This window comes from Serratia proteamaculans, assembly GCF_949794035.1.
GTDB lineage: Bacteria > Pseudomonadota > Gammaproteobacteria > Enterobacterales > Enterobacteriaceae > Serratia > Serratia proteamaculans.
The window spans coordinates 54776-108855 of record NZ_OX461106.1 but is presented as its reverse complement, the minus strand read 5'-3'; the positions used below and the strand labels follow the sequence as shown (position 1 = coordinate 108855).

The window sequence follows — 54080 nt, the reverse complement described above, 5'->3', positions numbered from 1 at the left end:
ACCCGCCAGCACTTATGGCGGTGTGGGGGGGTTGTGTTAGGTTACGCATTTGCTATAATCCTTTTCAGGCGCCGCGCCTGCTTTCGACCCCCTGAATATCCTTCGTTCCGCCAAGTTCGAGTTGGGATTTCAGGGGGTTTTTGCATTCAGGGTGTGGCTTTTGCCCCTATCACCCTTTCCCTAGACGCTATTACCGGGAACGTCCCACCCGTATGAATACTTGTAAACGCAGGTAAATTACCACGTAGTGAAGCAACGATCAATTCCCCCACCAAAAGATCCCGCAAAGAACATATCTAATTTACCTAATCAATTCATAGAGATATTGAGTCTAAACATTATTAATATTGTGAATATCAACAGGTGTTTTCTCTTGTCTATGTAGATTCAGAGTGAACGCATTTCTTTGTTAATTCAGTGAAAATTCCGCTTCCTCGCTTTGAGTGTTCAGTGCTCGCCTATGGCTGCGCTCCGCCTCAATCAAAGGCTGCGGCGAGCTGTGCTGGCTAGTCTTTCAAGCACTCGTTTAGTTGTTTTAATAATTTTCTGGCTTCTTCATTCTGTTTACGTAATTTTTTATTTTCCTCCAAAGTATAGTATTGAAGGTTTTCTTCTGGGTTAACCCTATTACGATGCACCTCAAGCATATTCTTAGCCATATCGTCATCCACTGTATAAAAATAATACTCAGGATAATCCAGCAGTCTTGCGATTTTAACTACCAAGCTAAAAGGGGGTTCCGTCCTTCCGACTTCGTAACTCGACAACCTCGATCTTGAGTTTTTACCATCTATATCAATAAGTTGAGATAATTTTTCTTGTGATATCCCCGCAGCCTCTCGCGCTTCTCGCAATCTTTTCGGCACCATGTTCACCCCCTTTTTGGGAGTCTAATCTTACAAGGCGCATTCGATATCAATGTCCACAATACGAATCATGGTTGATTTTGTATCATAAAGTAATGTAATCTCTAAGACTCTTTAGATTGACACACCAAAACAACTGAATATAATAACATTACTGTATTTATATACAGTTGTTTCATCATGTTTATGAGTACGCTCGTTCTAGTTTCCGCCAAGCTAGCACGGCGGAAAATGGGGGCTTGTGCCCACAAGGATGGGAACATGAACTTATGGTATGTGCTGTACTGCAAGGCTCAGGATGTTGGTAAAATCACTAAAAGAGTCAATGGATTAGGGGTTAGTGTTTTTTGCCCTCGCTATGTAAGAGTCTCTCACCGAACCGACTGCAATTCGGTTCGGATCGAGGAAAAAGTGTTGTTCCCTAATTATTTGTTCCTCTCTTTTGATATCAATAAAATCCACACCTCAACAATTTCGTCTATCCCTGGGGCTGTCGGCTTCATTCGCTTCGGTTCCGATGCCTGCACCGTTCCCCAGAAAGTGATATCAGCGATTGAATGCGCTCGGCTGATTGCGTTGAACAATGACGATCAAGCTATTGAGTGCCGTAATATCTCGTCCACTTTGCTGCTAAAAATTCAGGAAATCTCGCTTATCAAATCGATAGAACAACGGCAGGTTGCTTTTTCACACCTGCTGCAATCGTCTAACCCTTAAACCCGACTTCATTTTTTATACATACCAGCACTGCGGGCGATACCCTGCGGTGTCTTTTTAATAGGAGTAACCATCCCCATGCCGAAAAAGAAGTTGGGCGAGCCAACGAGTACGTCGGTGATTTATATCGGACAACAGCGTTACCAACTGTTAGCAAAACATGCTCGTGAAATCAGTTATTTATCCAACACCAATATCAAGACAACAACATTCCTTCACTACCTGATTGATGAATTCACCAAAAAAGGCCATGCCTCACTGCTTAACCAGTTGCAGAAGGCTCCCCCCGCTGAAGAGGAATAAACCATCTAATAGGAGGAGAAATGATTTCATCCGCCGTGCTTCTGACTCTGGCCATGCAATGCGCCCCAACCATTCACCCGGATACATCGCATGATGTAGCTAGGGTCGAATCTGGCTTGAATCCCTTTGCTATCGGGGTTGTCGGCCAGAAAAAAGGGCTTTTCCCCAGCAACATAAATGACGCTCTTGATCATATCGACCAGCTCAAGGCGAAAGGTAAAAATTACTCCGTTGGTCTGATGCAAATCAACCAGGCTAATTTTTCCCGTTACGGTGTCACTGCAAAACAACTTTTTAATCCCTGCACCAACCTGACCGTCTTCGAAAAAATCATCACTGACTGCTACCTCCGGGGCGGCACCCTGAAAAGGGCGCTGAGTTGTTATTACTCCGGCAATTTTGATACCGGCCAGAAGCCCGAAGCTGCATTTTCTAAAACCAGCTATGTACAGCGGATGGGTTACAAACCCGCGCAAAAATATGTCGTGCCTTCCAGCAAGGCCGATCAAGAAAAGCAAAACGCCACACCAGGCAATGCAGCACCCACGCCGCAGATACGTTACCCCAAAGGTATTGTACGCGGCGATCTCATCACCTCCGACGCGCAGGCGTCACCTAACCAGGCTACACCCGTTTCTTTCCCGTCACAGGTTGTGCGGGGGGAGTTTGTAGTCACTACATCTAAATAAGGAAATATCATGAAAACTTTACGCTCTATTAAAAACGCTCCTGCCTACCTTGCTGCTGTTGCGGCCTCTGCTGCCATGTCCTCACCGGCATTCGCGGACGGGTTCGCCAAAGCCGAAACGTTGCTGGAAAAAATCTCGTCGGGCCTCACCGGTCTGGCCATCGTCACCATTACCATCGCCGTTATCTAGGTGGGTTACAAAGTGTTATGGGACGGCAAAAGCCTTCACGACTGTAAAGGGATCATCATTGGCGGCATTCTTATTGCCAGCGGTGCAGAAATCGGCGCTCTGTTGATGAGCTAAGGTGCGGAAATGGTCACGCTGAATAAAGCCCTGACGCGCCCCGCTATGCTGTTTGGCATTCCGATGGTGCCGTTAGTTATCGTCAGTGGGGCAATTATCCTGCTGGCGATATACCTCACTAAACTTTTGTTGCTGTTCCTGCCGGTAAGCTGGTTTGTCATGAACCAGATGGCTCGAAAGGATGCCCACGTTTTCGGATTAGCCTTTTTAAAACTGAAAACGCGGGGCAATAAGACGTGCAACACCCACTACGGCGCAACGGCGTTCCTGGCGAACGACTACGACGCCGTAGACATCACGGAGTTCATCAACACTATGCGACTTAACGAACGGGTCACGCTCACCAAGCACATTCCGTATTCGTCGCACATTCATGAAAACGTCATTAAAACCCGAGGTAGCGACCTGATCGCAACGTGGGAAATTGGCGGAACGGCGTTTGAATGTGATACGGAAGAAAATCTCGACATACTGTCTGGTCAGTTTAATAACCTGATTAAGTCCTTTGAAGGGCGACCGGTGACGTTTTACGTTCACAATATCCGTGAAACGTACCACGACCACTTTGACGGGCATTCGGGTAACGATTTTGCCGATACGGTCAGCGAACGGTACTACTCGACGATTGAAAACCATCCTTTCCGCCATAATCGACTGTTCTTCACCGCCTGTTATATGCCCTTTGTCGGACTGGATAAGGTAGAGCGCAAACGTATGTCCGACGGACAGAAGCAACATGCGTTAGACAGTGCATTAAAGGAGATGCTGGAGATCTGCCAGACGGTCGGCACGTCCCTGTCGCGTTTCACCGCGAACCAGCTCGGGGCGTATGAAGAAAATGGCCGCGTATTTTCGTCGCAACTGTCTTTCTATCGGCGGCTGTTAAGCGGCGTCTGGCAGAAAACAGCCGTTACGCGCACGCCATTTTATGAAACGCTCGGCACAACCGACCTGTTTTTCACCGGCGATGCCGGGCAAAGCAATAACGTAAACGGAAAGACCTTCTTCCGTGGGCTGGAAGTGAAAGACTACGCGCCGGAATCCTTCACCGGGATAATGAACGTGTTGCTGTATGCCCCGTGTGACTATGTGATCACCCAGTCTTTTACCTGTATGGCGAAAGATGAAGCGCAAAAGCACATCAAGCAGACGGTCAAGCGTTTACGCAGCACGGAAGATGATGCCATTTCGCAGCAGGAAGACTTATTTGTTGCCCTGGACATGTTGCAGGCCGGACACATTGCCTTTGGTAAATATCATTTTTCCCTGATGGTATCGGCACCTGGTACAGAACGGCTGATTAAAGATACAAACAGCCTGATCAACGCCTTCACCGATCTGGGTATCACCCCGACGCTCTCCACGTTGTCGCTGCCTGCTGCCTACCTGGCACAAATGCCGGGGGTGTACACGCTAAGGCCGCGACTTGTCCCCATAAGCAGCCAGAATTTTGCAGAACTGGCGTCATTCCATAACTTCTATACGGGGAAACGGGATAAGAACCCCTGGGGTGAAGCGCTTTGCGTTCTCAAAACCCCATCGGGCGGGGCGTATTACATGAACCTGCACAACTCAATGCTCAATAAGGATGATTTCAACGAGAAAAATCTAGGCAATACCAGCGTTATCGGCACCGCCGGTTCGGGCAAAACAATGCTGATGGCATTCATTCAGGTCATGATGCAGAAATATCGGCAACCCCGGAGTTTTTCGCCGCAGGCTAAAACTCAGCGTCTTACTACCGTTTATTTTGATAAGGACAGGGGGGCAGAACTCAACGTAAGGGCGTTGGGCGGCCAGTATTATAAGGTGAAAAGCGGTGAGCCTACCGGCTGGAATCCCTTCCGGCTTCCACCGACCAAACGCAATCTGAACTTCATCAAGAAGCTGATGCGCATACTCTGCACCCGCAACGGACAAACCTTGTTCCCGCGCGACGAGCTGCGTCTTAGTCAGGCAGTGGATGCGGTCATGAAGGAGCTACCGGCTGAACACCGTGGGTTTGGTATTACCCGGCTGTTGGAGAACCTTACCGAGCCGCCAACGAAGGAAGCGCAGGAAAACGGGTTACGTGTCAGGTTGTCACAGTGGGCGCAGGGTGGCGAATACGGCTGGGTTTTCGATAATGACCTGGACACCTTTGATATTGGCGAATGCGACAATTTCGGCATCGATGGCACGGAATTTTTGGACGATGCCGACGTGTGTGCGCCGATTTCATTTTACCTGCTGTATCGCGTCACCAGCTTGCTCGACGGGCGACGCCTGGTGATCTTCATGGATGAATTCTGGAAATGGCTCAACGACCCGGTCTTTTCTGATTTCGCCTTTAACGTGCTGAAAGTCATCCGCAAACTGAATGGCCTGTTTATTCCTGGTACTCAGTCACCGGCGGAAATACTGATTAACCCGATATCTCCTGCCGTGGTGGAGCAGTGCGGCACGCAAATCTTTACGGCAAACCCGAAGGCTGACCGCAAAGACTATGTTGACGGCCTGAAAGTCGCCCCGGAAATCTTCGATATCATTAAGAATCTCGATCCGCTGTCACGCCAGTTCGTGATAGTGAAAAGTCCTCTGAAAAAAGGTGACTTACGCAACTTTGCGGCACTCGTCACCCTTGACCTGTCCGGGCTTGGTACTTACACAAAAGTGTTAAGTAGCAGCGCTGACAACCTCGAAATTTTTGACTCTGTGTTTCAGGACGGCATGAAGCCGGACGACTGGCTGGAACGCTACCTGCAATTCGCTCTCTGAAAGGAAACAACATGAAACTAAAAACTCTGACCGCCGCCTGTCTTGCGGGGGCTTTGCTGTGTCCATCACTGACAGCCTATGCCGGTATTCCTGTCATGGTTGATGCTGATCCGTTACGTCAGGTTCAATACGCGACCGACGCCCAAAACTGGCTTAAAACGGTGGAACAGTATAAATCCCAGCTTAATGCCTACAAATCGCAACTGGCGACCGCGACCGGCGTACGCAACGTACAGGACTTTTTGAGCCAGGCTAAGGGATTGTCGAGTGACCTTAAAAACCTGCAAAAAAACGGCATTTCACTCAACGACCTGCTGACAAACTCCGGCGGGTCATACAGCAGTGCGCTAAACGGCCTGTACAGCAAGTACAAGATGTTTGACACCTGTGATGCTACGCAGACCCAAAGCTATGCTGATACCTGTAAACAAATCGTCATTAACCGTGCGGTGGCCGTCGAAGATACCACTGCGGTACAGGAGAATATCAACAGTACAGTGAGTGATATTTCCACCCTTGTAAGTCGTATAGAAATGTCGCAAGACGCTAAAGAGTCACAGGATTTGGCGAACACCATAACGTCAAAAAGTGTACAGTTAAACGCGCTGACCACGCAGTGGGAAATGAGCGTGAAACAGTCGGAACTGCGTGATCAAATGCTGACATCGCAGCGACAAAAGGCAGGCCAGCAGCAGCAACTCAACGCACCGGTGGCCGATTTGAACAACTTATAACAAGGATTTTTCATATGACGATCAATAACCGCACTATTTTATCCTCCCTGCTTGTTTTAAGCCTGTTTGCTTTAGGTGGTTGTGAAGAGAAAAAAACTGAAGAGTGGTATATGGCTCATCATGACGAATTAATAAAAGACTATGCCGATTGTTTGAAAACCCAAACATTCAGCAGTGAGCGGTGCATCCCTGTTGTGAATGCTTCCAAAAGGTCAATGAATGAGCCTGACGTTGTAGCTGGACTACAAAAAGTGCAAACAGAGTACGTAAAAAGCAGGATGCATCCAGAGAATAAAAGTCATGAGTAGCGAAGGTGTTTTCTCTGGAATGGATGCCGCTGTAATGAATGGCTTGAACAGTGTTTTACAGGGGCAAATGTCCCTGTATTCAACGCTGATGGCAGGATTAGTTACCGGTTCTGCCACTTTGTACATTCTTTGGCGTGGCTATCAGACACTGGCGGGGAAGCTACATACTCCGGTAGAGGACGTAGCGTGGGACTTGGCGCGAATGGGGATCATCCTGGCATTTGTCACTAATGCAGATGGTTATCTGGACGCCTCGGTTGCTGCCATTAACGGTTTAAAAGATGGTTTCAGCGGAAGTGAAAATGTCTGGGTTTTACTAGATACACTTTGGAGTAAAGCTCAGACGCTGGGGCAAACCTTATTTAACCTAGATAATTCAACCTATGTGCAACTCAATGGCGGCATTGCTGAGCTATTAGTTTGGGGGGGAACAATAGTAGCCTTAATTATCGCCACCATTGTTAATATGGGGGCTGAAATAATGTTGTTATTAATGACAACAACGGCACCCATATTCATTTTCTGCCTTATCTACGGTTTTCTGCGACCGATGTTCAATAACTGGCTCCAGGTAATCTTCACCGCTATCCTGACGCTCATGTTTTCGGCCTTATCTTTACGGATCGCGATTGAATACCTTAGTAACATATTGGACAAAGCAAGCGTCGGGGCTAATGCCAACAACATTGTAACGCTGGCCGCACAGTGTTGCCTTGCCGGTATCGGTTCCGGGTTCGTAGTCTGGTTATCGGCAAAAATTGCCGGTTCACTGGCAGGGGCTAGCGTGCAGGGTGTGGTACAGGGCGCGGCTAAAATGGGGCTAATGGCAGGCGGCGGCGCAGCGAAAAAAGCCGCAAGTACCGTAGGAAAGCCCGTGGGGAATGCTTTAGGCAGTATTGGCGATAAGGCAGCGAATAACCTCAAAGGCTCATCGGCCAGTAATGCCAAAGCATCGGCAAAAGCCGCAGTGGAGAAAATGAAAGCCCAAAATTAGCAGATATCCCGCCACACCTGTTCCCATCGCAAGACTCATTACTTTTTAATCCTTTCAGGAACCTAAACCATGAAACGCTTCATCATATTTATGATGTTGTGCACCCTTGCGGGCTGCGCACAGCAAAGCCATTTCCCGCCGGATGTTTCCGGCGACCTTCAACCCGTTAATTCCGCTTCCGTTATGCAGGAGGTGAATAATGTCTGAATTACAAAAAACGCTGAATACCTCGCAATCGTTTGAAAAAGTGATGCTGACACGCGATGCGCGGGCTAAAAAACTCGCTTTTGTTATCGCCGCTGTCGCCACGGTATTTGCCTTACTTTCCGTTGTGGCCGTCATTGTCATGCTTCCGCTAAAACACACGGAGGTCGAGCTTTACACCGTAGACAGCCACAGCGGGCGGGCGGAATACGTCACCCGAGTGAAAGAAAAAGACATTTCTACCGAAGAGGCAATGGCGAAAGCCTTCGCCGCCAATTACGCCACGCTCCGGGAGGGATACAACTATTTCGCCCTGCAAAGCAATTATGACACGGTGCAGCTCTTTAACAACGGACAGGTCAATGCGGACTATCTTGCCTGGTTCGCCGGACAAGATGCACCCGACAAGGTGTATCAGAACGCGGCTAACGTGGTGGAAACCGAGGTCATTTCCAACATCATCAGCCAGGCTACCGCGCCCGATATGCTGGCAACCCTCCGACTGAAAAGAACCATCCGCCACGTTGTTGACGGCGCGACGCGCGTCGAATTCTGGAACGTTCGTCTGACATACCACTACGTGCCACACAAGGCGCTGACTGACGCGCAACGTGAGAGTAATCCGCTGGGCTTCATCGTCACCAGTTACCAGCGTGACAAAGAACTGAGGAAAGAATAATGCGTAATCTATTCGTCATTCTCACTTTGATGCTCTGCTCATCGGCGTGGGGAGCCGCAACCCCGCAGGGTAGCCGGTACGACAGCCGTATGCAGCAGGTGGCGTACAACGTGCAAAACAGCACGGTGATCAATACCCGCGCCGGTTACGTCACCACGTTAGTTTTTGCTGATGATGAAGCGGTGATCAGTACCGAAGTCGGCTTCATTAAAGGATGGGCGGTAACAAAGGAGGCGAACCGCGTCTATATTCGCCCCGCCCCCATCACGCAGCCGGTGACGGATGCGGACGGCTCAACCGTCCAGCAGGCATTTTTACCCGAGTCGAAAGACTGGAAAACCAACCTGTTTGTCACCACGTCGGCACACTTCTACAGCCTGGAACTTAATGTGCTCGATGAAGGCGCACCGGCAAGCAGTCTGGCGTTTGTTGTGACCTGGAATTATCCCGATGCCAGCCGTAAGGCCAGCATGGAAGCCGTGAAGGCGCGGCAAAAGGAGCTGACGGAGGCGCAGGAAAAAAGCCGCATCGCCAAAGCGTTTAATGCCGCCACTACGCCGCGAAACTGGAACTATGCGCAGCGTGTGAAGCAGGGCAGTGAAATGGCTATGCCGGACTTTGCCTATGACGATGGCCGCTTCACTTACCTGGGCTTTTCACCGCTGAAAAAGATCCCGAGTCCCTTCCTGCTCGTCAACGGCAAAGAACAAACGACCATCCCGTCGTTCTCGCAACAGGGCAACTATCGCGTGATGGTCGTTCACTCGCTGGCTCCAAAGCTGGTCTTACGCTACGGCGACGCCGTGGTGGGCATTGTTAATCAGGGATTTGGTCTGGCAACGGTCAGCAACGGCAGCACCGTTTCACCGGCGGTTAAACTGGAGGAAAAACCATGACGGATACGCAAAACCCAACGCCTCTCGATGGGAGCGAAAGCCCCGTACCCGAGAGAGAAAAAACGGTGGCCGAGCTGGAAGTTGAAGCACGCGAACGGGCGCAGGCACAGCGTAAAGAGTCTGCACCGGTGGAGAACGTTAAACCCGACCAACCCGAGGTAAACAGCCTCAAAAAGCGCGGTAAAAACCGTCTTATGACGCTGGGAATACTGCTTCTGGCGGCGCTTATCGTATTAGCCTGGATGGGTGACTGGGCTTATAACCATTTCATGAGCGCCCCCGCTCCCAAGGCTGAACAGGCAAAAACGGCACCGGATGATGTCAGTTACGGACGGAAACGCCAGGGCATGGGGATGGCTGAAAACCCGCTGGGGTTGCAGGACACCGCGTCAACCGATACCACAACAAACCTTCCTCGCCCCGCCGCTCCGGCAGTTTCATTTAACAAGTCGATGGCTCTGGCGGCGATGTCCAGCACGCAAAGCAGCGGCCAAACCGCCACGGTTTCGCGCACGGCTGAACGCAGTACCACAGAGCACAGCGTATCTCCCGCGACCGCGCAGCCTTATACACCCTGCACGGTGACGCTGGTCATGGATGCCAGCGGAAAGCTGGCCTGTCCTGTCGGAGCGGAGGCATCACCTAGTGTGGCACCGGCAGTTTCCACCGTAACCGGCGTACAACGTATGCGGCTTGACCCGGATTTGTATATTCCGGTCGATACCTATATTCCCTGTACGCTTCAAACCCGCTTTGTGTCAGACGTTGCCGGGCGTATTTCCTGCCTGATATCTGAGGACGTTTACAGCGAAAGCACCCATGTACGGCTGATACCCGCAGGCACCCGCGCCCGTGGCGTCTACAAGACCGGCACACTCAATCACGGCCAGGCGAGGATGTTCGTGATGTGGACGGAACTCAGAACCCCGGACAGGCTAAAAATCCCGATGGTTGATTCTCAGGTCGTAGGCCAGCTCGGTGAGGCCGGTATTGATGGCTGGATCGACACGCATTTCTGGGAGCGTTTCGGCAACGCAATGATGCTCAGTACCGTACAGGACGTCGCCGCAGCGGCGGCAAGTTCCGCCCCGTCGAAAGACCGCAATACCGATTACACGGAAAATTCACGCGCTGCCGCCGCTGAAATGGCAAAAACGGCGCTGGATAACAGCATCAATATCCCGCCAACCATCTACAAAAATCAGGGCGATATCATCGGCATCATGACCGGTTCAGACATCGATTTTTCAGGCGTCTACAGCCTGAAACTCAAATAAGGAGGGCATTATGGGCGTCAGTAACATTTCACTCGACCAGCATAAACAACGCATGTTCGGGGATTTTCTTCACCTCGATGGCCTGACCGAAATCGCGGTAAACCGTCCCGGAGAGCTGTTTACCAAAATTCGCGGGGTGTGGCAAAAACACCCCGTTCCGCTCACGCTGGCACAGTGTCAGACGTTTGCCACCGCGCTTGCCAACTATCAGGGCGACCATATTGATGATACGTCGCCGGTGCTGTCCGCCACGCTCGAATCTGGCGAACGTTGCCAAGTGGTGATGCCTCCGGCTTGTGAGCGAGATACGGTGTCGATCACTATCCGCAAGCCTTCCCTGATACAAATTCCCCACCAGTCCTATATCGACGGCGGCTTTTACGACCGGGTCACGGGTAAGGAGAAAACAGCAAGCCATGATGACGAACTTTTACGTTTATACAATGCCGGAGCTATTCCCGCTTTTATGGAGAAGTGTGTCGAATATGGTAAGACCATCATCATCGTGGGCGGTACGGGGTCGGGGAAAACAACCTACCTGAAAACGATGATCGGGTATATCCCCGTCAACCTGCGACTGGTGACTATCGAGGACAACCCGGAGACGCGCTTTTATGGCCATGAAAATTACGTGCATCTTTTTTACCCCGCCGATGCGGGAGAAAAAGCCATTGTGACCCCGGCCAGTCTGGTACGGGCAAACTACCGCATGAACCCTGACCGTATTTTACTGGCCGAGGTGCGCGGAGGTGAAGCCTGGGACTGTCTGAAAATCATCGGCTCGGGGCATGAAGGGCTGATCACTTCTCTGCACGCCGGTAGCCCGGAAGAGGCCATTAACGGGCTGGCGGAACGCTGTTATCAAAACATGGAATGCCAGAACATCCCCTATTCGGTACTGCTGCGTAAGGTATTGAACAGCATTGATGTCATCGCCAGCATTGACGTGAGCGGCGATATTCGCCGCATGGGTGATATTTACTTTAAGCCGGTGCATCGCGCCGGTGTGATGGAGAATTTCAGGAATGAAACATTTTAAACCCCTGGTTGTACTCAGTGCATTGCTGGTACTCGCGGGCTGTTCATCCCCGCCCGAACCGGCAGCCGTCGAGTGGGATAAGCCTCTTTCGCCGACCAACGGCACATTGCCTTTATGGCAGGAAAACATGGTTGTTACACCGTCGCCGGTCGTGTCCGGGCAGTGGTCGAGAGTGATCACCGATTTTCAAGATGAAGGACAGATTTGGACGCCTGATGTCTGGTATGCCGTTGCTCATTCCCCACACGTTGCCGTCTCTGCGCCGGATGCGACCGCGTTCTTTGCTGCTAAAGCGTGGTTGAGACAACACGGCGCACAAGGGCTTATCTCTTATCTTCCAAAAACTCACTGCCTGACCTGCAACACCACCGACATTTATTTTTCCCGATAACGGCGGTGAGACAGATTTTCAATCTGTTTTTCCGGCGTTGAACAACCAGAGGGCGTTAGCCGTCTTTTGTTTGTCTCAAAATCACCTCAAGGAATAAAACGTTATGAAAAAAACCGCAATCGCGGCGGCACTCCTGTGCCTGACCGCTGGCTTTTCTGCGCCTTCATTTGCTGCTGACCCGTGCGAGGTCGTCCTGTGTATGTTCGGCAAAGTAACCGGTAATAGCGGCGGCAGTGAATGCAGCAGTGCCGAAAAAGCCTTTTTCAGCATTAATTCTTTTAAGAAGAAAGGCCGGTTTGACCCATCGAAGACATCAAACATGCGTAAAGCGCTTTTGGGGGAATGCAAAGCCGCAGACCCGGCAGCTATAGCCAAAATCATCAGTCAATTCGGGCGGATCAGGGGGTAATCATGAGACTTTTTATCGCAGAAAAGAAAGGATTGGGTGAAGTGATCGCCCTTGCCCTGGGCAACGGTGTAAACCGTGGCGGTTATATCGAATGTGGCACCGACGTGGTGACGTGGGGATCAGGCCACCTGCTCGAGCTGGTCAAGCCTGAAAGTCATAACCCCGCTTACGAAAAATGGAACGAGGCCGATTTACCGCTGAAACTGCGACCGCACCGCTACCAGCCGATTGAGCGCACCGCAGGCCAGTTTAAAACGGTAGCGGCGCTGATTGAGAAGGCGAGTGAGATTGTTCACGCTGGAGATCCCGACGCCGAAGGCCAGCTTTTAATTGATGAAATTTTGACGTACACCGGCACGAAAAAACCGGTGAAGCGCGTCCTCATCAATGACCTGAACACGGAGAAAGCGCGACAGGCGCTGACGCAGTTACGCGACAACAGCGAGTTTTACGGATTATCCCAAAGCGCATTAGCGAGAAGCGTTGGCGATCAACTCTTTGGCTTCAATATGACCCGAGGTTACACTCTTGCCGCCCGTAAAAAAGGCGGCAAAGATGTGTTATCGGTTGGTCGGGTACAAACGCCTATACTGGGTCTGATCGTTCACCGTTATGAAGCCTTCAAAAACCATGCGGCAGCGTTTTATTACGCTGTCAGCGCCGGTTTTATGATTAACGGTTTTGACCTGACCCGTTGCGACGGAGGCGAGATACCTGCGCGATTTTCCGTACCAGACGATGCCCCTACGGACGATAAAAAACGCATTATTGATAAGCACTACGCTGATAATATTGCCAGTACGACACAGCACCAACCCGCCACGGTGACACAGGCACAGACCGAACCTAAAGCCTCACCGGCACCGCTGCCCTTCTCGCTGTTAGATTTGCAGGTTCACATGAGCCGTGAGCACGGTCTGCCCGCTGAAAAAACGCTGGCCGTGACGCAATCGCTGCGCGATAACTTTAAGGCGATCACCTATAACCGCTCAGATTGTCGATACCTGAATAACGAACAGTTTAATGATGCGCCTCAGACTATCGCGGCGGTGAGTGCAGCATTAAGCGGCACGTTTCCCCCGCAAGTTCTGGCCGACCTCGACAGCAACAAAAAAAGCCGTGCCTTTAATGAAGGTAAAGTCGGAGCGCATACCGCGATTATCCCGACCGGCACCGCGCCCGATACAGCAAAAATGAGCCAGGACGAACGCGCGGTATACACCGCGATTGCCACGCAGTACCTGGCTCAATTCTTACCGGAAAAAACGTATCTGGCGGCCAGCGTCAGTTTTTGCGCAGCGGGCAACACCTTCACGGCCAGTGCCAGGAAAACAACCGGGATGGGCTGGACGGCGCTTTTACAAGAGAGCGACATCGACGCTGAAAGCGGCGACGGAGAGAGTGAGCCGGGGAAAGATAATGGCGATGGCTTATTTTCCATATTAACGGCACTTAGCGTGAACGATGCCGGAACCTGTAAAACCGTCACTGTCAAAGCGGAGAAAACAAAACCGCTGCCACTTTATACCGAAGCCACGCTGTTACGTGATTTACAGCGCGTGGCAAAATATGTGAAAGACCCGCGCATTAAAGCGCTGTTAGTCAGTCGGGACAAAGACACTGAGGGCGAAAATGGCGGGATTGGCACACCGGCAACTCGCGCCGAAATGTTAAAAACCTTACTGAACCGCAACTTTTATACTGTAGAAAAAAAGAAACTTATTCCCACGGAATTAGGCATCAGCTTTATTCATGCCCTGCCCTCCATCGCCACCGAACCCGATATGACCGCTCTATGGCACGAACAGCAACAGCAGATCGAAAAGGGTAAAATGACCAGCGATGCCTTTTTAGATGAGCTGGAAATCTTTATCGCGGAGCAGCTTCAACACGTCGATGTCAGCGCGGTCAGCGTCACGGCCAGCGACAAAGACAAAAGTGAAAAGAGCCAGTTTGAGCGATTAAACGCACCCTGTCCGTCCTGCGGTAGCAGCATCATTGTGACCCCTAAAATATTCCGCTGTACTCAGTGCGACTTTAAAATCTGGCCGACAATAGCGGGTAAAAACCTGACCAAGAATCAGGTTGAAACCATCATCAGTAAAGGTAAAAGCGCAGAGATTAAAGGCTTTACCAGCAAAGCGGGTAAGCCGTTCTCGGCGTTCGTGGTGCTAAAAGATAAAGCCACCGGGCAAACTGCGTTTGAGTTTCCACCACGTAAATAAGCCTTTCACCTATATGGCGGCATCATGCCGCCACTCCCCATTAACTTAGGTAACTTTCATTATGTCTGACATTAAATATCAGGATATTTACACCTACCTATCCTCTAGTCGCAACATGAAGCAGTTTATTAAACGTTGTGACTACGGACTATTAATCGACCTGCAAAACAAGCTGGATATACATATCAGTGAGTGGGCAGCGCAGCAGGAAAAAGAACAAGAAGCTATTCAATTACGCAACGAAAAGCGCAGCGAATTGTTAGCACTGATTGTCAGCGAGGGTTTTTCACTAGAGGAATTAATAACCGCAGCGGCGATAAAAACAAGATCCCGCCGCCGGATGAAATATCAGTACAGAGACGGTGACGCCATTAAAAAATGGTCTGGTGTTGGTCGGGTTCCGCGCTCAATTCAGGAACGGTTAAATTCAGGTGCAACGTTGGATGATTTTTTAATTGCAGAGAAAATCAAAAATGAAAACCAGAATAAAACACCCCACAATTAAAGATGCTGTATATATAGCAGAGTCTGTTATTTCAAGAATGGAACATAGCGCAGGGCGACGCTGTGGTTTATACGATACTTTATACGACCAGTTTCTTTTCGAGGAAATACATGAATTCGCTGATAGTCTGAATGACGGTGAACGGGATAAGTTTATAGAAATCGCCTCCGCACTACATCCACACCTAAAAGAATACGACTCGTGTAAGACAAAAAGTATATTAAACAAAATCCGAGAAGAGGAAATGTGACGTTATTTTTTAATCGTTCAATTTTGAAAAATTGCTAACGATGGTTTTAACTTATCGTTCAATTCAGAATGAATTGTTAACGGGAAGTGGATTGAGGCAGCTAAATTCAATTTTGAAAAAATTGTTAATTTGGCGTCGCCGAAACCACTAACGAGCGTTCACCCCCAGTGAACCGAGTTAGTTGGGGGGAGCCGAATAAATTTTGCCGCCCCAGCGAGCAAAAAGCTATCGCCCACGATAGCGGTTTATTTGGGGGGCATCGCCCCGCAAACCGTCCAAGCTTAGGAGCATTATTCGAGGAACGAGAATAATACGACTTTGCGCGTGACCACCCCCGTTACGAGTAGTGATTTCCGATATTTTGAGACGAAGGCGAAAAAATAGAGGTCAAAATCACTTCGTAAGGGGGGTGGTCACGCGTAGCGTGGACGGTTTGCCGCCTTTGACCTTCGGGGGTTTTGGCGTGGCGTCCAGCCGCGACATTACCCCCTTGTCTCATGCAATAAGGGCGTCCAGCCCGCATGTAATGGGACATGCCTTTGCTGAGGGGACTCTAGCCCCCTCAGCATGCCCGCAGGCGGGCACAGTTTTAACGCTCTCAGATCCCCATGCAACTCGGTGAATCCACTCGGTGACAAGCTGTCACCGAGTGGATTCACCGAGATAGCTCACCGAAAGAAACCATTCAAAGGTTAAGACATGCTTAATAAAATCACAGAGAAGCTAATGCCCATAGTCGATAACGCCACGGCGTTTTTCGGCTATATGCAACAGCATCAGCTATTGTTAGCTTTGTTATCAGGACTGACACTACCCTTTATTGTCCCGCTAAAGCGGGATGAGCATGAAAAATCGCCAATATGGCAACGCGTTATTATCTGCTTTTCACTCTTATGCTTTATTTTTGGCACAATATCACCGGCCACCTCTTACGTACTTCGCTTTTTATACCCGGCAAGGCTGGAAGTAAGTACGCCAGCAATTTTGTGGGCGATATTGATTTCATTTACTGTGGTCGGTGTGATATTTCATTACGTTGCACGCCGCGTCCTCTCACCAGAGATTGACAAACTCAAAAGGAAGATGGTTAAAAAAACCAGTCTGGAAAGAAATACGCGTACTGATGTGCGAGAAATAAAAGCATTACTTCCCACAACTGAAAAATATGACCCCGAGCAATTCATTGATTTAGCAAAAGGCGTATTCATCGGCCTTAATGAAAACAGAGACCCGCAATATATTCCTCTCAGTGACTGGCAAAAACAACATGCCGATGTCATTGGTACAACGGGTGCAGGTAAAGGCGTGGCAACAGGGTTACTTATTTACCAGAGTATTTTAGCCGGTGAAGGTGTTTTTGAAATGGATCCGAAAAATGACGAATGGGCACCTCACTTAATAAGGAAAGCGTGTGAAGATGCAGCAAAGCCTTTCTACCTTATTGATTTAAATAAGCCGGAATATCAGCTAAACCTTATCGATGGCATTACAGAAGAACATTTAGAGGAACTTTTTATTGCGGGGTTTAGCCTGGCAGAAAAAGGAGAGGCAGCCGACTTCTATCGTATCGACGACCGCAGAGCCGCACGAGCGACCGCGCAACTAATTAATGAAAATCCAACCGCTACTATCCGCGATTTGTTTAACAGCGATTTCGTGCAGAGTATTGCCGAAACGATTAAAGGATTCTTCGGTAAAATAGAGGAACTGGCTTTATTAAACTCCATTAATGCCCCGGAGGGGTTAGCATTAAAAAAGATTTTTGACGACGGCGGTTGCTGTTACATCATCGGTTCAATGCGCAACAGTAAAGTGATCGCAACTCAACGCATGATTTTAGTACGGTTAATGCAGCTTGCTGAGTTACGCGACCGAATCAATACCACGCCACGCCCGATTGCTATTCACCTGGCCGAACTAAAATACCATTTATCACGGCCTGCGCTTGAGGGATTAGGTGCTGCTCGAGATAAAGGCGTGCATATCATTATGGATCACCAGTCCGTTGCCGATTTACGCGACTGCCCCGCCGATTTAAACGGAGACGCCGTGGTGGGTGCCGTCGTGGAAAATGCCAAATTTAAACTGGTGTATAAACTGCAAGACCCCGACACCGCGTTATGGGTGGCGAAAATGTCCGGTACGATTTTAGTGGACGATGAGAGTCGCAAAGCAAAAACCAATCGGGTACTGACCGAAGTGATAGACGACGAGCGCACGATCCGGCAGGCGGAACGTTTTTATATCGACAGCAACATGCTGTTAAACCTGCCTCCGTTCGTCAGCTATATTTTCACGGCCACAGAATTACCCCGAGCCTCCCTTATCTCACCCTTGAAAGTGAAAAAACAGCCGCTACAGGTTTATGACGTCACGCCGATCACACCCATATCGATTAAAAAGCCGCTCGACTTTACTGACGCACCCGCAGCGCAAACAACACCTGTTTTAGTGGCGGCAGAAAAAAACAAAACAGCCGAGATAGCACCAGTTGAGCCGGTTGCTGAAACAGCTTCTTTTGATTTCGATGAATAAGGGGATGCCATGTTGATAAGTAGCGATAAAGAACGCAAAGGCCGTAACAATGAAAAAATGGCACAGCTTCTTAATTTTTTGAAAGAGGAAACCTACAGCGATTTTGACACGCTAAAACAACTTTTTAGGTATAAGGCACATCAACCGCTTTACCTTCTGCTCGATAAACTGGAAGGGATGGGACTTATTCAAAAATATGTTTTCGTCTCTCGCCTTGGCAGTCTCACGCTGTGGGGAATAACCCAGGATGGGATCGCCGTCGTACTCAGCCCCGAAGACAAGATTTTCCCCGCCCGATTTGAACCGGCAAAGTTAAAAGGCTGGAGCCTCGATCACCATCTGGATAACCAACTGGTACACCTGACGCTGGCACAAAAAGGCGCGACGGACTGGATTAACGGCGACCGTAACACCTTTTTAAATCAGTTTAAGGTGAAGCACCGGCCTGACGGATTAATCACGCTGCCAAATGGTAAACGGATCGCCATTGAAACGGAACGTAGCTTAAAAACGAAAGCACGCTATCAGCAAATTATCGCCAGTCACCTGAGAGCGCGAACGGAAAACCTCTGGTTTTTCGTGTTCTACATTGTGCCGGATGAGCAAAAGAAACGGGCATTAATGCTGCTGTTCGACACGATAAAGCAGGTTATCGAAAACAGCCAACATGTCACGCTGGAAGCGAAGCACCGTAACGTATTCCGCTTTTATACAATGGATGAACTCAAAGCCCTGGAGTTAACAACTTATGCTTAAAATTACTCTGCCTGCCCTTCTCCTGGTTGTTTTCCCGGCCTTTGCCGCCCCAACCGTCAGCGTCGGTTTTTCTCCGTCACATACCGCACTGCAAAATGTTCTGTCGGTGGTCAATGACGCCTCAACGTCACTTGATGTTGAGGCGTATAGCTTCACCAGTAAGCCCATCGCGACGGCCATTATTGCCGCGAAAAAAAGAGGGGTTAATGTCCGGGTTGTCGCCGATAAGAAAGCGAACGGTGACCGTTATTCAGCGGTCACTTACCTGACAAATAATCATGTTCCGGTACGTCTTAACAGTCGTTACGCCATCATGCACAACAAAGTGATGATCGCAGATGGCAGCACAGTACAAACAGGGTCATTTAATTACACGGCCAGCGCAGACAGCCGCAACGCAGAAAACAGCATAGTGTTAAGAGGCGTTCCGCAGATTGCGGCACAGTATGAGAAAGAATTTAACCGCCTGTGGGCAGAAAGCGAAGTTTTAGCACCGGCATATTAAATGTCGGCAATTTTTAGCCAGCACTTACGCACTACCCTCTGCACTGTCCACATACCCACAATCGACCCCTACCGGCTTGCCCCGCCGGTAGAGGCGCTCCCGTTCGCGGGGGCGGCTTGTTGGCCTCCCCGCTTCACTGGCTTATCTCATGTGGATATGTGGGCAATGCTCTCTCCCGCTCCCCTCAAAATCCCATCAAATACCGATGCGCTTTAGATGCGGCGCTGGCCGCTTTGAAAATGTAGCGTTTATCGTCTTTCAGTGATTTCAGCCATGATGCAATATAGCTTTCATGCTGAACCTCTCCCACAACGCCTAAATCAGCCATCAGGAAGGCGCTTCCAAGTTCGGCAATCAGTTCTTCAAAGGCGTACCCTTCCGATCCAAACCTCCCTTTCATTTCACGATTTAAACGGCTATTCGCCCCGCTCCAGTGGGTCAGTTCATGCAAGCCGGTAGCGTAAAAATTCGCGGCATCGGCAAACAAATGACGTTCAGGCAACCAGATTTCATCCGTGATCGGTTTAAAGAATGCTTGTTGGCCACGTTCGGTAATGTTTGCGCCGGTGCGCTGAAACAATGCTTCAACCTGCGGCAGCGGATCAAACTCACCTACCGCCTGTGGTTCAATCTCGGCGCCATTTTCAGCACTCATGTCCAGCCCGTCGATTTGCTCAACATTAAACACGGTAAAAGTTTTCAGCATGGGGATTTTTTCGATTTCGCCATCCTCAGCTTCTTTTTCCAGCGTCTTGTAAAAGATGGCCGTAGTACCGTGCTCACCTTTACGAACCTGTGCGCCCTGCTCCTGAGCCTGTTTGTAGGTTAACCAGCGAGAATCATTAAATCCCTGCTTTGCAGCACTGCACCATAACAGCATGATATTCATCCCGCTGTAGGCTGTGCCGGTGGTGAAGTTTGACGGAATACCTGACACAGCTCCGTCACGCTTCCACGGACACACCCACGGTTTAACACCCATTTCTAACGCTTCGATGATGCTGTCAGTCACCACCTGGTAAACATCTGGTTTGGCCTTGCCCTTAGAAAATTTCGTTTTTGAGGAGCCTGACTGCTCCAGCGGGGATACGCTGGTCGCCGGTGCGGGATTAGGGGCGCTTGTCTGGGTATGCAGGTTCATAGTCATGGTTGTTTCTCCGTCAGTGTGAATTTCGTCTTCGTATCGCCTGACGGTTCGGCCTCCCTGGAATCGTTCTGGTCAGCAAGGGCGCGAAGCGGCTATGCATTACCTTGCTGACCAGGATGTGACGGGGAACGATTACCGGAAGCTGATATGAAGAAGAAAGGCTCACAGGAGAAAATGACGGCGAGCATACCCGGACTTAGCGCCCCTTATGCCGTAGTGGTGAAATGCTGTTATGCCAGCGATGGAAACCCGGAGGGATGAAACAGCTCGCCTGGCTCAATGCGGAAACACGACATAGCGCCCGGACGGCTTACGTTATATAGGGGGTTAGCGTGAAATGCGGAAATGGTCCTACGTTAAGCGATTTAAGCTTAACGGGTGATTTCGTTCGATTGAGCGGGAACCCTCGACCGTAAGAACCGTTAAAAATGCAACGCCTCATGAAAAGACTGACTAGGCCGCGAAACGCTAAATGACGCTGATGCTAAAAACAGGAATATTTATGATCATGATTTACTCCTGTAGCTTTTACAGTACAATATAGCTCTGTAGCCTATAAAATACAAAATAGCGATGACTACGATCAGGCATTACCTCACGGCAGATGAACGTGATGTATTCATGGAGTTTTTAAAAGACATTCGTGACCCGATAGCCAAGGCAAAAATCGCGTCACGCGTGAACAGGATGGCATCCGGTAACTTTGGCGACCATAAGCCCTGCCGGGAGGGCGTCTGGGAACTGCGTATTGATCAGGGGCCGGGATACAGGGTGTATTACAGCCTGGTTGGACATGAGATTGTACTGCTGCTATTGGGCGGGGATAAAAAAACCCAAAATGCAGATATAGACCAGGCGATTGTGTGCCTGAACGACTATTTGATGAGGTGACCTGATGACTAAATCCCGTTTACATGACGATGCGATGGTGCAGCTTCTCCGTGAAGACCCGGAATTTGCGCAACACTATCTGCATCAGGCCTTTGCTGATATCGATGACGAGGGAGGGCAGCAGGCCTTCCTGGCGGCGTTGCGTCATGTGGTTGAGGCCAGAGGTGGAATGAGTCTGGTGGCAGAGCGAGCGGGTGTTTCCCGGGAAACACTTTATCGAACGCTTTCACCTAAAGGTAATCCCACGTTGAAAACGCTCCGCCGTGTTGTGTCTGCTACCGGTTTCCCGTTCTCTCATCTGGCAACAGCACCCTGATTTTCTGGTTACCTTACCCCCCTGAAGTCCGCTATATGCGGGCTTTTCGTTATGTAACACGTTGAGCGCACAAGTCCCATTGCGCTAAATACGCCCCAGCACTGAAAAATCAGGCACACATCAGCCCCACGCCCTTAATTGATAAAGATATCCGTACACCCGGGTAAACCGTAAAATCACAAAAAATAACGTATTCAGAAGAGACATAATCAATGACCAGCATTCAGCAGCGCGCAGAGTTACATCGTCAAATCTGGCAAATTGCCAATGATGTCAGAGGGTCGGTCGATGGATGGGATTTCAAGCAGTATGTCCTGGGGGCGCTTTTCTACCGTTTTATCAGCGAAAACTTTTCTCTCTACATTGAAGCAGGCGATGACAGTGTCAGTTATGCAGAAATGGATGACAGTATCATCACTGATGATATCAAAGACGACGCGATTAAAACCAAAGGCTATTTTATTTATCCGAGCCAGCTTTTCTGTAATGTCGCTGCAAAGGCCAATATCAACACCAGACTGAATATCGATTTAAACAGCGCGTTTGTCGCGATTGAAACGTCTGCCTACGGATATCCTTCTGAAGCGGATATTAAAGGCCTGTTTGCCGATTTTGATACCACTAGTAACCGCTTAGGCAATACCGTTAAAGATAAAAATACCCGCCTGGCCGCCGTACTGAAGGGGGTTGAAGGACTGAAGCTGGGTAATTTTGAAGACAATCAGATTGACCTGTTTGGTGATGCGTATGAGTTCCTGATTTCTAACTATGCCGCCAATGCCGGTAAATCAGGCGGTGAGTTTTTCACGCCTCAGCATGTCTCTAAGTTGATTGCTCAACTGGCGATGCACGGTCAGACCCACGTCAATAAAATCTACGACCCTGCCGCAGGCTCTGGCTCACTGCTGTTGCAGGCCAAAAAGCATTTTGACAACCACATCATTGAAGACGGCTTCTTCGGGCAGGAAATAAACCATACGACCTTTAACCTGGCCCGTATGAACATGTTTCTGCACAACATCAACTACGACAAATTTAACATCATGCTGGGTGACACGCTCAGAGAGCCACATTTTGGTGACGACAGACCGTTTGATGCGATTGTATCTAACCCGCCTTACTCTTTGTCATGGATTGGCAGTGATGACCCGACACTGATTAACGATGAACGCTTTGCGCCTGCCGGGGTCCTTGCCCCGAAATCTAAAGCGGACTTTGCCTTTGTTCTGCACTCATTGAATTACCTGTCAGCCAAAGGCCGTGCAGCGATTGTCTGCTTCCCGGGGATTTTTTACCGTGGCGGTGCAGAGCAAAAAATCCGTCAGTACCTCATCGATAACAACTATGTTGAAACGGTCATTTCATTAGCGCCGAACCTGTTCTTCGGCACGACCATTGCCGTGAATATTCTGGTGCTGTCCAAACATAAGACTGATACCAACGTGCAGTTTATCGACGCCAGTGGCCTGTTCAAAAAAGAAACCAATAACAACATCCTCACAGATGCCCATATTGAACAGATTATGCAGGTGTTCGACAGCAAGGCGGGTATCGACCATCTGGCGAAATCTGTGACGCTCGAGGGCGTTGCCGCAAATGACTACAACCTGTCTGTCAGCAGCTATGTGGAAGCCAAAGACACCCGTGAAATCGTCAATATCACTGAGCTGAATGCCGAACTGAAAACCACAGTCGCCCGTATCGACCAGTTACGCACAGACATTGATGCGATTGTGGCAGAGATTGAAGGCAGCGAGGCGCAGCTATGAACGAGATGAGTTATCTGGAAAAGCTGCTGGATGGCGTTGAGGTGGAGTGGACGCCACTGGGAGAGTTGGGTGAACTAGTTCGCGGAAATGGATTGCCAAAAACTGATTTTACGGAATCAGGTGTTCCCGCTATTCACTACGGACAGATTTATACTTTCTATGGTCTTTCAACCGCATCGACAAAGTCGTTTGTTTCGTATGAAACTGCGAAAAAGCTCAAAAAAGTAAATGCTGGAGACGTTGTAATTACTAACACCAGCGAAAACATTGCTGATGTTGGTAAAGCGTTAGTTTATCTAGGTAAAGAGCAAGCCGTTACGGGTGGGCACGCTACAATATTCAAACCAAGTAATGGTGTTATCGGGAAATATTTCGCTTACTTTACACAAACCGATGTTTTTTCAAGCGATAAAAGAAAGTATTCAAAAGGGACAAAAGTAATTGATGTCTCAGCTACTGACATGGCCAAAATCACAATCCCCATCCCTTGCCCGGAAAACCCTGAAAAGTCTCTGGCTATCCAGTCTGAAATCGTCCAAATTCTGGATAAATTTACCGCCCTTACCGCTGAGCTTACCGCTGAGCTTACCGCACGTAAAAAACAGTACAACTACTATCGTGACCAGTTGCTGAGCTTTGAAGAGGGGGAGGTTGAGTGGAAGACGTTGGAGGAAATCACAACAAAAATCGCATCAGGGCGTAACAAAGTTCGAGTGGCTAATGGGTCATTCCCTGTGTACGGCTCAACAGGGTTGATAGGTTTTACTGATGATTCGGCGTATTCAGGAGACCTGCTCTTAGTAGCGCGCGTCGGTGCATACGCAGGATTAGTTAATGCTGCATCTGGTCATTTTGACGTTTCAGATAATACTCTAATTATTCATCCTGCTGATTCATGGAATGTACGATTTGCATATCATCAACTGACATACATGAATTTAAATCAATTTGCAGTTGGAGCAGGTCAGCCTCTGATAACAGGGAGACTTTTGAAAAACTTGAAGGTCCCATTCCCTTCTTTGGATGAGCAAACTCGCATCGCGGAGATTCTTGATAAATTCGACGCACTGACTAACTCAATCAGCGAAGGCCTCCCTCGTGAAATCGCCCTGCGCCAGCAGCAGTACGAATACTATCGCGACCTGTTGTTCAACTTCCCCAAGCCTGCTGACGTCGCTAACTGATACCGACAGGCTTGAAAAAACCGTCCGGTCTGCGTGCTGTTTCTGACCGGGGTTACCGATAACCACTTTCCCCACGCCGGTAGCGTTGTATGCCTTTCTGCCGGTTTTGCCCCACGGGCACACAGGATGCGCTATGACCCAACAGACACACACCGTCGCCGAGACCAATCACTTCATTGTCCTCGACAAATACACCAAAGCCTGGGAAGCCACTGACAGCTACCAGAGCGAATCTGACCTGGAGCGTGAACTACTTCAGGACCTGAGCAATCAGGGCTATGAGTTTCTGTCGGGCGTAAAATCGCAGGCATCTATGCTGGCGAATGTCAGAACGCAACTCCAGGCACTGAACAACGTCGCCTTTAACGAAAGCGAATGGCGACGCTTTACTGAGCAGTATCTGGACAGCCCGAGCGACAGCAGTCTCGACAAGACCCGCAAGCTGCATACGGACTATATCTGCGATTTTACCTTTGATGACGGGCATCTGGACAACATCTATCTCATTGACAAGAAAAACCTCACCCGTAACAAAGTCCAGGCTATCCAGCAGTTTGAGCAGGCGGGCACGCACGCTAACCGCTATGACGTCACGATACTGGTCAATGGCCTGCCGCTGGTCCAGGTTGAGCTTAAAAAACGCGGCGTGGCCATTCGTGAAGCCTTTAACCAGATACACCGTTACAGCAAAGAAAGCTTCAACACCGATAACTCGCTGTTTAAGTACCTGCAACTGTTTGTGATTTCCAATGGCACCGACACCCGTTACTTTGCCAACACCACCAAGCGGGACAAAAACAGTTTTGACTTCACGATGAACTGGGCCAAATCCGATAACACGCTGATTAAAGACCTGAAAGATTTCACCGCCACTTTTTTCCAGAAAAACACCCTGCTGAACATCCTGTTTCATTACACCGTCTTTGATATCAGCAATAACCTGCTGGTCATGCGCCCTTATCAGATAGCGGCGACCGAGCGGATCCTGTGGAAGATGAACAGCGCTTATCAGGCAAAAAACTGGAGCACCACGGAAAGCGGGGGCTTTATCTGGCACACCACCGGCTCCGGAAAAACCCTGACCAGCTTCAAAGCCGCACGCCTGGCAACCGAACTGGACTTCATTGATAAAGTCTTCTTTGTGGTCGACCGAAAAGACCTCGATTTCCAGACCATGAAGGAATATCAGCGTTTTTCCCCCGACAGCGTCAATGGCTCTGACAGCACGGCAGGACTGAAAGGAAACCTGGAAAAAGACGACAACAAAATCATTGTCACCACCATTCAGAAGCTGAACAACCTGATGAAAGGTGAAGCAGACTTACCGGTCTACCGTCAGCAGGTGGTTTTCATTTTCGATGAGTGTCACCGCAGCCAGTTCGGCGAAGCGCAGAAAAACCTGAAGAAGAAATTCAAACGGTTTTATCAGTTCGGCTTTACCGGTACACCTATCTTTGTGCAAAATGCGCTGGGTGCAGAAACCACGGCGGATGTGTTCGGTCGCGAACTCCACTCCTATGTCATCACCGATGCCATTCGTGATGATAAGGTGCTGAAGTTTAAAGTCGATTACAACGATGTCCGCCCGCAGTTTAAACAAATGGAAACCGAAACGGACGAGAAAAAACTCAGTGCCGCCGAAAACAAGCACGCCTTTCTTCACCCGATGCGTATTCAGGAAATAACGCAGTACATCCTGAAAAATTTCCGACAAAAAACACACCGCACCTTCCCGGGGGGCAGGGGCTTTAATGCCCTGTTTGCCGTGAGCAGTGTCGATGCGGCTAAGGCCTATTACGAAGCCTTCAAAAAACAGCAGCAGAATGCCGCCGATGCTGACGGCTCGTACAAGCCGCTGAGGGTGGCGACCATTTTCTCCTTTGCCGCCAATGAAACGCAGGACGCCGTTGGCGACATCACGGATGAAAGCTTTGATGTCACCGCCATGAACAGCAGCGCGAAAGAGTTTCTGGATGCGGCGATAGGCGATTACAACACCCAGTTTAAAACTAACTTCAGCACCGACAGCAACGGCTTTCAGAACTACTACCGGGACCTCGCGCTACGGGTAAAAAACCAGGACGTTGATTTACTGATTGTCGTCGGAATGTTTTTAACCGGCTTTGATGCCCCGACGCTGAATACCCTGTTTGTGGATAAAAACCTGCGCTATCACGGACTGATGCAGGCGTTTTCACGCACCAACCGGATTTATGATGCTACCAAAACGTTCGGCAATATTGTCACGTTCCGGGATTTAGAGCTGGCTACGGTGGATGCCATTACCCTGTTCGGGGACAATAACACCAAAAATGTCGTGCTGGAAAAAAGCTATAAGGAGTATATGGACGGCTTTACCGATATCGTCACCGGTGAGGCAAAGCGCGGCTTTATGGACGTGGTTACGGAGCTGGAACAGCGATTCTCCGACCCGGCAGCGATTGAATCAGATAAAGAAAAAAAGGCCTTTGTAAAACTGTTTGGCGAGTACCTGCGCGCTGAAAACATCCTTCAGAACTACGATGAATTTACCACACTCAAAGCCTTACAAAAAGTCGACATCAGCGACCCGGACGCGGCGGAAGCCTTCAAAGCAGTGCATTATCTGGATGACGAAAAGCTTGCTGAACTTCAGATTCTACGCCTACCGGCTGAGCGAAAAATCCAGGACTACCGTTCAGCCTACAATGATATCCGGGACTGGCTGCGCCGGGAGAAATCCGCCAATGATAAAGACGCGTCCACCGTTGACTGGGAAGACGTGGTGTTTGAGGTGGATTTACTGAAGTCTCAGGAGATTAACCTCGACTATATTCTTGGGCTGATTTTCGAACATAAAAAAAAGAACACGAGTAAAACAACACTGATAGAAGAAGTGCGGCGTTTAATCCGCGGCAGTCTGGGTAACCGTGCCAAAGAAGGCCTGATTGTCGACTTCATAGAGCAAACAAACCTCGATGAGATGCCCGATAAAGCCGGGATTATTGATGCGTTCTTTACCTTTGCTCAGCAGGCGCAACAGCGTGAAGTCGACGCCCTGATAAAAGAGGAGAACCTGAATGAGGTGGCGGCACGCCGGTATATCAAGGCCTCACTGAAGCGCGAATATGCGACGGAAAACGGTACGGAGCTTAACGAGACGCTGCCAAAACTCAGTCCACTCAATCCGCAGTACAAAACCAAAAAGCAGACCGTTTTCCATAAGATAGGGGCATTTATTGAGAAGTTCAAAGGCGTGGGTGGGCAGATCTGACTCCCGTCAGTGGAGGGGGCGTTTTGCCCTACTCCACTCCGTCTATTCGGTAAAGCTCTAATAGTTCGATTTATCGGTACTGTATAAGTATGCCTTTAAAATACCATGCGAAACAGGTACTATATGGTTATGCTTTAATAACCTAAATTGAACTGGTTCGACATTGTGACTCATACCGTACCGCAAAGCTTTGTCCGGGCTTATTTACGCGCCTCAACATCTGAACAAGACGCTTCTCGCGCACTCGCTGCGATCGATAGCTTTGCTGATGAGCGTGGCCTTAACATCTGCAATTACTACATCGAGAATGAATCTGGTTCGCGGCTCGACCGACCGGAATTATTCAGACTGCTGAACGACTGCCGACAGAACGATATTCTCCTCATTGAAGATGTTGATCGGCTTTCACGCTTAACTGGTGAAGACTGGAACAGCCTGAAGAAGTTGATTCGCCAGAAGGATATTCGAGTGATGGCCATCAACGTACCGACAACCTGGATTGCTTCAGCGAGCCATGATTTTGATAGTCGCATGTTTGCTGCAATCAACGATATGTTGCTTGATATGCTGGCTGCTGTGGCTCGTCGTGATTATGAACAACGCCGGGAACGTCAAAGGCAGGGGATTAATAAAGCTCAAAAGGAGGGAAAATATAAGGGGCGTCAGGTCAATCAGGCTCGATACGATGCAATTAATCGGTTGCTCGATAGCGGTAGTTCTTGGAGCCAGGTTCAGAAAATTATGGCCTGTAGTCGAGGGACAATTAGTAGTGCTGTAAAATCGAGGGAAGATAAACGTGCTTTGAGTAAGTAGTTACAACACACAAGAAAATGTCTACCCGTCCTAGCTGGTTGGCTTGTGTGATTGTTCAATAGGGGGCAGTTTGGATATCGAAAATTATTGTACTATAAGGGGTCAGTTTGGAGATCGGAAATTTTTGGGCACTGTTGCAAAGTTAGCGATGAGGCAGCCTTTTGTCTTATTCAAAGGCCTTACATTTCAAAAACTCTGCTTACCAGGCGCATTTCGCCCAGGGGATCACCATAATAAAATGCTGAGCCCTGGCCTTTGCGTAGTGCACGCATCACCTCAATACCTTTGATGGTGGCGTAAGCCGTCTTCATGGATTTAAATCCCAGCGTGGCGCCGATTATCCGTTTCAGTTTGCCATGATCGCATTCAATCACGTTGTTCCGGTACTTAATCTGTCGGTGTTCAACGTCAGACGGGCACCGGCCTTCGCGTTTGAGCAGAGCAAGCGCGCGACCATAGGCGGGCGCTTTATCCGTGTTGATGAATCGCGGGATCTGCCACTTCTTCACGTTGTTGAGGATTTTACCCAGAAACCGGTATGCAGCTTTGCTGTTACGACGGGAGGAGAGATAAAAATCGACAGTGCGGCCCCGGCTGTCGACGGCCCGGTACAGATACGCCCAGCGGCCATTGACCTTCACGTAGGTTTCATCCATGTGCCACGGGCAAAGATCGGAAGGGTTACGCCAGTACCAGCGCAGCCGTTTTTCCATTTCAGGCGCATAACGCTGAACCCAGCGGTAAATCGTGGAGTGATCGACATTCACTCCGCGTTCAGCCAGCATCTCCTGCAGCTCACGGTAACTGATGCCGTATTTGCAGTACCAGCGTACGGCCCACAGAATGATGTCACGCTGAAAATGCCGGCCTTTGAATGGGTTCATGTGCAGCTCCATCAGCAAAAGGGGATGATAAGTTTATCACCACCGACTATTTGCAACAGTGCCGAAAACATTGCGCTCATTGGTATCGATCTGGGTAAAAACTCTTTCCATATTCATTGCCAGGATCGTCGCGGGAAGGCTGTTTACCGTAAAAAATTTACCCGGCCAAAGTTGATCGAATTTTTGGCGACATGCCCCGCTACAACCATCGCAATGGAAGCCTGTGGCGGTTCTCACTTTATGGCACGCAAGTTGGAAGAGTTGGGGCATTCCCCAAAGCTGATATCACCACAATTTGTCCGCCCGTTCGTTAAAAGCAATAAAAACGACTTTGTCGACGCCGAAGCTATTTGTGAAGCTGCATCGCGTCCGTCTATGCGTTTTGTGCAGCCCAGAACGGAATCTCAGCAGGCAATGCGGGCTCTGCATCGTGTCCGTGAATCCCTGGTTCAGGATAAGGTAAAAACAACCAATCAAATGCATGCTTTTCTGCTGGAATTTGGCATTAGCGTTCCCCGAGGAGCTGCCGTTATTAGCCGACTGAGTACCCTTCTTGAGGACAATAGTTTGCCTCTTTACCTCAGCCAGTTATTGCTGAAATTACAACAGCATTATCACTATCTTGTTGAGCAGATTAAAGATTTGGAATCCCAGTTGAAACGAAAGTTGGACGAAGATGAGGTTGGACAGCGCTTGCTGAGCATTCCCTGCGTCGGAACACTGACAGCGAGTACTATTTCAACTGAGATTGGCGACGGGAAGCAGTACGCCAGCAGCCGTGACTTTGCGGCGGCAACAGGGCTTGTACCTCGGCAGTACAGCACGGGAGGTAGGACGACATTGCTGGGAATTAGTAAGCGAGGTAATAAAAAGATCCGAACTTTGTTGGTTCAATGTGCCAGGGTATTCATACAAAAACTGGAACACCAGTCTGGCAAATTGGCCGATTGGGTCAGGGATTTACTGTGCCGGAAAAGCAACTTTGTCGTCACTTGTGCTCTGGCAAACAAGCTGGCCAGAATAGCCTGGGCCCTAACGGCACGACAGCAAACTTATGTAGCATAACGGCAGAAATACACCGGTTTAAAGAATTACTGATCTGGTTTTGCGAATACTGATATTGATGATACTAACGGCCCACCGGCCTGTTGAGGAACCTGTAAAACGGAAAGGCTCATTGAAGCCGTATATTTTCTGGAGGTTCATCAGGCGCGGAACTCATCAAGGCGCGGGAATAAAATCCCATTCAGACGCCGGATAGATTCAAGCAAGCCAACTTGTCGTCAAAATCGGTGTTGCAAAAACGGGAGTGACCATAGATTCCGTTTTCTGAGACGACCCCTGGCTGCGCGCCTACGACTTCACGACTGACCGCGGCGCCATGGCGCTCAATGACTACGCCCGCTCCAACGACCCCTTTACACGGGTCGGCCGGCAGCAGGTCGCTGTCGACGTCTCCAGCGTCATCCGCGCGTCCCCGGACAGCTTCCGCGTCGCCTGGGTCGAGCGCCGATACGAAAATGGCCAGCTCGCCGAGACCACGCGCTGGACCGCGATCCTGACGATCGTCGTGCAGATCCCCCGAAACGCCGACCGGCTCAGGGCGAACCCGCTCGGCATCTACGTCAACGCCATCAACTGGTCACGGGAGCTTGGGCAATGAAGCCGTATTTCCGTAAAGCCGGAAACCCGGCTTCACACACACACGTACTCCCGGCTCTCCGTAGAGCCGCATTCCCGGTCGTTCTGCTAGCGGCGACCGCGCTCGCGGGCTGCGCGACCACCAATCCGCCGCCGGAGATTTCCTACGACAATGCGGCTCCGGCGGTGCAGACCGTCGATCCACCCGCGCCGGTCACCGTGGTCGAGCTGCCCCGGCCGCTGCCGCTGCCTGGCCAATTGCAGCGTGTGGAGGAGACGCGGCGTGCCCCGGAGCCTTCTAATCCGACCGCTCGCGTCAACCAGGCAAACGAGGCGGCACGAGTCCAGCCGGTGCGCGACGGCTTCATTAACTCGATGCAGGTCTACCCGTGGACTCAAGGGGCGCTTTATCAAGTCTATACCGCCGTCGGGCAGATCACCGACATCGCGCTCCAACCCGGGGAGCAGCTTGTCGGCGCAGGCCCGGTGGCCGCCGGCGACACAGTGCGCTGGATCATCGGCGACACCGAGAGCGGATCGGGGGCAACGCGCCAGATCCACATCCTAGTAAAGCCCACCCGCGCCGACCTGATGACAAACCTCGTCATCAACACCAACATGCGCACCTATCACATGGAGCGGCGCTCGACAGAGCGCACCTATATGGCGTCGGTCTCATGGCAGTATCCGCAAGACCAGCTCATTGCGCTGCGCCGTCAGAACGCCGAGGCGCAGGCGGCCCAGCCGGTGGCGAGCGGCGTCGATCTCGCGAACGTCAACTTCCGCTATGCGATCGAGGGCGACCGTGCGCCGTGGCGGCCGCTGCGCGCCTTCGACGACGGACGCCAGGTCTTTATCGAGTTTCCGCGCGGCATCGGTCAGGGCGAGATGCCGCCACTCTTCGTCGTCGGCCCCGAGGGCAACACCTCTGAGCTCGTGAACTATCGCGTTCGCGGCCACCACATGATCGTTGATCGTCTGTTCGCGGCTGCCGAACTTCGCTTCGGCTCCGGCCGCGAGCAGAAGCGCGTCAGGATCGTCCGCACAGACGGGAGGCCGACCTCGTGAGCGAGAACCCGCCCCGGATTGAGGAAGTGCCGGACGACGATGCGCAGCCCCTGACCGGCGAGCCGGTCGGGCCTGCGCCGATGCGGCTGCGGGCCGAACCGCCCCGCGTCACCCGGTTGTCGCGGAAGGTTCTCGCCGGCCTCGGTCTTGTCGCCAGCGTCGGGCTCGGAGGTGCGCTGATCTACGCGCTTCAGACCCGCGACGCCGGTCGGCCGAACGACGAACTCTATTCGACCGAGAACCGCTCGACCGCTGACGGACTGGCCGGCCTGCCGCGAGATTACAGTGGCGTGCCACAGCTCGGTCCCCCTCTTCCCGGTGACCTCGGCCGGCCGATCCTTAGTACCCAGGATCGCGGACAGCCGGTGCCCACACCCGGGACGGCCACGCCCAATCCCGGCATCAGCCCGGAAGAGCAGCGCCGCCTTCAGGAAATCGAGACCGCGCGCACCAGCCGTCTCTTCTCCGGATCGGAAAGCCGGGGCACACCCGCTGCTGCGGGAGCTGCCCCAGCGCTCGCGCCGGTGCCGGATTTGGCGAGCATTGGCCTCGCTCCGCCGCCCGCCACGCCCTCGGCGCAGGACCGGCAGAACGCGTTTCTGAACGCCGCGGCCGATCGCAGGACGGTTGCGCCCGATCGCGTCGCTGCGCCAGTATCGCCGAACGTCCTTCAGGCGGGAGCAGTGATATCCGCGGCGCTGATCACCGGCATCCGATCCGATCTACCCGGCCAGATCACCGCGCAGGTCACCGAAAACATCTACGACAGCCCAACCGGCCGTATCTTGCTTGTGCCGCAAGGCACTCGTGTGGTCGGGCAGTACGACAACAACGTGCAGTTCGGCCAGAGCCGAGTCCTGCTCGTCTGGACTCGGCTCGTCTTCCCGAACGGGCGCTCGATCGTTCTCGAGCGCCAGCCTGGTGCTGACGCTGAAGGGTTCGCCGGGCTGCAGGATGGCGTCGATTACCATTGGTGGGATCTGGCCAAGGCTGCGGGATTGTCGACACTGCTGAGCGTCGGCGCCGAACTCGCGGTCGACAACGACGATCAGCTCGTTCAGGCGATCCGGAACGGTGGGCAGGACACCATCAACGACGCAGGGCAGCAGATTGTGAGGCGTCAGCTCAACGTCGCGCCCACGATCACTATTCGGCCCGGATTTCCCGTGCGCGTTCTCGTGACGCGAGACTTGGTACTGGAGCCATATGGAGGGTGATGATGTCGAAGCTTAAGCTAGGCCCCATCGCGGACGACAAGCCGCTTAAGGTACAGGTCGAGCTACCTGCAGCTCTCCACCAGGACCTTGTTGACTACGCCCACCTATTGGGCCGAGAGCAAGGTCAGTCCGCTGTTGACCCAGCTCGGTTAATCGTCCCGATGTTACAACGGTTCATCGCGACAGACCGTGGCTTCGCCAAAGCCAGGCGAACGTTGACGCCGGGGAGCGCCGATTAATCCGTGGTCCCCGCTCTAGAGGGGGTGTCGAAACACTTCAGCAGCAGCGGCAGAGTCGGGTTGTCGTTGTCACTGGAAGAAATTATAGCGGCCGTCGGCGCCCGCGCCGATGGGAGCGGGATCAACGCGATATCCGGCCGGTAGATCACGCTGGTGATGGTCAAGCCGAAGCCCTGTTCGACCATCGTCAGCAGGGTTTCTCGGCTGACTTGTTGGATCGAGAGTTGAACCGCTCCGTCTCCGGCGCCCACCATGCGCCGGAGTATGCCAGCGAGCTCACGCCCAGCGCCATCCGAGCGAACGAGGAAGACTTCGTCACAAACGTCCTCCCACGACAGCTGTGGCCGTGCTGCCAACTCGTGAAGCGGGGACAATGCCACGAACAGATCTGGTTCGCAGAGACGTCGAACTTGGAACTGAGGGCTCTTGCTCGCACTCAGGCTGATTGCTGCGTCCAGTAATCCGCGCTTCACCCCCAAAGTGTTTTCTTCTGAAGTGCCTTCCTCAAGCTTTACCTCGATCGTCGGATGTCTATTTCTGAATGCCGAGAGAATGTTGATGATCGGGCACGCCGGGAACGCTTCAAGCATTCCAAACCTCACGAGCCCGGTCTTGAGTTTCCGCGCGGAGCGGATCTCCGTTGCGGCGTTACGAAGGTAGCGCGCTCCCACCACCGCTTGTTGAAGGAAGCGCTCACCTTCTGGAGTCAGCCCTGCCCCCGCTCGCGTACGCTTGAAGAGAGAAAAGCCAAGTTGGCGCTCAAACAGCTGCACACGTCGGCTGACGGTGGATTGCGATATCGATAGGCGCTCCGCCGCTCGGCGGAAGCTGCCGGCCTCGGCGACCTGAACGGCGTACTTCAGGTATCGGAGATCAAGAGTCAGGTCGGGCATGAGACCCGTCCGATCATACCGGCGGTCTCATCGGCGAACCGCCTGCGCCCGGTGAGCGGCACCCATGCACGTCCACTTTCATCGAGCCCACCCCCGCTAGCGCCTGGGGAACGAGCACGTCCGTTGATCTCAGATGTGGAATCCGAGCTGAGCCCCTCAATGAGCATGACCATGTCCGAATCTGTCATAGATGCATGCGGCGGTCATACATTTTCACACGCTTGAAGTCTATGCGCGAAGCATATATTCTTGCGGTATGGAGCCTGAGGTCGCCAAGTACCATTTAGGTGCACTCGCGTTGGCCGTTGCAGACAGCATCGCCAGTGTCTCGGCCTCGTTTTCACCAAGCGGCCCGGGGACCGCCGTGATGGTGTTACTCAGCATGGAGCCCGGACTGCCGATCAGCGTTTTGGCTACCTCGATCGGGCTTTCTCATGCCGGGACGGTGCGATTGATCGATAGGCTCGAGCGCGAACAGTTGGTGGAACGACGAAGACAAATCACCGACAGGCGGGCGCGCTTCATTCACCTCACCAATTCGGGGAAGAAGATAACGGACGCCTTGCTCAAGGCACGGGAGCAGGTGATCTCCGAATGTATTTCGCCCCTGTCGCCCAATGACCTCGACATTCTAGGCATGCTGTCGGAGCGGCTCCTTGTGGCAAACGGCTTCGACAAAGATGGCTCGGTCAGCCTTTGCCATCTGTGCGGCTACAGCAGGATCGCGCCTTCCCGTGGTAAAGCTAAGCCGGGGCGCTCGCCACGCTGGAACGTCGCATCAGAAGGCTGACGATATGATCAGGCAGGCTTGAAATAATGGGATCGTTTGCGCTCGAACTTCTTCTATGCGTACTTGCCTTCGGGTTCGGATATGCGGCGAACCAAGGCGGAACCTGTTTAGTGGTGGCCGCTCATGAGTTACACAGAAGACAGCCGCCGAAAATGTTCGTCGGATTTCTCGCAGCGTCGGCAGCGGCAGGCCTGGTTGCGGTCCCGATAGTCTGGACGGGAACACTGGGCGCAACACTCGCACCCTCGACCAGCATCAATTTCCTCCTGCTCATCGGCGCCATCGCCTTCGGCCTCGGCGCACTCATTAATGACACATGCCTGCTCGGATCGCTGGCGCGGCTTGGGGATGGGGAGATGCGACTTCTAGCTCTACCCTTGGGATTAACGATTGGTATCTTGGCTGCCGACCATGGCAGGTTCGGCTACGATTCAACATGGCCAAGCTTAATCTCCAAACCGAGCGCAACAGGCCTCGTTACTCTCCTAGCCTTCCTAGTTGTGCTCGTGCTGGCACTCGTTTTCGTTTCCACGAAGAGCGTTCTGCGAACAAAGCCGGGTTGGTCGTTCGGCGCTTCGATGATTGGACTCGGTATCACTGGCGGACTTCTATATGCACTCTCGCCGGCCTGGACCTTCGCAGACGTGATTCAACGCGCCCTTCCTCTCAGAATGTCCCCGGCCGGCGAGGTCGCGCTCACTGCGGTGATCTCTTCGATCGCAGGCGCCCTAACCGCCTCCTTTCGCCAAGGCAATCTGCGTCTCCAACTGCCGACAGCCAATGGCATTCTGCGATCTGTCGTCGGCGGCACATTGATGGGTATCGGCATCGCGCTCATACCCGGCGGGAATGATGGGTTGATCCTCGCAGCGGTTCCGACTCTTTCACCTGGTGGGATAGTCGCCTACCTTCTGATGACGACGACAATCGTCTTCGGATTTGCAGCGCGTGGTAAGTTATTCCGGCGCTGCCTTTCACGGCCATGATAAGGGCAACAGAGGACTTGCCCTCCTGACATGAGCATTTATCCCGACCGGGAATATCGGCTGACTAGCTCGTATGCCTTTGCAGGCCCTTGGACCATGATGACCACTTCAAAGGCCGCCGGCCCCAGAATCCTGTAGGTTGCATGGTAGGTGTCGTCTCCGCAGGCATAGACGCCACTCGCTTCCAACCCGGTATCCGTCCGCGAGAAACTCAAGCTGAGGAACTGCGTCCCGATATGAGGTCCGTCTGCGAACTCGACGACAACACTGTCCTCGCTCAAGCGATAGCGATACTGCCGGCACGCGGAGAATACTCTGCCATCTGCCAGTGAGAGAATGCCGCTCTCTCGATAAGCGAGCGCGCCTTCGCCGATCGCTGCTACGATTTCGGTGGGCATGGTTATCTCGTCCAGGGCCGCGTCCATCCGTACAGGCTGGACGTTTGCCAACGGGCTATAGGCCCACCCGGAGCGCCAGCCCCATCAAGTCAAAATCCCGCAAAGGTCGCGCGTTTGCTGGGTAAAGGCATCGCCGATGAGGATGGCTTCGTGAGGCAGCGAAGCGCGAGCCAGCCGCTCGACATATCTCGCTTATTAGTATATGGTATATGCGTCGCGCATATACTGCAACGCCTGCCCGAAGCACGTAGACGACGTTCGTGACGTTCCCACGGGACCACTGTTGAGGAATTTTAGATGAGCATTTTCGACCGTTATGAATTTCTTGTCCCCGAGCACGGTCGGAGGGATCTTGGCCTGCTTAGATGGGCTCTCGTGATCGTATTTCTGTGGTTCGGCGCGATGAAGTTCACAGCGTACGAGGCCTATGGTATCGCCCCGTTTATCGAACACAGCCCGATCATGAATTGGCTCGGCATGTTCGGGACGCAGGGGCAAAGCTATTTCATCGGCGTTATCGAGTTATCGACCGGTCTCGTTCTGATCCTTGGTGCATTTCGTCCACTCTTCTCTGCGCTAGGCGCACTAATGTCAGCAGCGACCTATCTGATCACGCTGACCTTTTTCATCACCACTCCAGGTGTCGCGGAGCAGACTGCCGGCGGCTTTCCTGCGATTTCGGCTGCACCAGGGCAGTTTCTACTGAAGGACGCAGTTCTGCTAGCGGCGTCCCTCGTGCTGCTGCGTGCTTCGGTCCGCCACAGAGGGGCGCTTGTGCTCTCGTGACTGTGGTCCTCTCGTGACGGCGGGCGTGCAAATCCTGCAGAACCTCCGCGGGGCATGGATGCTCCGTCGCGATATCGAGCCCGGAGGCGCTCAGCTGCATGGCGACGCGGTCTTCGCCCGTTTCGCCGCAATCCCCGACGTCGTGGAGCACGGACTGTTCCTCAATGGGATTGATACAATCGTGATCGCGCGCGGTGACACGATGGAAGTGCGACGCCGGGGGCAAGCTAGGTCTCGCTGATCTGCACCTGCGCGGCCTGGATGACAGCGCTGACGCGGAGTGATTCTCGGGCGCGACCTACGGCGATTCCGAGCGAAAAGGCTTGCCCTATAGCCGCCAGGTATCAACGGTTCCGCGGCCTTAACGAGCCGGACCCGTTTTTTTCGGCGCGCTCGATCAGTCGAAATCCTCCGAAACCCTTCTAAAACAGGACATTTTCCACAAGCCGCGCGGAGGAAGAGGACCACGGTATGGCTTGCTGTCTATGCTCCGCGCACATATAGATGTGGCAATGGATGGACCTCGAGATCGAAACATTTTCGGGGCGTTCGCACTCATGATCAGCGACGACATCGTTCGCGCTAGTTCATCGCGGGCGCCGGAAGCTGGACCCGCCGCCTCAGCGCTGGCGTTGCTCGCGCACAAGCCCGGGCTCTCGATCCGTATGCTTGCGATCGGGGTGGGCCTTTCACATGCTGGAACTGTTCGCCTGGTGGATAGATTGGTAAGCGAGGGATTGATCGAGCGTAGGGAGCATTCGACAGACGGGCGCGCGCGATCCCTCTATCTTACTCCAACTGGCAAGGTCGCGAGCGACGAGGTCCTGGCCTCGCGCGATCAAGTGATTGCCGAAGGGCTATCGATCCTTAATCCAGACGAACTGAAAACCTTATCGGACATCGCTGAACGCGTTCTCCGAAATCGCTTGGAAAACCTCGAGCAGTCATACCGCATCTGCCGCTTGTGCTGCTACGAGGGCTGCACGAACTGCCCCGTCGATGCCGAATTGCATGAGCGAGGTGTGGACCGCGAGAAGAACGACGACGCGTAGGAGACTCGCAATTGCGGCAGCTCAACGCTGCTCAGATGGCGGGGCTTCATAATGTCAGCGAGCCTACCATCAGCCGCATTCTTTTGGCTACGCGTCAAGCCGGCCGATCGGGCATGGCGGTCTCATTCTAATATGTCGGTGATCGCCCCACTTTTAGCCGCTCAATTGATCGGAACGCGGTTTCGGAAGCGGCCGTTCAAACCACTCGCTGCATTCCCATTTCTCTATGTCCGATAGGTAGTTTCGGGGAAAAGCAGTCGGGAACAGGTTTCGGGAACGCATGCTCCGGCAGGAGCGCAGCGCGCGTCCCAAACGCGTTTTCCCGGTAGAGCTTCCCAATCGGCAAAGTGCGGGCCACCTCAGACTGCGAACGCGAAAAACCGCCTGGCTGGTCACTCAAGGCAGGGTAACGACGATTTTCGCTGCGGATACACCCGCCTTCAGGGCTTCCAAGGCAGCCTGGAGCATTTCAAGGCCCTGGCCCACGATCTTCGCCGGAGGGGCGGGGACGAACGTGCGCGCCGCGAGAGCCTGCGGCAGGAATTCGCGGTAGATCATTGGACCAACCTCGTCATCCTTGAGGCTCGTCCCGGAGATGTGCGTCGCCTCGACTCCAAATGAACGCTCGTCGGGCGGGGCCAGCGTCGCTGCCACCCGGCGCGAGCCCTCGCATCTCGCAACTACGGCAAAACAGTCTTTCATGTGACCGGTCGCGTGAAGCGTTCCAGCGAGACTGCGCCCGCGCATTGCCTCAATCACGTCTTCCACGATGGCTGGACTCGAGTGGTCAAGAACCTCGCTTGCACCCAGCTCCTTCAACAGGCCGACGTTGCGCGCCGAAGCGGTGGCGACGCACCTGTAGCCCGACGCCACCGCGAGCTGGATGGCGTTGCAGCCAACGCTCGACGATCCACCCCAGACCAGAACGACCTCTGGACGCGCGGTCGGCGAGTGTAACGGTGGCGCGAGAGCCAACTGTGTCCGTCCGTAGAGCCCGCTTGCGGCGGTGCCAAGGCCAAGCGGGAGGACTGCCGCATCAGCGAAGGCAATGTTGTTGGGGATCGGCGCCGCCATGTGGTCCAGCACGATCGTGTGGTGCTGGAACGCACCCTGCGCAGGTTGATTTACGGTTGTCCCGACCGCCTGTCCGATGACTCGATCGCCGACCTTGAACCGCTCGACCGCGCCACCGACCGCCGCGACCTCACCGGAGACGTCGCTGCCGAGAATCGCGGGATAGTCGAGCCATGGCAAAAGCGCGACGTCCTGCAGAATCCAGTCGAGTGGGTTGATCGCGATGGCCGCGTTGCGGATCAATATCTCGTTCGCCGCCAGATGCGGCAGAGCGGTGACACCGATCCTCAGTGGCTGCCCCGGCGCTTTCTGCCAGGCGGCCTGATTAGTCACGGTTTCGGTCATCATCAACTCTTTCTGTCAAGTATTACAGCTGGGCGTTCGTCTGAGCGGTCCAACCGCCAGGTCGGGCGCACGAAGTGGCAGCTATAGCCCCCAGGATAGCGCACCAGGTATTCTTGGTGCTCTGGCTCCGCCTCCCAAAAGGGTTCTTCTGGGTTGATCTCCGACACGACCGGGCCTGGCCAGCTTCCTGATGCCTCGATTTCCGCGATGGTTGTGAGGGCGACTTCCTTCTGCACTTCGGTGGTGTAGAAAATCGCCGATCGATAGCTCGGACCGACATCGCTGCCTTGTTGCTCGTAGGTCGTGGGGTCATGTATCTGGAAGAAGAGTTCCAAGAGCGAGCGATAGGCGAGAACGGAAGGGTCGAAGGTCACTTCCACTGCTTCCGCATGGCCGTAATGTCTCGCGTAGGTCGGATCAGGCATTTCTCCGCCTGTGTAACCGACACGCGTCGAAATGACTCCCCTGGCTCGGCGCAGCAAATCCTCCATGCCCCAGAAGCAGCCGCCTGCGAGAATTGCTCGCTCTGTCGCGGCCGCCCTATTGCCGGTAGGCGATTGGCTCACAGTCCGTTCGCCCTCCTCCGTGTGCGCCACGGTCAAGCCAGCCTCGCGGGATCCGCAGCCTGACTGGCGCTCAAGAGCTCGGTCTGCACGTCCGAACCCCGGATGAGACTCAGATCGACGGGACACCGATCAGCGATCGCGAGGATCCGAGCGCGCTGATCATCACTCAGCGGCCCATCGAGGACAATGGTGCGGGTGAACCGGTCGGGTGGCATCATGTCCGGCACCTTCTCGTGCTGCACGGTCGTGCTCGCCCGTTCGAGCGGAAAGCCCTTGCGGTTCGCATAGAGACGCATCGTCATCACCGTGCAGGCTGCGAGGCCGGCAGATACGAGTTCGTAGGGAGATAGTCCGGTCCCGAGGCCACCGACCGATGCTGGCTCGTCGGCGAACAGAGTGTGCTCGCCGCTGCGGACCTTGAGCTGGAACGTCCCTGCAAGAGTTTCGGTGGAGACGACGCCCTCCGCAACCTCGACCTGCGGAAGATCCGCGCTGAGTGGTGGGAGAAAGCGGCTCGCCCAAACCGCCACCATGGCCGCGGCGTAGTTCGCGTCCGCGACGTCGGTGAGAAGGTGATCCGCGTTGTCGAGCGAGATGAAGCTTTTAGGGTGCCTGGACGCGACGAAGATGCGCGACGCGTGGTCGATGCCGACCACCTGATCCAGCGGAGAGTGCATGACCAGCACCGGCCGTCGCAGGGAGGCAATGGCCTTCTCGACGTCGATCCCCTCAACCGCCTCAAGGAACCCTCGGCGAATGAGGAAGGGCCTACCGGCAATCTCCACCGAGGCCTCGCCCTCGCTCGCGATGGTGTCCAGATCATTCGGTCCGAAGAGGCGCAAGATATGCTGAAGGTCGGCCGGCGCACCAATCGTCGCTACCGCCGCAATATCAGGCATGTCGGCGGCGGCTACGATCGCAGCGGTGCCACCCAGGCTGTGCCCGACGAGGAGGGACGGTGACATGCCCGCCGCCGCCATCGCATTTGCGGCGGCCCGAAGGTCCTCGACGTCCGACGCGAAGTTCACAGGTTCTCCCGTCCCACCGCCGATCCCGGTCCCGGCGAAATCGAACCTCAAGACCCCGATGCCCGCACGCGACAGCGCGCGCGAGATGTGAACAGCGGCGCGACTGTCTTTCCCGCACGTGAAGCAGTGGGCGAAGATCGCCCAGCCCCGCGGCGTCCCTTCCGGCGGTTCGAGGTGCCCGGACAGCGGAGAGCCAGCCCCACTGACAAACGTAAATGATCTTCCTGCCATGTCCATCAAACCTCCAGCACGCGGCTTGGCGGTTGCGCTCTCAGAACCTTCGACGGAGCTGAGCGGAGCGCACCGCCAACCGGTAATCGTCATCTCAGGCTATCATTTATATGTCTGGCGCATATAGACAAGCCCCTATACCATGATTATATGCGCCAAGCATACTTCTGCGACCTGCTTTCCAAAGGCGGTCTCACGGAAGAGGTATCAGTCAGGCGCGTGGGCCAAAGGACTATGGAACTCAATCAAGTCAGCTATTTCATCAACTTGGCCGAGACGCTGAATTTCACAGCGGCCGCTCGCTTGAGCGGTGTGTCACAGCCAAGTCTGACCCGCGCGATCCGCCGCTTGGAAGATGAGCTTGGCGGGCCGCTGATCTATCGCGACGGGAAGAACAGCCGCCTGACTGGCCTTGGCCATGACGTCGAGGCAGAATTCCGGCGCATGGTGGTCGCGATGAAGAGCGTTCGCAATCACTCGGAGCACTGGGCGATGGGGGGGCACCGCGTGCTGGATGTCGCCGTCGCGCCCACCGTCGGACCAAAGGAATTTACGGCATTCTTCGAGAGCGCATTGGCGGAGATGCCATCCATCGAAATCAAGCTGCACTCGCTCCAGTCGAACGAGGACACATCGGAGGTGCTTTCAGGAAAATACCACGCGTGCATCATGCCGCGTGAAACAAGACCGGAACGCAAGCTGGATGTGCATCCTCTATTTCGGGAGCGCTTCGTGCTCGGCTGTTCTGCAAACCATCCCTTGGCTGCCAACGAGATCGTGCGCGGCGAAGACCTGCTCGAGTTTCCTTTCGTCGATCGCCTGAAATGCGAGTTTCGCGATCGGATCCTCGATCACTTCGCGCGACGGGACTTGCTCATGCGACCTCGCTTTCGATCAGATCGCGAGGACTGGGTGCAACGGGTCGTCGCTGACGGCCACGCCATATGCATTCTTCCGGAACGATCGCCGACCGTGCAAGGCCTCGTCACTCGGCCGATCGACGGATTTGTCTTGGAGCGCGAAGTCGTGATCGCGACAGTATCCGGCTCCACGGCAACGGTCGAGATACGGAACATCGCGCAGCTGGCAGCCCGGTATGAGTGGAACTGAATCACGACGTGAAGAGCTTCGGCGCTATGGAAACTATACGCGCAGCGTATTGGATAAATCTGGGGCGCACTGCGATAGTCGGCGCAATGACTGCAAAGATAAATGACAGTGTGTCGAGCTCTCTAAATAGCTGCGCCTAATACCGCTACACTTTTGCCTGACCATGTTTTCCTCCGGGGAATGGGCTGGCGGTTTCCATAAAATGGCGGACCTTTTTCAGTAACTGCCACATTGAGCGGCACTGATGATTACGGGTTATCGTGTCATGAAGTGCCTGCCATAGCCGTTCCACATGATTCACCCACGGCGAGTAAACCGGCTGGTAAATTACCCTGAACTTGGGATTTGCTTTCAACCAGCGCTGTGTTTCGCGGCTTTTATGGATAATGTAGTTATCAACGATCAGCGTGATTGTTTTCGCCCGCCGGTAAGTGGCTTTCAGGTGCTTCAGCAGAGCGATAAACAGCGCTGAACTTTTGCTGTTGCCGCCCACGTAGCTGACTTTACCCGTGCCACTGTGCAGTGCGCCGGCCAGATAGTATTTTTCGTTCTGCCCCGGCGTCACTACCCGTTTCTGCTGTCCGCGCAACTGCCAGTCCGCACCGATTTTAGGATTAAGGTGGATATCCACTTCATCTTCATAAAATACCGGATGCTCTGCGCTGCATTCATCCAGCGCTTTGTGGATTACCGCCATCTTTTCATCTTTATGTGGGTCACGGATACGCAGAGTTGGCGCGGCCCTGCGCCATACAAGCCCCGCAGATGGCAACCAGCGGCGAACGGTTCCTGCATGTAACTGGCAACCGGTTATCTCATTGATTTTTAATGCCAGTAATTCGGTGCTCCAGCGTGAACGTTGATAACCAAAATCGCCGGGAGAATGCTTTATCAGCTCACGTAACAGGGTGCAGATATGTTCAAAAGGCCAGCGTCGGGAGCGCCCTGCGGGTAAGGATTTCAGGCCTTCAATACCTGAGTGCGTAAACCAGTTAATCCAGCGACCAACGGATGAACGAGCACAACAGAGAGTTCTGGCAACATCGCTGACCCGTTCACCCCGATGAAGCATCAGCATGGCCGTGAGTCTGCGGGCATGATTTTTATCGCGCGTTTTATGAATAGCTTTCTGCATCAGGCGTCGTTCGCCACGGGGTATTGGTGCTATGATCGGCATCGCTCAGTCCGGTTGGTGGTTTTGGTTGGTTTGGCGATTGATCAGATCGCACAATCCGGGCTGAGTTCCCTTTCAGTGATCTACTATTCCGCGCATCTATTTAGATTAATTATTGGAGACTATCATGAAGTTTGAGAAGTCACAGGCAGCAGTTGACCGCCTGACCCCCGAGCAACGCCGGATTACCCAGGATTCGGGGACCGAAAGGCCCTTCACGGGTGAGCACAACGACAACAAGGAGCCTGGCATCTACGTCGACATAGTGTCGGGAGAGCCGCTGTTCGCTTCAACGGACAAGTTCGATTCGGGTACTGGCTGGCCCAGCTTCACCAAGCCGATCGTTCCGGCAAACGTGAACGAGGTGCGGGACAGTGCACACGGCATGGTCCGGACGGAGGTCAGGTCGGTACACGCCGACAGCCATCTGGGCCACGTTTTCCCGGACGGTCCTTCCGACCGCGGCGGTCTGCGCTACTGCATCAACTCTGCGTCCCTTCGCTTCATCCCGCGCGACGAGATGGAGTCCGAGGGATACGGTGAATATCTCGATCAAGTAGAGGAGGCTTAACATGCATCAGCGCGCTGTTCTCGCAGGAGGATGTTTCTGGGGCATGCAGGATCTGATCCGCAAGCGGCCCGGCATCATCTCGACCCGTGTGGGTTACACGGGCGGCGATATTCCGAACGCCACGTATCGTAATCACGGCACGCATGCCGAGGGGATCGAGATTGTCTTCGACCCGACAGTGACGAGCTACCGGCACATCCTGGAATTCTTCTTCCAGATCCACGATCCGACGACGCTGAACCGCCAGGGCAATGATCGTGGGCTCTCCTACCGGTCGGGCATCTATTATGTCGACGAGGAGCAGAAGCGCGTCGCCGAGGATACGATCGCCGATGTGGATGCCTCGGGGCTGTGGGATGGCAAAGTGGTGACCGAGGTCCAGCCGGTCGGCGAGTTCTGGGAGGCCGAGCCCGATCACCAGGATTATCTGGAGAAGCGGCCGGGCGGCTACACCTGCCACTTCGTCCGTCCCGACTGGGTTCTTCCAAAGCGGCATGAGGCCGGCGATGTGAGCCCTGCGGCCGGGGCTGCAGCGGAATAGGCTTCGCTGCCGTTAGTGCCGCGCCGATCCGGTTCGCAACCTCCGACGACCGCGTCAATCGACGCGGTCGTCGAACCCGGCCTTGAAGCAGATCATTCCATTCAGCCGCCGTCGCAGTGCCAGGATCCAGATATGACAGACCTCTCCTCCTTTCCCATCACGCAGCGCTGGCCAGCATCTTATCCGGATCGCTTGCAACTATACGCGGCCCCCACGCCCAACGGCGTCAAGGTCTCGATGATGCTGGAGGAGACTGGCCTGCCGTATGAGCCCCACTTCGTCGACATCTCGAACAACGAGTCGAAGGATCCAGCGTTCGTGTCGTTGAATCCCAACGGCCGCATACCCGCGATCATCGATCCGGCTGGCCCTGACGGCCAGCCCATTGGCATATGGGAAACCGGTGCGATCCTCATCTATCTGGCCGACAAGACGGGGCAGCTCATCTCAACAACACCCGCCCAGCGGTACGAGACTCTGGCCTGGGTGTTCTTTCAGGTGTCGGGCGTTGGGCCGACCTTCGGACAGCTAGGCTTTTTCCTGCGATTTGCCGGCAAGGACTATGAGGACAAGCGACCTCGGCAGCGCTTTGTTGATGAATCCAGGCGTCTTCTCGGGGTCCTGGATCACCGGCTGGAGGGCCGCGAATGGATTGTCGATGATTACTCGATCGCGGACATTGCGACGTTTGGCTGGGTGAATGCGCTGGTCGAATTCTACGCAGCGGGCGACATCCTCGGCCTAAGCAGCTATTCGAACGTGCAGGCATGGCTCGAACGCGGGCTGGCGCGACCGGCTGTACAGCGTGGCCTGCGAATTCCTGCGAGGCCTGCATGGGGTCGTCTCAGAAAACGGAAAATAAAGCACGCTAAGCCGGTTGCAGCGGCCGTAGCGGCCTGAACTTGCCCGCGCCGATCTTGGCGCTGCTGCGCCAGAGGTAATCGCCGGTCAGGTTGATGTGCTCCCAGCCGAGCGGCGACAGGTACTGCAACAGGCCGTCATCGACGGCTTGACCGTGGCCACGCAAGGCGTTCGCGGCCCGCTCCAGATAGACCGTGTTCCATAGCACGATGGCCGCCGTCACCAGGTTGAGGCCGCTGGCCCGGTAGCGCTGCTGCTCGAAGCTGCGGTCGCGGATTTCCCCCAGGCGGTTGAAGAACACGGCGCGGGCCAGCGCGTTGCGCGCCTCGCCTTTGTTCAGCCCGGCATGCACGCGGCGGCGCAGCTCGACGCTTTGCAGCCAGTCCAGGATGAACAGTGTGCGCTCGATGCGTCCCAGCTCACGCAGGGCGACGGCCAGGCCGTTCTGGCGCGGGTAGCTGCCAAGCTTCCTGAGCATCAGCGAGGCCGTCGCCGTGCCCTGCTTGATCGAGGTGGCCATCCGCAGGATTTCATCCCAATGGGCGCGGACGTGCTTGATGTTGAGCGTGCCGCCGATCATCGGTTTCAACGCCTCGTAGGTGGCATCGCCCTTCGGGATGTAGAGCTTGGTGTCGCCCAGGTCACGAATGCGCGGGGCGAAGCGGAAGCCCAGCAGGTGCATCAACGCGAAGACGTGGTCCGTGAACCCTGCCGTGTCGGTGTAGTGCTCCTCGATCCGCAGGTCGGATTCGTGATACAGCAGGCCGTCGAGCACGTAGGTCGAGTCGCGCACGCCGACGTTCACGACCTTGGTGTGGAACGGCGCGTACTGGTCGGAGATATGGGTGTAGAACGTCCGCCCTGGGCTGCTGCCGTATTTCGGATTGATGTGGCCGGTGCTCTCGGCCTTGCTGCCGGTGCGGAAGTTCTGGCCGTCCGACGATGACGTGGTGCCGTCGCCCCAATGCCCGGCGAAGGGATGTCGGAACTGCGCGTTGACCAGCTCGGCCAGTGCCGCCCCGTAGGTTTCGTCGCGGATGTGCCAGGCTTGCAGCCAGGCCAGCTTGGCGTAGGTCGTGCCGGGGCACGATTCCGCCATCTTGGTCAGGCCCAGGTTGATCGCGTCGGCGAGGATCGTGGTCAGCAACAGGTTTTTGTCCTTGGCCAGGTCGCCTGACTTCAGGTGGGCGAAGTGCCGGGTGAAGCCCGTCCATTCGTCTACCTCCAGCAGCAATTCGGTGATCTTGACGTGCGGTAGGATCATCGCCGTCTGGTCGATCAGGGCCTGTGCGGTATCGGGCACCGCCGCATCGAGCGGCGTGATCTTCAGGCCCGACTCCGTGATGATGGCGTCCGGCAGCTCGTTGGCCAGCGCCATGCGGTTGACGGTGGCGAGCTGCGTTTCCAGCAGCGTCAGCCGGTCATGCAGGTACTGGTCGCAATCGGTGGCCACGGCCAGCGGCAATCGGTGGCCACGGCCAGCGGCAATTCGCTGGCCTGCTTGAGGCTGGCGAATTTCGCGGGCGGCACCAGGTAGTCCTCGAAGTCCTTGAACTGGCGCGAGCCTTGCACCCAGATGTCGCCGGAGCGCAGCGCGTTCTTCAGCTCCGACAGCGCGCACAGTTCGTAGTACGCCGGTCGATGCCGGTGTCGGTCATCACCAGCTTCTGCCAGCGCGGCTTGATGAACTCGGTCGGCGCGTCGGTGGGCACCTTGCGGGCGTTGTCGCTGTTCATGCTGCGCAGCACCTCGATGGCGTCGAGTACGTCCTTGGCGGCGGGCGCGGCCCGCAACTTGAGCACGTCGAGAAATTCCGGCGCGTAGCGGCGCAGCGTGGCGTAGCTCTCGCCGATGCGGTGCAGGAAATCGAAGTCCTCGGGTTGCGCGAGCCGCTGCGCTTCGGTGACGCTCTCGGCGAAAGCATCCCAGGACATGACGGCCTCGATGGCGGCGAACGGATCGCGGCCCGCTTGCTTGGCCTCGATCAGCGCCTGGCCGATGCGCCCGAACAGCCGCACCTTGGCATTGATCGCCTTGCCGGATGCCTGGAACTGCTGCTGATGCTTGTTCTTGGCGGCATTGAACAGCTTGCCCAGGATGCGGTCATGCAGGTCGATGATTTCGTCGGTGACGGTGGCCATGCCCTCGATGGCGAGCGCCACCAGGGTCGCGTAACGCCGCTGCGGCTCGAACTTCGCCAGGTCGGCGGGCGTCATCTGGCCGCCCTCGCGGGCGATCTTGAGCAGCCGGTTCTGGTGAACCAGCCGCTCGATGCCGGAGGGCAGGTCGAGCGCCTGCCACGCCTTGAGGCGTTCGATGTGTTCCAGCATGTGCCGCGAGTTCGGTTTGACCGGGGATTGCCGCAGCCAGGCCAGCCACGTCGTCTTGCCGTTGTCGCGGCGCTTGAGCAGATCGTCGAGGCGACGGCGATGCACGTCCGTCAGCGGCTCAGCCAAGGCGTCGTAGAGACGCCGGTTGGCGCGGGTAATCGCTTCGGCGCTCGCCCGCTCGACGGCGTTGAGGGCGGGCACAATGACCGACTGCCGCCGCAGGTGCTCGATCAAGGCTCTGGCCAGCACGATGCCCTTGTCGGTTTGCATGGCCAGCTCGGTCAGCAACTGGACAGCCTGCCGGTAGTGGCCAATCGTGAACGGCTGGAAGCCGAACACCGTTTGCAGCTCGACCAGGTGCTCGCGTCGGGTCTGCTCACGCTGCCCGTACTCGTCCCAGCTTTCGATGCCGACCTTGAGCTGGTTGGCGACCAGTCTCAGCAATGGCGGGAACGGTGGCTCATCAGCGCCAAGGATGACGCCGGGAAAGCGCAGGTAGCAGAGCTGCACCGCGAAGCCCAGCCGATTGGCCGGGTCGCGCCGCTGCCGGATGATGGAGAGGTCGCTTTCGCTGAACGTGTAGTGACGGATCAACTCATCCTTGGTGTCCGGCAACGCCAGCAGGCTTTCGCGCTCGGCGGCGGAGAGGATCGAACGGCGGGGCATGCGGTTTCCTTCTTCTTGAAAACGTAGGTTTGTGACAAGCCCGCCAAGGCAACCGGCGCGGCACGGGAATCAAGGCATTGCGATTCTCGAAAATAGTTCTTGAAATTCTATTCTTGATTGCATATCATCTCAACGAGTTTCGATAAGAAAGGATGCGCATGCGACCGTCTGTTGTGCTTGACATGAAGCGAAGCGCAGTGCGTGAAGCGGTAGGCCGCTTTCGCGCCGCGAACCCGCGCGTCTTCGGCTCGGTGCTGCATGGCACCGACCGGGATGGCAGCGACCTCGACCTGTTGGTCGATGCGCTGCCCGGTGCCACGTTGTTGGACTTGGGCGATTTGGAAGAAGAACTGAAATCGCTGCTCGGCGTTGACGTCGATCTGCTGACTCCCGGCGACCTGCCGCCGAAGTTCCGGGCCAAGGTGCTCGCGGAGGCGCAACCGATATGAGCGAGAACCGCCTGCCCGATTACCTCGACCACATTCAGCAGGCCGCAACCGATGCGCGCAGCTTCGTGGAAGGGATGGCCAAGGACGACTTCTTGGCCGACAAGCGCACCCAGCAGGCCGTCATCATGAGCCTGATCGTCATCGGCGAGGCGGCCACAAAGGTGATGGATGGCTACGTCGAGTTCACCCAGGCGCATGCCGACGTGCCGTGGCGCAGCATGCGCAATATGCGTAATCGCATGGCTCACGGCTATTTCGACATCAACCTCGATGTGGTGTGGGAGACGGTACAGGAATGGCTGCCGGCGTTGCTCCAGCAATTGCCCGCCGTGCGTCAGGATGCCGACGATGAAGACCGTAACGACAACTGTGAAAGAGGGATCTCCGATGACTGTTGAATCGAGAATATTTTCTGTAGCCGAGTATGTTCAGCCGTCCGAAGGCGAGCCTATTCGTTCCGTTGTGCTTGAAACCCGAGACTCAATTATCGTGGTTTGGCATGTCCATCCCGGGCAGGAAATTGCGGCTCACATTCATCCTCACGGCCAAGACACGTGGACTGTTTTGTCGGGAATGGCTGATTACTTTCAGGGCAATGGGATTGTTCGTGCCCTCAGGGAAGGTGAGATAGCCGTGGCAAGACCGGGCCAAGTGCACGGGGCGCGAAATACAGGTACCGAGCCATTTGTGTTAGTCTCGGTTGTGGCATCAGCCAATGCCGGTTTCGTATTGGCTGAGCGATAGAGCCCAATCTCTGGAGTTGGTCCAATGAGCGGTCGGGGAGATAGGTAACAGACATGCAGCGGACACGGCTGCTAAACCAGGTCGCAAACCTCCTTGCGTCGCAGCGTGCCGCAAGCGACGCGATCAATCGAATGGGGTCGGCATGAGACTGAACACCATCCAGTTCCCGACCGCGTAGCCGCCTGTCCTGCCGATCAGGTCTTGACCATCGACGCCTGGGATCAGTCCTGAATGTTCTTGGAGACCACTACGTTATGAGCCGCAGCCGCCGCAAAACACCCATCGTCGGGCACACGACCTGCGGCAGCGAGCGCGAGGACAAGAAGCTCTGGCATCAGCGCTGGCGCACCCGTGAGCGCACGGCGCTGACCAGCGCGTCGCCCGAAGCCCTGAGCGCCCATCTGCCCCTGCTGGAAAACCAGGCCAGCAGCGTCTGGTCGATGGGCAAGGATGGCCGCTCCTACTGGCCCGTCAAGCGCCAGGCCGCCACGGCGGATCGCATCGCCAATCACAAGGGACGCAACCCGCAAGAACGCGCCTCCCTGAAAAAGCGCCTGCTGCGCAAGTGGATGAGCAAATGAAGCTCTCCTTCCATCAGCACATTGCGCTGTTCTGGATGATCGGTGCTCCGGGCGTCTTCGCGCCCGTGATCGAGAACGCCAAGCGGCCCGATGCCGGCGCCGTCATGGCGTGGGGTGTCGCGATCGTGGCGGTGATGATCCTCTTCACCCCTTTGCTGCTGCGCTGTCCACCATTCCGGCGCTGGTATGGCCGGACGGATGCGCTGTCGGAGCGGCAGCGCCAGGCGCTTGCCGAGCGCGGCCTGCGCCGCTACTACCAGACCGCTTTCGATGACGGCTACGTGCCCCGCGTGATGCCCTACGTGTGGCGCATCATCTGGACGGTCGGCGGGTTGATGGCTGTGACCGCCGTACTGCCTACCAACACCGGACGGCCAGCCTTCGATGCCTTGGTGGTCTTCTCGACCTGGTATCCGATAGGCGTGATGCTGCTGGTTTTCGCGTCGAGGCCCCTTGGCCGGTTGATTCGCCAAAGAGCACAGGAGCGGCGGAAATGAGCACGTCAACCATCGAGGCGCTGGCCAGCGCCTGGGCAAGGATTGCCGAGGAAGCGGAATTCCCCGCTGACTACGAGGGGACTGCCACACCACAAGCGCATCGGGCTAGCGAAGCTATTCAGGAGCAGATTCGGGAGCGCATCGTCGCCACCAACGACATGCGGCTGTTCAGCCTGCTGCACCTGCTGGGTCAGGCGTCGCTGCGCATGGAGCAAGCGCTGTGGCCGGAGGATTACGAGCGGATGACGCGCGAGGTTGAGGAAGCCCTGCGGCAAGCCACCGACGCCAACGCCAGATCGTACACCCACGAAGAAGTGATGCAGGCGATGCAGGAACGCATCGACCGGGCGCGAGACAAGCCATGTTGATTGGCTATGCGCGCGTCTCGACGCAGGATCAGAACCTGGAGCTGCAACGCGAAGCCTTGAGCAAGGCCGGATGTAAAAAGGTCTTCGAGGACAAGGTGAGTGGCACGCGGGCAGACCGGCCTGGCTTGGCCAAGACGCTCGAAATGCTGCGCGAAGGCGATACTTTGGTCGTCTGGAAGCTCGACCGGCTGGGCCGGTCGGTCAAGCAACTGGTCGATCTGGTCGGCGATCTGCACAAGCACGGTGTCCAGTTCAGGAGCCTCACCGACTCCATCGACACCGGCACACCATCCGGGCGGTTCTTCTTCCACGTCATGGCGAGCCTTGCCGAAATGGAGCGCGAGCTGACCGTCGAGCGCACCCGCGCCGGGCTGGAAGTCGCCAAGCAGCTCGGCCGCAAAGGCGGCCGCAAGCCGAAGATGACCGACAGCAAGATCGAGTCGGCCAAGAAGCTGCTGGCCAGCGGGGTGCCGCCCAAGGACGTGGCCAAGAACCTCGGCGTGTCCATTCCGACGCTGTACCGCTGGGTGCCAGCCTCCACGCACGCTTAGCGTGCTTTATTTTCCGTTTTCTGAGACGACCCCTGCATGACCATTATCGCCGCATATTATTACAACGAAGGTAAGCGAGTCCGTGAAATCAGGCTCGATGAGCACGTCGAACTAAACGAGAATCGCTCGGGCTTCTGCTGGATCGCGCTTAGCGAGCCCACCGCAGACGAACTCAGCGCGATCCAGACGACGTATAACCTCCATCCTTTGGCGATCGACAACGCCATGCACCCGCTGTGCCCGCCCAAGCTCGAGGTCTACAACGATGAGTTGTACGTCGTCGCCCAGACCGCCGAGCTGGTCGGCGACCGGATCAGCTACGGCAAGATGGCGATCTTCACCGGTCACAATCACCTTATCACCGTGCGGCACGGCAATGCCGGAGCGCTGGGCAAACTTCGGGAGCAACTCGAGGCATCGCCGACGCAGTTCGGCAAGGGTGTCGACTATGTGCTGCACGCGATCTTGCACCGAGTGGTCGACCAGTATCTGCCCATCTTCGAAATGATCGAGGACGACGTCCTGGCGATGGAGCGACGGTCGCTGCACGATTTCCTCGAGCCAGAAGAGGTGGCGCGAATCTTCGAACTAAGGTCCGAACTCACGCGGTTCCAGCGCACGCTCGGGGCTATGGCCGAGCTGGTGCGAAAGCTCGTTCGCGGCCACTTTCCCTGCATCAGCGCCGAAATGACACCATATTTCCACGACGTCGCGGACCATGTCCACCGCGTGCAGTCCATGGTCGACGGCCTCCTGCTTGTCCTGTCCACGGTCTTCGAGGCCAGCAGCCTTCTGGAAGCGCAAAGGATCGGTGTGGTCACTCGCCAGCTCGCGGCCTGGGCGGCGATCTTGGCGGTCCCGACGGCGATCGCCGGAATATATGGCATGAACTTCAAGCACATGCCGGAACTGGACACGCCATATGGCTACTTCGTCGTGCTCGGAGTGATAGCGGTGTTCTGCCTTCTCCTATTCATGCGCTTCAAGAAGGCCAAGTGGCTATGAGTAACGCACTTCGCGAGCTTCTCCGTCCGCCGAGTCACAGCGCGCTTTGTGCGCGAGCGTGTCCAATCCAGTTCAAGATGAAGGTGCTTCCATGACCTCCCAGGTGACCGACGTTCTAGAAGCAGTCCAGTCATTCATCGCCAAAGGCTATGACCGCGAATACCGCGTCAAGGACGGCAATCTCGTCGATCTCGAACTAGGGTCAACCCTCGATGCAGGGGTTTGAGAGCCAATGGAACGAAAACGTACGCTAAGAAGTTAATTCATTGTTTAAATTGAAATTTAGTTCTCTCAGTTCCCCCTTCAAAATATCCTCCGGTAGCGTAAACGTATAATGCCCCAGCATATTGATATGCCCGTGCATCAGTGGGGACAACCGGGCGATATCTTCAACCCCGATTTCTTCTCCATTACTGCGTATCCAGCTCAGGGCTTCCTGCATATAAAGTGTGTTCCACAGTACCACTGCGTTAGTGACCAGGCCCAGTGCCCCCAGCTGATCTTCCTGACCTTCACGATAGCGCTTTCTGATCTCACCGCGCTGCCCGTAGCAGATCGCCCTCGCCACAGCATGGCGGCCTTCCCCCCGGTTTAGCTGCGTCAGGATCCGCCGACGATAATCCTCATCATCAATATAATTAAGAAGGTACAGCGTCTTGTTGACGCGCCCCACTTCCATGATCGCCTGTGCCAGCCCTGATGGGCGCGAGCTTTTCAGC

General features: G+C 54.4%; 55 protein-coding genes and 4 pseudogenes (1 of these 59 cut by a window edge). 48 read left to right on the top strand and 11 right to left on the bottom strand.

The window, feature by feature from the left end; genetic code table 11:
- Nucleotides 1-506 precede the first annotated feature (506 nt).
- Complete coding sequence (locus QOT07_RS25765; RefSeq protein ID WP_008815933.1) at nucleotides 507-869, bottom strand: helix-turn-helix domain-containing protein; 363 nt, start codon at nucleotides 867-869, stop codon at nucleotides 507-509.
- Nucleotides 870-1127: 258 nt separating this feature from the next.
- Between QOT07_RS25765 and QOT07_RS25760 the strand changes: the two genes are divergently transcribed.
- From QOT07_RS25760 to QOT07_RS25665, 20 genes and pseudogenes are all read left to right on the top strand, one after another.
- Nucleotides 1128-1583, top strand: a complete 456-nt coding sequence (locus QOT07_RS25760) for a transcription termination/antitermination NusG family protein (RefSeq protein WP_016361119.1) — start codon at nucleotides 1128-1130, stop codon at nucleotides 1581-1583.
- Between the two features lie 78 nt (nucleotides 1584-1661).
- Nucleotides 1662-1886, top strand: coding sequence for a hypothetical protein (locus tag QOT07_RS25755; protein ID WP_008815931.1), 225 nt, complete (start codon nucleotides 1662-1664; stop codon nucleotides 1884-1886).
- A gap of 20 nt (nucleotides 1887-1906) precedes the next feature.
- Nucleotides 1907-2575 carry a lytic transglycosylase domain-containing protein gene (locus QOT07_RS25750; RefSeq protein ID WP_008815930.1) on the top strand — a complete coding sequence of 223 codons (669 nt, stop codon included), beginning with the start codon at nucleotides 1907-1909 and terminating at the stop codon, nucleotides 2573-2575.
- A gap of 9 nt (nucleotides 2576-2584) precedes the next feature.
- A pseudogene (locus QOT07_RS25745) lies at nucleotides 2585-2878 on the top strand (TrbC/VirB2 family protein).
- Nucleotides 2879-2887: 9 nt separating this feature from the next.
- Nucleotides 2888-5635, top strand: a complete 2748-nt coding sequence (locus QOT07_RS25740) for a VirB4 family type IV secretion/conjugal transfer ATPase (RefSeq protein WP_283604539.1) — start codon at nucleotides 2888-2890, stop codon at nucleotides 5633-5635.
- An 11-nt stretch (nucleotides 5636-5646) separates the two neighbouring features.
- Nucleotides 5647-6369, top strand: a complete 723-nt coding sequence (locus QOT07_RS25735) for a TrbJ/VirB5 family protein (RefSeq protein ID WP_283604538.1) — start codon at nucleotides 5647-5649, stop codon at nucleotides 6367-6369.
- A gap of 14 nt (nucleotides 6370-6383) precedes the next feature.
- Entirely contained in the window at nucleotides 6384-6677 is a 294-nt protein-coding gene (locus tag QOT07_RS25730) for an EexN family lipoprotein (protein ID WP_032490877.1), read from the top strand.
- Entirely contained in the window at nucleotides 6670-7671 is a 1002-nt protein-coding gene (locus tag QOT07_RS25725; protein ID WP_032490878.1) for a TrbL/VirB6 family protein, read from the top strand. The genes QOT07_RS25730 and QOT07_RS25725 overlap by 8 nt, the downstream gene beginning before the upstream one ends.
- 69 nt (nucleotides 7672-7740) lie before the next feature.
- A complete protein-coding gene (locus QOT07_RS25720) occupies nucleotides 7741-7878 on the top strand; it encodes a hypothetical protein (protein WP_169818577.1) in 138 nt (45 codons plus the stop codon).
- Entirely contained in the window at nucleotides 7871-8554 is a 684-nt protein-coding gene (locus QOT07_RS25715) for a VirB8 family type IV secretion system protein (protein ID WP_283604535.1), read from the top strand. The genes QOT07_RS25720 and QOT07_RS25715 overlap by 8 nt, the downstream gene beginning before the upstream one ends.
- Entirely contained in the window at nucleotides 8554-9450 is an 897-nt protein-coding gene (gene virB9, locus QOT07_RS25710) for a P-type conjugative transfer protein VirB9 (protein ID WP_283604534.1), read from the top strand. The genes QOT07_RS25715 and virB9 overlap by 1 nt, the downstream gene beginning before the upstream one ends.
- A complete protein-coding gene (virB10, locus tag QOT07_RS25705) occupies nucleotides 9447-10727 on the top strand; it encodes a VirB10/TraB/TrbI family type IV secretion system protein (protein WP_283604533.1) in 1281 nt (426 codons plus the stop codon). The genes virB9 and virB10 overlap by 4 nt, the downstream gene beginning before the upstream one ends.
- Before the next feature lie 10 nt (nucleotides 10728-10737).
- Nucleotides 10738-11766: a P-type DNA transfer ATPase VirB11 gene (gene virB11, locus QOT07_RS25700; RefSeq protein ID WP_040118348.1), complete on the top strand. Its 1029-nt coding sequence runs from the start codon at nucleotides 10738-10740 to the stop codon at nucleotides 11764-11766.
- Nucleotides 11753-12157, top strand: coding sequence for a cag pathogenicity island Cag12 family protein (locus QOT07_RS25695; RefSeq protein ID WP_040118349.1), 405 nt, complete (start codon nucleotides 11753-11755; stop codon nucleotides 12155-12157). The genes virB11 and QOT07_RS25695 overlap by 14 nt, the downstream gene beginning before the upstream one ends.
- Nucleotides 12158-12260: 103 nt before the next feature.
- Nucleotides 12261-12566, top strand: a complete 306-nt coding sequence (locus tag QOT07_RS25690) for a conjugal transfer protein (protein ID WP_040118350.1) — start codon at nucleotides 12261-12263, stop codon at nucleotides 12564-12566.
- Between the two features lie 2 nt (nucleotides 12567-12568).
- On the top strand, nucleotides 12569-14791 hold the full coding sequence (locus QOT07_RS25685; protein ID WP_145529654.1) for a type IA DNA topoisomerase: 2223 nt from the start codon (nucleotides 12569-12571) through the stop codon (nucleotides 14789-14791).
- Between the two features lie 61 nt (nucleotides 14792-14852).
- A complete protein-coding gene (locus QOT07_RS25680) occupies nucleotides 14853-15296 on the top strand; it encodes an H-NS histone family protein (protein WP_145529656.1) in 444 nt (147 codons plus the stop codon).
- Between the two features lie 949 nt (nucleotides 15297-16245).
- Nucleotides 16246-18081, top strand: coding sequence for a type IV secretory system conjugative DNA transfer family protein (locus QOT07_RS25675; protein WP_226716605.1), 1836 nt, complete (start codon nucleotides 16246-16248; stop codon nucleotides 18079-18081).
- A gap of 9 nt (nucleotides 18082-18090) precedes the next feature.
- Nucleotides 18091-18837, top strand: a complete 747-nt coding sequence (gene mobC / locus QOT07_RS25670; RefSeq protein ID WP_050110586.1) for a MobC family replication-relaxation protein — start codon at nucleotides 18091-18093, stop codon at nucleotides 18835-18837.
- Nucleotides 18830-19342: a phospholipase D family nuclease gene (locus QOT07_RS25665; protein ID WP_064645499.1), complete on the top strand. Its 513-nt coding sequence runs from the start codon at nucleotides 18830-18832 to the stop codon at nucleotides 19340-19342. Before mobC ends, QOT07_RS25665 begins: the two co-directional genes overlap by 8 nt.
- 184 nt (nucleotides 19343-19526) lie before the next feature.
- Here QOT07_RS25665 and QOT07_RS25660 read toward each other — a convergent pair whose 3' ends face one another.
- Nucleotides 19527-20489, bottom strand: a complete 963-nt coding sequence (locus QOT07_RS25660) for an ArdC family protein (RefSeq protein WP_269129741.1) — start codon at nucleotides 20487-20489, stop codon at nucleotides 19527-19529.
- Between the two features lie 573 nt (nucleotides 20490-21062).
- On the opposite strand from QOT07_RS25660, the gene QOT07_RS25655 reads away from it, so the two are divergent.
- From QOT07_RS25655 to QOT07_RS25630, 6 genes are all read left to right on the top strand, one after another.
- Nucleotides 21063-21380, top strand: a complete 318-nt coding sequence (locus tag QOT07_RS25655; protein ID WP_050110592.1) for a type II toxin-antitoxin system RelE/ParE family toxin — start codon at nucleotides 21063-21065, stop codon at nucleotides 21378-21380.
- A 4-nt stretch (nucleotides 21381-21384) separates the two neighbouring features.
- Entirely contained in the window at nucleotides 21385-21696 is a 312-nt protein-coding gene (locus tag QOT07_RS25650) for an addiction module antidote protein (protein WP_050110594.1), read from the top strand.
- Between the two features lie 212 nt (nucleotides 21697-21908).
- A complete protein-coding gene (locus tag QOT07_RS25645) occupies nucleotides 21909-23465 on the top strand; it encodes a type I restriction-modification system subunit M (RefSeq protein ID WP_050110596.1) in 1557 nt (518 codons plus the stop codon).
- 5 nt (nucleotides 23466-23470) lie between these two features.
- Nucleotides 23471-24649 (top strand): restriction endonuclease subunit S, encoded by a 1179-nt coding sequence (locus QOT07_RS25640; RefSeq protein ID WP_155413443.1) that lies wholly within the window; start codon nucleotides 23471-23473, stop codon nucleotides 24647-24649.
- A gap of 133 nt (nucleotides 24650-24782) precedes the next feature.
- Complete coding sequence (locus tag QOT07_RS25635) at nucleotides 24783-27902, top strand: HsdR family type I site-specific deoxyribonuclease (RefSeq protein WP_283604520.1); 3120 nt, start codon at nucleotides 24783-24785, stop codon at nucleotides 27900-27902.
- A 165-nt stretch (nucleotides 27903-28067) separates the two neighbouring features.
- Nucleotides 28068-28715, top strand: a complete 648-nt coding sequence (locus QOT07_RS25630) for a recombinase family protein (protein WP_024262784.1) — start codon at nucleotides 28068-28070, stop codon at nucleotides 28713-28715.
- Between the two features lie 179 nt (nucleotides 28716-28894).
- Here QOT07_RS25630 and QOT07_RS25625 read toward each other — a convergent pair whose 3' ends face one another.
- Nucleotides 28895-29599 (bottom strand): IS6-like element IS26 family transposase, encoded by a 705-nt coding sequence (locus QOT07_RS25625; RefSeq protein ID WP_047389788.1) that lies wholly within the window; start codon nucleotides 29597-29599, stop codon nucleotides 28895-28897.
- 24 nt (nucleotides 29600-29623) lie between these two features.
- On the opposite strand from QOT07_RS25625, the gene QOT07_RS25620 reads away from it, so the two are divergent.
- The 5 genes and pseudogenes from QOT07_RS25620 to QOT07_RS25600 all read left to right on the top strand — a co-directional run bounded on the left by QOT07_RS25620 (nucleotide 29624) and on the right by QOT07_RS25600 (nucleotide 33764).
- Complete coding sequence (locus tag QOT07_RS25620) at nucleotides 29624-30664, top strand: IS110-like element IS4321 family transposase (protein WP_283604543.1); 1041 nt, start codon at nucleotides 29624-29626, stop codon at nucleotides 30662-30664.
- A gap of 277 nt (nucleotides 30665-30941) precedes the next feature.
- A pseudogene (gene trbF, locus QOT07_RS25615) lies at nucleotides 30942-31262 on the top strand (conjugal transfer protein TrbF); the annotation flags it as partial.
- Entirely contained in the window at nucleotides 31259-32308 is a 1050-nt protein-coding gene (trbG, locus tag QOT07_RS25610; RefSeq protein WP_129941811.1) for a P-type conjugative transfer protein TrbG, read from the top strand. The pseudogene trbF and the gene trbG, both read left to right, overlap by 4 nt.
- Nucleotides 32305-33525 carry a TraB/TrbI/VirB10 family type IV secretion system protein gene (locus tag QOT07_RS25605; RefSeq protein WP_011191355.1) on the top strand — a complete coding sequence of 407 codons (1221 nt, stop codon included), beginning with the start codon at nucleotides 32305-32307 and terminating at the stop codon, nucleotides 33523-33525. Before trbG ends, QOT07_RS25605 begins: the two co-directional genes overlap by 4 nt.
- A gap of 2 nt (nucleotides 33526-33527) precedes the next feature.
- Nucleotides 33528-33764 carry a DUF2274 domain-containing protein gene (locus QOT07_RS25600; protein WP_026227538.1) on the top strand — a complete coding sequence of 79 codons (237 nt, stop codon included), beginning with the start codon at nucleotides 33528-33530 and terminating at the stop codon, nucleotides 33762-33764.
- Here QOT07_RS25600 and QOT07_RS25595 read toward each other — a convergent pair.
- A complete protein-coding gene (locus QOT07_RS25595; RefSeq protein WP_011191354.1) occupies nucleotides 33761-34657 on the bottom strand; it encodes a LysR family transcriptional regulator in 897 nt (298 codons plus the stop codon). The two genes, QOT07_RS25600 and QOT07_RS25595, sit on opposite strands and share 4 nt — an antisense overlap.
- Before the next feature lie 367 nt (nucleotides 34658-35024).
- Between QOT07_RS25595 and QOT07_RS25590 the strand changes: the two genes are divergently transcribed.
- Both QOT07_RS25590 and QOT07_RS25585 read left to right on the top strand, forming a co-directional pair.
- Nucleotides 35025-35447 carry a MarR family winged helix-turn-helix transcriptional regulator gene (locus QOT07_RS25590; protein ID WP_223296479.1) on the top strand — a complete coding sequence of 141 codons (423 nt, stop codon included), beginning with the start codon at nucleotides 35025-35027 and terminating at the stop codon, nucleotides 35445-35447.
- Between the two features lie 26 nt (nucleotides 35448-35473).
- Complete coding sequence (locus QOT07_RS25585; RefSeq protein ID WP_004099025.1) at nucleotides 35474-36433, top strand: YeeE/YedE thiosulfate transporter family protein; 960 nt, start codon at nucleotides 35474-35476, stop codon at nucleotides 36431-36433.
- 38 nt (nucleotides 36434-36471) lie between these two features.
- Here the strand turns inward: QOT07_RS25585 and QOT07_RS25580 are convergent, their stop codons facing one another.
- Nucleotides 36472-36831, bottom strand: coding sequence for a DUF6314 family protein (locus QOT07_RS25580; protein ID WP_166479491.1), 360 nt, complete (start codon nucleotides 36829-36831; stop codon nucleotides 36472-36474).
- Nucleotides 36832-37128: 297 nt separating this feature from the next.
- Here QOT07_RS25580 and QOT07_RS25575 point away from each other — a divergent pair, with 297 nt between their 5' ends.
- Entirely contained in the window at nucleotides 37129-37617 is a 489-nt protein-coding gene (locus QOT07_RS25575; protein WP_004099027.1) for a YkgB family protein, read from the top strand.
- 557 nt (nucleotides 37618-38174) lie between these two features.
- Nucleotides 38175-38669 (top strand): MarR family winged helix-turn-helix transcriptional regulator, encoded by a 495-nt coding sequence (locus QOT07_RS25570; protein WP_004099028.1) that lies wholly within the window; start codon nucleotides 38175-38177, stop codon nucleotides 38667-38669.
- A 396-nt stretch (nucleotides 38670-39065) separates the two neighbouring features.
- Here the strand turns inward: QOT07_RS25570 and QOT07_RS25565 are convergent, their stop codons facing one another.
- From QOT07_RS25565 to QOT07_RS25555, 3 genes are all read right to left on the bottom strand, one after another.
- The gene (locus tag QOT07_RS25565) at nucleotides 39066-40091 is read right to left on the bottom strand and encodes a zinc-binding alcohol dehydrogenase family protein (protein WP_004357654.1); all 1026 of its coding nucleotides are present in this window, start codon (nucleotides 40089-40091) and stop codon (nucleotides 39066-39068) included.
- Nucleotides 40091-40579 (bottom strand): peptide-methionine (S)-S-oxide reductase MsrA, encoded by a 489-nt coding sequence (gene msrA / locus QOT07_RS25560; RefSeq protein ID WP_045269765.1) that lies wholly within the window; start codon nucleotides 40577-40579, stop codon nucleotides 40091-40093. The genes QOT07_RS25565 and msrA (QOT07_RS25560) overlap by 1 nt, the downstream gene beginning before the upstream one ends.
- Nucleotides 40580-40686: 107 nt before the next feature.
- Complete coding sequence (locus QOT07_RS25555; protein WP_004357650.1) at nucleotides 40687-41919, bottom strand: bifunctional alpha/beta hydrolase/OsmC family protein; 1233 nt, start codon at nucleotides 41917-41919, stop codon at nucleotides 40687-40689.
- Nucleotides 41920-42147: 228 nt separating this feature from the next.
- Between QOT07_RS25555 and QOT07_RS25550 the strand changes: the two genes are divergently transcribed.
- Nucleotides 42148-43023 carry a LysR family transcriptional regulator gene (locus QOT07_RS25550; RefSeq protein WP_011191349.1) on the top strand — a complete coding sequence of 292 codons (876 nt, stop codon included), beginning with the start codon at nucleotides 42148-42150 and terminating at the stop codon, nucleotides 43021-43023.
- A gap of 145 nt (nucleotides 43024-43168) precedes the next feature.
- Here the strand turns inward: QOT07_RS25550 and QOT07_RS25545 are convergent, their stop codons facing one another.
- Nucleotides 43169-44200: an IS630-like element ISEc33 family transposase gene (locus QOT07_RS25545; protein ID WP_032425611.1), complete on the bottom strand. Its 1032-nt coding sequence runs from the start codon at nucleotides 44198-44200 to the stop codon at nucleotides 43169-43171.
- A 124-nt stretch (nucleotides 44201-44324) separates the two neighbouring features.
- Between QOT07_RS25545 and msrB the strand changes: the two genes are divergently transcribed.
- From msrB to QOT07_RS25530, 3 genes and pseudogenes are all read left to right on the top strand, one after another.
- Nucleotides 44325-44768 (top strand): peptide-methionine (R)-S-oxide reductase MsrB, encoded by a 444-nt coding sequence (gene msrB, locus QOT07_RS25540; protein WP_004099035.1) that lies wholly within the window; start codon nucleotides 44325-44327, stop codon nucleotides 44766-44768.
- 1 nt (nucleotide 44769) lies between these two features.
- Nucleotides 44770-45309, top strand: coding sequence for a peptide-methionine (S)-S-oxide reductase MsrA (gene msrA / locus QOT07_RS25535; protein ID WP_004099036.1), 540 nt, complete (start codon nucleotides 44770-44772; stop codon nucleotides 45307-45309).
- 132 nt (nucleotides 45310-45441) lie between these two features.
- Nucleotides 45442-46143: pseudogene (locus QOT07_RS25530) on the top strand (glutathione S-transferase N-terminal domain-containing protein); the annotation flags it as partial.
- A gap of 34 nt (nucleotides 46144-46177) precedes the next feature.
- On the opposite strand, the pseudogene QOT07_RS25525 reads toward QOT07_RS25530, so the two are convergent.
- Nucleotides 46178-49166, bottom strand: a pseudogene (locus tag QOT07_RS25525) (Tn3-like element ISPa38 family transposase).
- Nucleotides 49167-49324: 158 nt separating this feature from the next.
- Between QOT07_RS25525 and QOT07_RS25520 the strand changes: the two are divergent.
- From QOT07_RS25520 to QOT07_RS25480, 9 genes are all read left to right on the top strand, one after another.
- Nucleotides 49325-49615, top strand: a complete 291-nt coding sequence (locus QOT07_RS25520; RefSeq protein WP_001247892.1) for a nucleotidyltransferase family protein — start codon at nucleotides 49325-49327, stop codon at nucleotides 49613-49615.
- A complete protein-coding gene (locus tag QOT07_RS25515; protein ID WP_001293886.1) occupies nucleotides 49612-50013 on the top strand; it encodes a HepT-like ribonuclease domain-containing protein in 402 nt (133 codons plus the stop codon). The genes QOT07_RS25520 and QOT07_RS25515 overlap by 4 nt, the downstream gene beginning before the upstream one ends.
- A complete protein-coding gene (locus QOT07_RS25510) occupies nucleotides 50003-50359 on the top strand; it encodes a cupin domain-containing protein (protein WP_000215515.1) in 357 nt (118 codons plus the stop codon). Before QOT07_RS25515 ends, QOT07_RS25510 begins: the two co-directional genes overlap by 11 nt.
- Before the next feature lie 254 nt (nucleotides 50360-50613).
- Entirely contained in the window at nucleotides 50614-50940 is a 327-nt protein-coding gene (locus QOT07_RS25505) for a hypothetical protein (RefSeq protein WP_003100858.1), read from the top strand.
- Complete coding sequence (locus tag QOT07_RS25500) at nucleotides 50937-51437, top strand: hypothetical protein (RefSeq protein ID WP_003100856.1); 501 nt, start codon at nucleotides 50937-50939, stop codon at nucleotides 51435-51437. Before QOT07_RS25505 ends, QOT07_RS25500 begins: the two co-directional genes overlap by 4 nt.
- The gene (locus QOT07_RS25495) at nucleotides 51434-51805 is read left to right on the top strand and encodes a hypothetical protein (protein ID WP_003100853.1); all 372 of its coding nucleotides are present in this window, start codon (nucleotides 51434-51436) and stop codon (nucleotides 51803-51805) included. Before QOT07_RS25500 ends, QOT07_RS25495 begins: the two co-directional genes overlap by 4 nt.
- Nucleotides 51799-52356, top strand: coding sequence for a recombinase family protein (locus QOT07_RS25490; protein ID WP_003100847.1), 558 nt, complete (start codon nucleotides 51799-51801; stop codon nucleotides 52354-52356). The genes QOT07_RS25495 and QOT07_RS25490 overlap by 7 nt, the downstream gene beginning before the upstream one ends.
- A 36-nt stretch (nucleotides 52357-52392) precedes the next feature.
- Nucleotides 52393-53361, top strand: a complete 969-nt coding sequence (locus tag QOT07_RS25485; protein WP_032640602.1) for a magnesium and cobalt transport protein CorA — start codon at nucleotides 52393-52395, stop codon at nucleotides 53359-53361.
- A 91-nt stretch (nucleotides 53362-53452) separates the two neighbouring features.
- Nucleotides 53453-53587 carry a hypothetical protein gene (locus QOT07_RS25480; protein WP_283604502.1) on the top strand — a complete coding sequence of 45 codons (135 nt, stop codon included), beginning with the start codon at nucleotides 53453-53455 and terminating at the stop codon, nucleotides 53585-53587.
- A gap of 24 nt (nucleotides 53588-53611) precedes the next feature.
- Here QOT07_RS25480 and QOT07_RS25475 read toward each other — a convergent pair whose 3' ends face one another.
- On the bottom strand, nucleotides 53612-54080 hold the 3' portion of the coding sequence (locus tag QOT07_RS25475; RefSeq protein WP_012817690.1) for a Tn3 family transposase. Its footprint extends 2540 nt past the window's final position; 469 of the gene's 3009 nt are visible here — the last part of the coding sequence; the start codon falls outside the window, past its right edge — the gene reads right to left on this strand; its stop codon occupies nucleotides 53612-53614.

Coding starts and splice junctions, on each gene's coding strand:
- QOT07_RS25765 (WP_008815933.1), bottom strand. CDS start 869: ATGGTGCCGAAAAGATTGCGAGAAGCGCGAGAGGCTGCGGGGATATCA.
- QOT07_RS25760 (WP_016361119.1), top strand. CDS start 1,128: ATGAACTTATGGTATGTGCTGTACTGCAAGGCTCAGGATGTTGGTAAA.
- QOT07_RS25755 (WP_008815931.1), top strand. CDS start 1,662: ATGCCGAAAAAGAAGTTGGGCGAGCCAACGAGTACGTCGGTGATTTAT.
- QOT07_RS25750 (WP_008815930.1), top strand. CDS start 1,907: ATGATTTCATCCGCCGTGCTTCTGACTCTGGCCATGCAATGCGCCCCA.
- QOT07_RS25740 (WP_283604539.1), top strand. CDS start 2,888: ATGGTCACGCTGAATAAAGCCCTGACGCGCCCCGCTATGCTGTTTGGC.
- QOT07_RS25735 (WP_283604538.1), top strand. CDS start 5,647: ATGAAACTAAAAACTCTGACCGCCGCCTGTCTTGCGGGGGCTTTGCTG.
- QOT07_RS25730 (WP_032490877.1), top strand. CDS start 6,384: ATGACGATCAATAACCGCACTATTTTATCCTCCCTGCTTGTTTTAAGC.
- QOT07_RS25725 (WP_032490878.1), top strand. CDS start 6,670: ATGAGTAGCGAAGGTGTTTTCTCTGGAATGGATGCCGCTGTAATGAAT.
- QOT07_RS25720 (WP_169818577.1), top strand. CDS start 7,741: ATGAAACGCTTCATCATATTTATGATGTTGTGCACCCTTGCGGGCTGC.
- QOT07_RS25715 (WP_283604535.1), top strand. CDS start 7,871: ATGTCTGAATTACAAAAAACGCTGAATACCTCGCAATCGTTTGAAAAA.
- virB9 (WP_283604534.1), top strand. CDS start 8,554: ATGCGTAATCTATTCGTCATTCTCACTTTGATGCTCTGCTCATCGGCG.
- virB10 (WP_283604533.1), top strand. CDS start 9,447: ATGACGGATACGCAAAACCCAACGCCTCTCGATGGGAGCGAAAGCCCC.
- virB11 (WP_040118348.1), top strand. CDS start 10,738: ATGGGCGTCAGTAACATTTCACTCGACCAGCATAAACAACGCATGTTC.
- QOT07_RS25695 (WP_040118349.1), top strand. CDS start 11,753: ATGAAACATTTTAAACCCCTGGTTGTACTCAGTGCATTGCTGGTACTC.
- QOT07_RS25690 (WP_040118350.1), top strand. CDS start 12,261: ATGAAAAAAACCGCAATCGCGGCGGCACTCCTGTGCCTGACCGCTGGC.
- QOT07_RS25685 (WP_145529654.1), top strand. CDS start 12,569: ATGAGACTTTTTATCGCAGAAAAGAAAGGATTGGGTGAAGTGATCGCC.
- QOT07_RS25680 (WP_145529656.1), top strand. CDS start 14,853: ATGTCTGACATTAAATATCAGGATATTTACACCTACCTATCCTCTAGT.
- QOT07_RS25675 (WP_226716605.1), top strand. CDS start 16,246: ATGCTTAATAAAATCACAGAGAAGCTAATGCCCATAGTCGATAACGCC.
- mobC (WP_050110586.1), top strand. CDS start 18,091: ATGTTGATAAGTAGCGATAAAGAACGCAAAGGCCGTAACAATGAAAAA.
- QOT07_RS25665 (WP_064645499.1), top strand. CDS start 18,830: ATGCTTAAAATTACTCTGCCTGCCCTTCTCCTGGTTGTTTTCCCGGCC.
- QOT07_RS25660 (WP_269129741.1), bottom strand. CDS start 20,489: ATGACTATGAACCTGCATACCCAGACAAGCGCCCCTAATCCCGCACCG.
- QOT07_RS25655 (WP_050110592.1), top strand. CDS start 21,063: ATGACTACGATCAGGCATTACCTCACGGCAGATGAACGTGATGTATTC.
- QOT07_RS25650 (WP_050110594.1), top strand. CDS start 21,385: ATGACTAAATCCCGTTTACATGACGATGCGATGGTGCAGCTTCTCCGT.
- QOT07_RS25645 (WP_050110596.1), top strand. CDS start 21,909: ATGACCAGCATTCAGCAGCGCGCAGAGTTACATCGTCAAATCTGGCAA.
- QOT07_RS25640 (WP_155413443.1), top strand. CDS start 23,471: ATGAGTTATCTGGAAAAGCTGCTGGATGGCGTTGAGGTGGAGTGGACG.
- QOT07_RS25635 (WP_283604520.1), top strand. CDS start 24,783: ATGACCCAACAGACACACACCGTCGCCGAGACCAATCACTTCATTGTC.
- QOT07_RS25625 (WP_047389788.1), bottom strand. CDS start 29,599: ATGAACCCATTCAAAGGCCGGCATTTTCAGCGTGACATCATTCTGTGG.
- QOT07_RS25620 (WP_283604543.1), top strand. CDS start 29,624: ATGATAAGTTTATCACCACCGACTATTTGCAACAGTGCCGAAAACATT.
- trbG (WP_129941811.1), top strand. CDS start 31,259: ATGAAGCCGTATTTCCGTAAAGCCGGAAACCCGGCTTCACACACACAC.
- QOT07_RS25600 (WP_026227538.1), top strand. CDS start 33,528: ATGTCGAAGCTTAAGCTAGGCCCCATCGCGGACGACAAGCCGCTTAAG.
- QOT07_RS25595 (WP_011191354.1), bottom strand. CDS start 34,657: ATGCCCGACCTGACTCTTGATCTCCGATACCTGAAGTACGCCGTTCAG.
- QOT07_RS25590 (WP_223296479.1), top strand. CDS start 35,025: ATGGTGTTACTCAGCATGGAGCCCGGACTGCCGATCAGCGTTTTGGCT.
- QOT07_RS25585 (WP_004099025.1), top strand. CDS start 35,474: ATGGGATCGTTTGCGCTCGAACTTCTTCTATGCGTACTTGCCTTCGGG.
- QOT07_RS25580 (WP_166479491.1), bottom strand. CDS start 36,831: ATGCCCACCGAAATCGTAGCAGCGATCGGCGAAGGCGCGCTCGCTTAT.
- QOT07_RS25575 (WP_004099027.1), top strand. CDS start 37,129: ATGAGCATTTTCGACCGTTATGAATTTCTTGTCCCCGAGCACGGTCGG.
- QOT07_RS25570 (WP_004099028.1), top strand. CDS start 38,175: ATGATCAGCGACGACATCGTTCGCGCTAGTTCATCGCGGGCGCCGGAA.
- QOT07_RS25565 (WP_004357654.1), bottom strand. CDS start 40,091: ATGATGACCGAAACCGTGACTAATCAGGCCGCCTGGCAGAAAGCGCCG.
- msrA (WP_045269765.1), bottom strand. CDS start 40,579: ATGGAGGATTTGCTGCGCCGAGCCAGGGGAGTCATTTCGACGCGTGTC.
- QOT07_RS25555 (WP_004357650.1), bottom strand. CDS start 41,919: ATGGACATGGCAGGAAGATCATTTACGTTTGTCAGTGGGGCTGGCTCT.
- QOT07_RS25550 (WP_011191349.1), top strand. CDS start 42,148: ATGGAACTCAATCAAGTCAGCTATTTCATCAACTTGGCCGAGACGCTG.
- QOT07_RS25545 (WP_032425611.1), bottom strand. CDS start 44,200: ATGCCGATCATAGCACCAATACCCCGTGGCGAACGACGCCTGATGCAG.
- msrB (WP_004099035.1), top strand. CDS start 44,325: ATGAAGTTTGAGAAGTCACAGGCAGCAGTTGACCGCCTGACCCCCGAG.
- msrA (WP_004099036.1), top strand. CDS start 44,770: ATGCATCAGCGCGCTGTTCTCGCAGGAGGATGTTTCTGGGGCATGCAG.
- QOT07_RS25520 (WP_001247892.1), top strand. CDS start 49,325: ATGCGACCGTCTGTTGTGCTTGACATGAAGCGAAGCGCAGTGCGTGAA.
- QOT07_RS25515 (WP_001293886.1), top strand. CDS start 49,612: ATGAGCGAGAACCGCCTGCCCGATTACCTCGACCACATTCAGCAGGCC.
- QOT07_RS25510 (WP_000215515.1), top strand. CDS start 50,003: ATGACTGTTGAATCGAGAATATTTTCTGTAGCCGAGTATGTTCAGCCG.
- QOT07_RS25505 (WP_003100858.1), top strand. CDS start 50,614: ATGAGCCGCAGCCGCCGCAAAACACCCATCGTCGGGCACACGACCTGC.
- QOT07_RS25500 (WP_003100856.1), top strand. CDS start 50,937: ATGAAGCTCTCCTTCCATCAGCACATTGCGCTGTTCTGGATGATCGGT.
- QOT07_RS25495 (WP_003100853.1), top strand. CDS start 51,434: ATGAGCACGTCAACCATCGAGGCGCTGGCCAGCGCCTGGGCAAGGATT.
- QOT07_RS25490 (WP_003100847.1), top strand. CDS start 51,799: ATGTTGATTGGCTATGCGCGCGTCTCGACGCAGGATCAGAACCTGGAG.
- QOT07_RS25485 (WP_032640602.1), top strand. CDS start 52,393: ATGACCATTATCGCCGCATATTATTACAACGAAGGTAAGCGAGTCCGT.
- QOT07_RS25480 (WP_283604502.1), top strand. CDS start 53,453: ATGACCTCCCAGGTGACCGACGTTCTAGAAGCAGTCCAGTCATTCATC.